This window comes from Mesorhizobium monacense, from assembly GCF_056781675.1.
Genome location: NZ_CM165567.1, coordinates 5,917,112 through 5,971,593 on the forward strand (window position 1 = coordinate 5,917,112; position 54,482 = coordinate 5,971,593).

Consider the following 54,482-nt stretch of genomic DNA (forward strand, 5'->3'; position numbering starts at 1 on the left):
ACCTGGATTCCCTGCTCGACCAGATCGGCGCCATGGACGGGGTGGAGCGGACGTCGTCATCGATTATCTTGTCGACGCGGATCGATCGGTGAGGCTGCCGATCTCCCCCGTAACGGGGGAGATCGGATGTCGCTTCGGCCAACCTCCAAAGTCAAATTCCGGGCGGAAAGGCTCGCGTCAACCCGCGCCGCGTACCCGGCGTTGCTCCACCCCGCTGTCCAGCCACTCCAAATCGCCTGGCGAAAGCGCAATGTCGAGCGCCTGCAAACTGTCTTCCAGTTCGTCGAGCGTGCGTGGGCCGATCAGCGGAACCGAAGGAAAGGGCTGCGCCAGGACATAGGCGAGCGCGACATGGATCGGGCTCTTGCCCAATCGGTTCGCCAGTTCGATCGCCCGGTCGCGGCGGCCGAAATTCCGGTCCGAATACCAGACCCGCACCAGTTCCTCATTGTCGCGCTTGTCGCGGCCGGCGCGGTCGGTGAAGAAGCCGCGCCCCTGGCTCGACCAGGCGAAGTTCGGCATCTGCCGGGCGGTCAGCCAGGCCTTCCACTGGTCTGTCGAGGAGGTGACGCAACCGGCCCAGATCGGCTCCAGCATCTCGGCCAGCGAGAAATTGTTAGAAAGCGCGCCGGGCTCCTGCTTGCCGGTCCGTTCGGCATAGGCGATCGCCTCGTCCATGCGCGCCATCGTCCAGTTCGAGCCGCCGAACGGGCCGCGAATGCGGCCGGCCTTGGCCTCCGCGTCCATGGCGTCGACGAACTCGCCGACCGGCACGTCCGGATTGTCGCGGTGCATGAAATAGATGTCGACATGATCGGTCTGCAGCCGGTCGAGCGTCTGGGCGAGTTGCTTGCCGATGACATCGGGATAGCAGAGCGGGGAATGCGCGCCCTTGCCGATGACCACCGACTGCTCGCGCACGCCGCGGTTCCTCAGCCACTGGCCAAGCAGCGCCTCGGTGTAGCCGCCGCCGTAGACATAGCCAGTATCGAACAGGTTACCGCCGGCCTCGAAGAAGGCATCGAGCAGGATCGAGCCCGAGGAAAACGACCGGAAATCCTCGAAGCCGAGCGCCAGGCACGACGCCGGCCGCGGCAGACCGGGGATCTGGCGCTTCGGGATGCTGGTGCCATCGGTGCGCAGTGGCTGGCCCGAAATCGTGTTGATGCGTCTAGCCGGCTTCTCGATGTCGTATTCGAGACCCGCTGCCGCCCGCCATTTGTCGAGCACGCGCAGCGTGCCGAGGCTGTCGGCCCAGCCCATGCCCGGCCAGGCGAATTCCTGGTTCCCGGCAAGGATAGCGTCGCCGGCGCCATCGACCTCGAAGGAGTAGACATGGCGGGTTTCGTTGACGCTGATGGTTTCGCGGGTCCCGTCGGGCCGGATCAGGTCGATCCTGCCCGGCCCGACGTCCCGGTTGCCACCGGCGAACCAGAAATCCGGCACCTCGATATGGCCTTTGGTGCCGAAGATGCGCAGCACATTGTCCTGCGTCAGCGAGATGCTGCAGGAGATCTCGGCGACGATGCCGCCGGGGAAATGCAGCAGCGCCGAGGCCCATTCGTCGACACCGGACAGGCCGAGATGGGCGGCGCCCGTCACCTTGTCGGGCTCGGCGAAGGGTTTTCCGGATGCCGCGCCGGCGATCAGCCGTGCCATGGAGGCCGGATAGCCGCCGACATCCAGTATGCCGCCGCCGGCGAGGTCGTTGGCATAAAGCCGATGCTCCGGCATGAAGCCCGGCATGGCGAAGCCGAAGCTCGACTTGATCATCCTGACGTCGCCGATGGCACCGGACTTGATCAACTCGACCAGCTGCAGTGTCTGCGGGTGCAGCCGGTACATGAAGGCTTCGCCGAGGAACGTGCCGGCCTTGCGCGCCGCATGGATCATCGCGTCGGCCTCGAAGGCGGTCAGCGCAAGCGGCTTTTCGCAAAGCACATGTTTGCCGGCTTCGGCTGCCTTGATCGCCCATTCGGCATGCCCGGGGTGCGGTATCGAAATGTAGACGGCGTCGACCTCCGCGTCGTTGAGCAACGCGTCGTAGCCGTCGAGGATGCGGGCGCCGGGGAAGGTCTCGGCAAGGCCTGCTTTGCCGGGGTTACGGGCGCCGAGCGCAACAACCGTACCGGTGCGCGACTGGGCCACGCCGCCGGCAAAGGATTTTGCGATGCTGCCGGGCCCAAGAATGCCCCAACGAATTTTTCTAGCTTCGAAACTCATTTCAAATCTCCTTGGGACCGCCTCGACGCGTCGGGTCAGGCAAAGAAAGGTTCTGGCGCTTAGCGAATGCGTGCGCCCTTGGTGTCGAAGAGCAGCGTCCGCTCGGCCTTGATCGACACCACCAAATGGTCGCCGCTCGCCCGCTGCCGTGAGGCCTCGCGCTCGATGATCAGTTCCTGGTCGCCGCCGGCATCGGCGTAGACGTAGCTCACCGATCCCAGATGCTCGGCGACATCGGCCTTGACCGATATGTCGCAGTCGCCTTGCCCGGCATCGAAGAAATGCTCGGGCCGGACGCCGAGCACGACATCGGCGCCGACGACGGGCGGCGTGGTCTGGAGCGGTTTTTTGAGCCGCGCGCCGGCATGGTTCACGAGCTCGACGGTCGCGGAACCATTGTCCGCCTCGACCACCTTCGCGGCCAGGAAATTCATCTTCGGCGAGCCGATGAAGCCGGCAACAAAGCGGTTGGCCGGATCGTCATAGAGGTCGAGCGGCGCGCCGATCTGCTCGACATTGCCGGCCTTGAGCACGACGATCCGGTCGGCCAGCGTCATCGCTTCGGTCTGGTCGTGCGTCACATAGATCATGGTGACGCCGAGCTCCTTGTGCAGGCGCGAGATCTCGACCCGCATCTGCACGCGCAGCTCGGCATCGAGATTGCTCAGCGGTTCGTCGAACAGGAACACCTGCGGCTCGCGCACGATGGCGCGGCCAATGGCGACGCGCTGGCGCTGGCCGCCAGACAATTGTTTCGGCCGCCGCTGCATCAGTTCGTCGATGCAGAGGATCTCGGCGGCCCGCTTCACCCGCCGCTCGGTGTCGGCCTTCGGATTGCCGTTCATCCTGAGGCCGAAGCTCAGATTCTGCTCGACCGTCATGTGCGGATAGAGCGCGTAGGACTGGAACACCATGGCGATGCCGCGCTCGGCCGCCTCGACGTCGTTCATCACCTTGCCGCCGATGGCGATTTCGCCGCCGCTGATGTCCTCCAGCCCGGCGACCATCCGAAGCAGCGTGGACTTGCCGCAGCCGGAAGGGCCGACGAAGACGACGAACTCGCCGTCGGCGATGTCGATGTTGGCGCCATGAATGATCTCATAGACGCCGAAGCGCTTGACGACATTGCTGAGCGTGACGGCGGCCATCTCGTCCTATCCTATTTGATGGCGCCGGCGGCGATGCCGGCGATGAAATGACGCTGCAGCAGCACGAAGACGACGAGCATCGGCACGGTCAGCATGACGGCGCCCGCCATGATGCCGCCCCATGACACTTTGGTGAGACCGATCAGCGTGCCGAGCGCGACCGGTGCCGTCATCGCGCCGGGCTGGCTGTTGATCAAAAGCGGCCAGAGATAGTTGTTCCAGGAGGCAAGGAAGAGGATGATGGCGAGCGCCGCCAGCATCGGCCGCGCCAGCGGCAAGGCGACGAACAGGAAGATGCGCCATTCCTTGACGCCCTCGACGCGGGCGGCGTCGAACAAATCGCCCGGCATCATCGAAAAACTCTGTCGCATGAACAGCACGCCGAGCGAATTGAACAGCGGCGGCACGATCAGCGCCACCCAGGTGTTGGCGAGCTGGAAATCGCGCGCCACCATGATGAACTGCGGGATCAGCACCACTGCATAGGGCAGCGTGATGGTGCCGAGGATGATGGCGACGACCACGCCCTTGCCGACGAAATTGTAGCGGGCGAGTGCCCAGCCGGCCATCGAGGTGAGCAGCACCGAGAGGAAGGTATAGGTCACCGCCACCGAGACTGAGATGCCGATGGCGCCGACGAAATTGGTGTCGCGCTGCAGGTTGTTGAAATTGTCGACGAAATTGTCATGCGGCAGAAGCTCGATGCCGGGGCTGAAGATGCCGTTGTCGGGCATGGTCGAAAACACCACCATCATCCACAGCGGAAACAGCCAGATCAGCGCCAGCGGCGTCAGGAACAGATGCAGCGCGATGCTGCGGCCGAGCCTTGCTTGCGAACGCGAGCTCATTTCGGCTCCTTCGTCAGCCAGAGCTGCACCAGCGTGATGGCGATCGCCAGCCCCGCCATGGTGTAGGCGACGGCCGACGCATAGCCGAAATTGAGCGAGCGAAAACCCTGGCGGTAGAGCAACAGGCCGAGCGTCTCGGTGCCGCCGCCCGGGCCGCCGCGCTCGGTGATCAGGAAGGGCTCGGTGAACAGCTGCATCGTGCCGATGATCGACAGCACGGCGCAGAAGACGATGATCGGCTTCAACAGCGGCAGGGTGATGTAGAAGAACTGCTTGACCTTGCTGACGCGATCGAGCGTCGCCGCCTCATAGACGTCATCCGGGATCGATTGCAGGCCAGCCAGCAGGATGATGGCGTTGTAGCCGGCCCAGCGCCAGGTCACCGCGATCATGATCAGCGCCATCGCCGGCGTGACGTTGGAGAACCAGTCGATGCTGGGCAGGCCGACGCTGTTCAGCAGCTTGTTGATGATGCCGAAATTGAGGTTGAACATCAGCCGGAACACCGCCGAATACGCGACCTCGCCGACCACGACCGGGGCGAAGAAGGCAAAGCGGTAAAGGCCGCGCGCCTTGAGCAGCGGCGAATTCAGGAGCACCGCCATCACGATCGCCAGCGAGATCATCACCGGCACCTGGATGACGAGAATCAGCAGCGTGTTCTTCAGCGCGTTGAAAAAGGCCGGGTCGCCGATCAGCCGGCCCCAGTTGAAGGTCGGGGCCCAGCGCCATGGCACGGTGCGCGTCGCCTGGAAGGAAATCAGGAACGAGCTGATGATCGGCCACACCCAGAACACCGAGAAGATCAGCAGATAGGGCGCCAGGAAACGATAGGCGGTGGCGTTCTGATGGCGCATCGTTTCCTCCCTTTCTTTCGCCTTGCACCCGCTGGGTGGCGTGTTGCTACTCAACCGGTGCGGTCCGGACGTCTAGGGCAGCGTCAATTGTCGGCGTTTGCGCCGCCCCTTATCCGCCTGCCGGCACCTTCTCCCCGTAAACGGGGAGAAGGGGAAGCTGATCGCTCACTTGATCGGCAGGCCGGTCGCCGAGGCGATCTGGTTCGCGGCATCGTCGAGCGCCGCCTTGGCGTCCGGATAGCCGCCGGCCAGATATTTGGTCTGCACGGCGCGCATGATGATCTCGGCGTCGCTCTGGAACGGCGTGCCGCGGCTCGGCACGACCTTGGGCAGAGTGGCGAGGATGTCCTTCCACACCGCCTGGTCGCCCCAGTAGGGCAAGCCCTGCGAAACATAGGGGTCGTCGAGCGCCGAGATCAGCGACGGCACCAGGCCGAAATCCTTCAGCATGGTGATCTGGCCTTCATTGGTGGCCAGTGTGTACTTCAGGTAGGCGTAGGCGGCTTCCTTGTTCTTGCTGGCCGAGGTGATGGCCAGCGAGGATCCGCCGAGATTGGCGGCGCGCGGGCCGTCGGCGGTCAGGCTCGGCATCAGATAGACGCCCCATTTGCCGTTTTCGCCGGCCGATTCGGTGCGGATGGTGCCTTCATACCAGCCGCCATAGACCTGGGTGGCGACGGTGCCGGCGGTGTTGTTGGTGATCTTGGTGCCCCAGTCGGCCGACGCCATGATGCCGGCGTCCTTCATTTCCTTGATCTTGGTCAGCGTATCGACGCATTTGGGCTGGTTGACGGTGATCGACTGCCCGTCGGCGGCGAAATAGGCGCAGCCCTGTTCGTTGGCGATCATGCGGAAGAATTCGGTGTCGCCGTTGAAATCGGCGTTGGTCATGGTCACGCCCGGATTGGCGGCCTGGATCTTCTTGCCGGCGGCGATGAAATCGTCCCAGGTCTTGATCGAGGCGGGATCGACACCGGCCTTCTCATAGAAGTCGCGGCGGTAGAAGGCGGCGACCGGGCCGGAATCCCACGGCATCGCATAGGCCTTGTCGCCGACTTCGAGCTCGGTGCGCTTGAAGTCGGGGAATTTCTTCTGGTCCTCGGCGGTGTAGCCCAGCGTATGCAGGTCGACGAAGCAGTCGGGGAACTGGCTCCAGTAGTTCTCGGCCTCGCCATTCTCGATCGAGATGATATCCGGCAGGCCGACGCCGCCGGCGGCGCAGCCGGCGATCGACTTGTCGTAGGTCGGCTGGTTGCCGAGGTCCTCGACGGTCACCTTGATATCGGGGAATTGCTTGTTGAAGCCGGCGACGGTGGCCTTCAGCGACGAAGCCGCGATGTTCCAGCTCCAGATCGTGATTTCGCCGGACTGCGCCATGGCCGGGCCGGAGCCCAGGGCAAGCGCGAGCGCGGCGCAGGTCAGTGTGGTGCGCATAGAAATCCTCCCATTTCATTTGCTCTCTCTTGGCGAGCGTGGCTAAGATTATGCAGCGCGGAAGGCTTGTCCCCGACAAAGGGAATAAGAAATTGGCGGAAAGTAAGATGCCGGAAAGGCCGTTTTATCAGCCTGGCGCCAGCAGCGTGGAGGGCCTGCCGCTGCTGCTGCAGATGTTCCACACGCGGCCCCTGGTGATGCTCAAGCCGCATTGGCATGCCCAGGTCGAGGTCAATTTCATCGTCCGCGGCAGCGTGCACTACCGCATGAACGATCATGAGATTTCGCTGTCGGCCGGCGAGATGTGCCTGTTCTGGGGCGGCCTGCCGCACCAGATGGACGATCTGTCGGACGATGCCGTCTATGCCGGCGCGCATCTGCCGCTGGTGCATTTCTTCCGGCTGCATCTGCCCACCGATGTCCGGCACCGGCTGATGACCGGCGCGACACTGGTGAGCAATGCCACCGACCGGTCGGACGACGACAATTTCGAGCGCTGGAACCGCTATGTCCGCTCGGGGGATCCGGCAAAGGCCGAGCATGCGGTGAACGAGCTGCTGCTGCGGCTGGAGCGGATGCGGTTCGAGCCTTACCAGTTGGTGCCGGAAAATCCGATCGGACAGGCAGCCGGCAGCCCCTTCGACCAGCAATCCTCGCGCAATGTCGGGCGCATGTGCGACTTCATCGCCGAAAACTTCCTCTACGAGATCGATTGCGTGAACATCGCCGGGGCAGCCGACATCCATCCGAAATACGCCATGAGCATCTTCAAGAAATCGACCGGCATGACGCTCAACGAATATGTCAACCTGCTGCGGCTGAGCTACGCCCAGGCGCTGCTGATGCATGAAGATGCCAATGTGCTGCGCGTGGCCATGGACTCGGGCTTCGGTTCGCTGAGCGCCTTCAACAAATCGTTCCGCAAGCTCGCCGGCATGTCGCCATCGGATTTTCGGCGTGAGCGTGCGAGCGCCGGCTATTCCGTCCTCTAGATGTTCGGATATCGAGCCGTCGCGCCGGCCAATCTCGTCGCCAACGGCAAGACGCTGTCGAGCGCGCCCGAGCGGCTCGGCCATCTCGTACCGACCGATCCGGGAGTCGGCGTCGCGGCAATCCGAGCGCTTTACCAGGCAAACGGCTATGTCTGGCTGAAGGGTCTCCTGCGCCGCTCCGACATCATCGATTTTCGCGGCTGGGTGTTTTCCCACCTCGGCGATACCGGGCTGATCGAGCCCGGCTCGGATCCTGCCTTGGGCATCGCGGCCGACGGCATGTTCGACAAGGGCCTCGCCGATCGTCGGCTGATGTCGCTGGTGCGTTCGGCCACCTATGAGGGTTTTTGCGCGCAGCCGCGCCTTTCCGGCTTCATGGACCAGTTCCTCGGCGGCCTATCCTACCTGCACAAGCGCAAGCTGATGCGGTTCACGCAGCCCGGAACGCCGACCGCGACCCCGGCGCATTACGATCTGGTCTATCTGCGCGGCGGCACGAGCCGCGTGGTGACCGCCTGGATACCCATCGGCGATACGCCGGTCGAGATGGCGGCCTCGCCTATCTGGAAGGCTCTCATGCGATCGGGACGGCGATGGAGGCCCGGTTCGAAAAGGACAACGCCGCTCTGGCGCCGCAGGAGCGGATCAGCGCCTTCAATCGCAACATGACCGAGGGCGGCTGGGTGTCCAAGGACCTGCCCGACATGGCGGAGCGCTTCAACACAAGATGGCTGGTCGCCGACTACGAGGCCGGCGACGTGGTGCTGCACTCGCCCTTCATGATCCACGCTTCCACGACCAATCAAAGCGCCGACAGGCGCATCCGGCTTTCGACCGACATCCGCTACCAGAATGTCGATGACGAGATCGACGCCCGCTGGAGCAATCACTGGAGTCTCGACGACATGCTTTGAGTGACTGGTCCGCGGCACCGGCATCTGTCCCGCCGCCGCTTACAAATTGGTAAGAATGGCCAAAATCCCGCGCAGGCACCTCGCCATGAGCTTACGGAACGGCTAATGGATGGCGTCGGTCTATCTCAACCGACCCCCGGAGCTGCGGACTTACGATGAGCTACGCGTCCCTCAAGCCGGCGGTGAAGGTGTTCGATCAGCACAGGCGCCTGATCGTCGTCCAGGTCGCGGCAGTCGTTGCCTTTGTCGTGCTGCTGTTTGCGAAGCCATTCCTCGGCGAGGGCTCGGACGGGCACGAATTCGTCGAAGCGCTCGGTGTCGGATTTGTTCTTGTCTGCTTCATCGGGCGTCTGTGGAGCATCCTCTATGTCGGCGGCAAGAAGAACGCCGAACTGATTTCCTCGGGACCATTTTCGGTCACCCAGAACCCGCTCTACTTTTTCTCCACCGTCGGAGCGACAGGTGTTGGATTGATGTACGGGTCCGTGCTGGCCGCCGCGGCCTTGGGTCTGGCCAGCTTCGTCGTCTTCAGAGTCACGGCGCGCAAAGAAGCCGAGTTCCTGCTGGGAAAATTCGGCCCGGCCTACACCGCCTATACGGAGCGGACGCCGCGGTTCTGGCCGAACCCGTTGCTCTACAACGACCAGGCCGAGCGCCAGTTTTCGACGCGCACCTTGAAGCGGACGTTCCGGGACGGGCTTTATTTCCTTGCCATGTTCCCGATCATCGAACTGGCCGAGCATTTGAGGAACAGCGGCGTGCTGCCGGTGTTTTTCACCCTCTATTGATCATTGGCCGGTTCGGCGCGCTGCGCGGCGAACGCTGTGCAGCAGGATGGCGAGACAGCCGACCAGCAGCAGGAGGCCGCCGATCAGCGGCGGCAGAGCCAGCAGCTTGACCGCCACTGTGATCGCGGCGATCAGGACCAGCGCCAGCAGCGCCAGACTGCCGTCGTCGACGAACATGCCGACGAGTTCCTTCAGCACAAGACGGATGAGTTTCATCGAGCGACCCCTTCGGCGGGCTGCGGATAGCTGCTGCGCAGCCAGCGCACGATGGCAAAGGACGCCAGCGCGACGATGGCGAAGATGAGGAGCAGGGCCAGGTCCTCGCCCGGCCACTCGGCGCCGATGCCTTCGCCGGTCCAGAAAATGCCGAAGCTGGTCAGCATCAGCCCGACAACGAATTTTAGTGCGTTCTCCGGCACCCGAGCCAGCGGCCGGTGCAAGGCGAGCCCGGCCAGCATCACCAGCACGAAGGCCGCCAGCGCACCGAGGCTGGCGTAGAGCGTCTGGCCATGTGCCGCGCCGACGGCAATGACGATGAACACCACTTCGACCCCCTCGAGCAGCACGGCCTTGAACGACGCCAGTCCCGCCAGGTAGTCGGCACGGCGGTCGTTGGCCTGTTGCTGCAGAAGAGCGGTTTCCTTTGAGAAGGCCAGCTCCTCGTCACGCAAGGCGATGACGCCGGCGCTGCGCAGGATGGCCTTTCGCAGCCAGCGCATGCCGAACAGGATCAGCAGGACGCCGACCACGAACTGCATGACTGTGATCGGAACCAGCGCCAGCAGCGGCCCGAAAGCCAGGACGAGCGCCGCCAGCACGGCCAGCGCCAGTGCGGCCCCGATCAGCGCCGGGCGCCAGCTGCGGGTGACGCCGACGGCAAGCACGATGGTGAAGGCTTCGACGACCTCGACGAAAGAGGCGAGAAAGGCGGCCGTGATCGTCGAAAGGATGGGTGTCAGTGTTTGCATGAAGCGTCCTGTCTTGTCTCGTCTGACCATGATCCTTTGATCGTGGTCTGGAATCACTATGCCGCCAGCACCACAAAGCGCCCCGATGGCAGCGAAAAAGCAAGCGAAGCGCCAACCGATGGATATGGGGGCCAATCGAGCCGCACGCGCCGCGCTCCGCGATCGACCGCCAGCCGCCAACCTCTGGTGACCGCGAGCGGACTTTGATAGGGATCGTGGCAATCGAGTGGTCGGGATTTCGGGTCCGGGATTTCGGCCGAAAAACCGTTCGAAATTGCGGGGGCATCTTGCATTCAGTATCCGAGCGGCGTGGCTTTCGGCCGGAAATACAGGGGCTGCGCGGCCTGGCGGTGGCGCTGGTCGTCGTCTACCATTTGTGGCCAGGCATCCTTCCGGGCGGCTATGTCGGCGTCGACGTCTTTTTCGTCATTTCAGGCTATCTGATCACCGGCATGCTGGCTGAGATGGCCGCGCGGGATGGCCGGGTGTCGCTGGTCGGGTTCTATTCCCGACGGGTGCGGCGGCTTCTGCCGGCGGCAACGCTGGTGCTGCTTGCGACGCTGTGCGGAACGCAGCTGTTCCTCTCGAAGGCGCGCTGGGAGGAAACGGCGAACCAGATCCTGGCCAGTGCGCTCTATGTCGAGAACTGGCGGCTGGCGGCGATCGCGGTCAGCTATCTCGATGCCGAAAGCCTGCCGAGCCCGGTGCAGCACTATTGGTCGCTGTCGATCGAGGAACAGTTCTACATCGTCTGGCCGATCCTCATGATTGGCGTGATCTGGTTGGCGAAGCGTCGCGGATTTCGCCTGGGACGTGCATTGGTTGGTGCGTTGTCGGCCGTTTGCGTTGCGTCGCTGGCCGCCTCGATCGTGTTGACGGCAAAAGCCCCCGCCCAGGCCTATTTCGTGTCGCAGACGCGCATCTGGGAGCTTGCGCTTGGCGGCCTGCTGGTGCTCAGCGAGCACCGGCTTGCGCTTGATATCTTCGCAAGACGATTGCTGGGGGTCGCCGGTGTGGCCGGCATCCTCGCAGCCGCGACGTTGTTTTCCGCGGCAACGCCATTCCCGGGCGTAAGTGCCTTGCTGCCAACAGTGGCCACCGTCCTTGTCGTCCTGGCGGGCGACGTCAATTTCGGGCGATTTCGCGGGCTCGATTCAGGGATCCTTCGCTTCATCGGCGACCGGTCGTATTCGATCTATCTCTGGCATTGGCCGCTGCTGACCTTCTTTCTGGCGCAAGGCTATTCGCCGACGCTCTTTGGCGGCGTGGCCCTGATCGGGCTGACCCTGACGCTGTCGGAGCTCTCCTACCGGTATGTCGAACAACGATACAGGCAGGCAGCAGGCGGCGCATGGTGGAAACCGCTGGGCTACGGCACGCTGGCGATCCTTGCTTGCGCGGCGGCTTCCGGCGGTCTGCTCTATATGCTGAAGACCGAGACCATCGACCGGGCTTTGGTTGGAACGCCGTCCTATCCCGGGCCTGCCGCTCTTGTCGCGAGCGCAGCGGTGCCGGACAACGTCGACCTGCTGCCGCCGCTGGCGCGGCTGAACCGGGACATTCCGGTTGTCTATGTAACGAAATGTCATCAGATGGAGGGCTCGGATCCGACGCGATGTCTTCTCGGCGATCCCGCGGGTGCAAAGACCATGGTCCTGGTCGGCGATTCGCACGCCGCCCAATGGGCTCCGGCGCTCGACAAGATCGCCAGGGACCACGGGCTGAGGCTGGTCAGCTTTACAAAATCCGCCTGCCCGTTCACCCGCGCATCGATTGGAAATGCCAACTCCGCTTTGTCCTGCGCAGAATGGCGGGAAAGGGTGCTCGCCGAGATCATCAAGCTCAGGCCGGAACTGGTGTTCACCAGCCAGTCCAACTACGGCTCCGTTCCGCAGGAAAAGATGATCGAGGGCCTGCGCAGCCTGTGGAGCAGGCTGACGGAGGCCGGCTCGCAAATCATCGCCATCCGCAACACGCCTTATGTCAAGTTCGACCCCGGCGACTGCCTGAGCGTCACGCCGCAAAAATGTTTCACCCCGCGAAGCGAGGGTGAGCCGAGCAATGTGTTGGCGGAGGCTGCGCAAGGCCAGAAGAATGCGCGCTTCGTCGATATGATCGACGCCATATGCGGCCCGCAGCTTTGCCCGGCCGTTGTCGGCAACATCATCGTCTGGCGGGATCATCACCATTTGACCGCGAGCTATTCGCTGGCCCTGGCTTCTTACCTGGCCCTGAAAGCGGGGTTTTAGCGGTGCCGCCCGGCACGAAGCCGCCGATTTGCAATCCGGGGGCGCCTCCCGACGACAAATCAACCGCAAGCGTTCTGTCTCAACCGGATTTGACTCGGGTTCATCCGATTTATCGCCTCGGACCATGGCCATTTTGGCAAATTAGCAAAGGTGCGCGAAAGGCCTATAGATATGCCAGCCGGCGAAACTATCCCCTCTATTGCCGGTTAGGCCCGGCGGCCGACCCCACACCCAGCCACGACCGCTGGGCCGCTCCGGTGCTAAGCGAGATGTTCGACTCCGCGATGCCAGGACCATTGCCCCGAGGCGGCACAGGTATTTCAGTTGTCTTCTTCAATGCGTGGAAGGAGGCGACCATTCTCTATGGCAGCAATCCTGAAGCACCTCCTGGCCTCCTGCGGTGTCGCTTTGCCAGCCAGGGCGGCAGTGCAAACGCGTGCCGCTCGGTTCCAGTGCGGGCCACGCTCGGTCCATGTCAGGAGTTCCTTGGACGCAGCTTGGACGTTGCTGATCAGAAGTCGGTGACCGGCACTGGTCTTCACGGGGACCTCAGGGCTGAACGAGAGGACGGACATTAGAGGAAGCTAATGGAAGTCGTGAATGTTGGGTAGAGCGGAGATGGCGTAGGCTGTAGGCTGCTCGCTGGCCGGCCCGTCACGTCTTTGGCCGCCAGCAGAGTTACCGCAACCCCGCGTGCTGCCCCTGAAAACGAAAAAGGCCGGATTGATCCGGCCTTTTTCGTATGTGCTTGATCCCCTAGAGGAAACTGGAGCGGGTGAAGCGATTCGAACGCTCGACCCCAACCTTGGCAAGGTTGTGCTCTACCCCTGAGCTACACCCGCTCGCGCGGCTTTTGGGCCGCAAGCCGCGCCTATATGGCTGAAGAGCGCGGCGATTGCAACAGGGAAATGACGAGCTTTTTGGCCTAGCTCTCAAGTGCGACCGACTCCGTTTTGAGGCGCGAGGATTCGCCGGTCCGTTCCAGGACGGCCTTGCCGGGAGGGTACCATTGGCCGTAAACGGCATGGCCCTGTTGAAGATCAAGAGAAGACCGATGCCGAAGACCGAAGCCGAGCTTTTCGCCTTTCTCTCCGACCTCGGCATCGCCGTGTCGACGCGGCGGCACCCGCCGCTCTATACGGTGGCCGATTCGCAGGCGCTGCGCGGCGAAATCCCCGGCGGGCACACCAAGAACCTGTTCCTCAAGGACAAGAAGGACAATTTCTTCCTGGTCAGCGTCGGCGAGGAGGCCGTGGTCGACCTCAAGCAGATCCACAATCTGATCGGCGCCGCCAGCCGCGTCTCCTTCGGCAAGCCCGAGATGCTGATGGAACTTCTCGGCGTCACGCCGGGCGCGGTCACGGTTTTCGGCCTGATCAACGACACCGAGCGGCGGGTCAAGGTGGTTCTCGACCAGGAGTTGATGGGGCATGACGTCATCAATGCCCACCCGCTGATCAATGAGGCGACGACCTCGATCACTGCCGCCGATCTCGTCAAATTCGTCGAGGCAACCGGACACGATGCTGTTATCTTGAAAGTCTCGGCATGATCGCCACATGGATGGCGAAAACTGATCTCTAGGAAGGACGTTGCGCCCCTCCGCTGGTGGGCGGCGCGACCGGAAGGGCGACGACATGAGCGACAACAATCCGTTCGGCGGCCAATTCGGCAGCAATGCCGGCCAGTATGCCACGACAGTGCAATATGGCGGCACTGACGCAGAGCGTGCGAAGGCCGCGCTTGGCCAGGTGCCGGTGGACGTCATCAAGGATACGACGACGGCCGGCTTTGCCGCCGATGTCGTCCAGGAATCGCGCCGGCAGCCGGTTCTGGTCGATTTCTGGGCGCCTTGGTGCGGCCCCTGCAAGCAGCTGACGCCGTTGCTGGAAAAGGCGGTCAAGGCCGCCGGCGGCGCGGTCAAGCTGGTCAAGATGAACATCGACGAGCACCCCTCGATCGCCGGCCAGCTCGGCATCCAGTCGATACCGGCGGTCATCGCCTTCAAGGACGGCCAGCCGGTGGACGGCTTCATGGGCGCCATTCCCGAGAGCCAGATCGGCGAGTTCATCAAGAAGATCGGCGGCAAAACTGGCGGCGCCCCGCAAGTGGCCGATGCGCTTGCGGCGGCCGCGGAGGCGCGCGAGGCCGGCGACATCCAGACCGCGGCTGACATCTATGACGCGGTGCTGGAGCAGGCGCCGGAGACGATCGAGGCGATCGCCGGGCTGGGCGAGCTGCTGTTCGAGGCCGGCGATGCGGAAGGCGCGGAAGCCACTTTGGCCCGGGCGCCTGAAGCCAAGAAGGATGCGCCCGCACTTGCCGCGCTGCGCACCAAAATGGCGCTTGCCGCGCAGGCGGCCTCGCTCGGCAATCCGGCCGAGTTCGAGCGGCGGCTGGCCGCCAATCCGGACGACCATCAGGCGCGGTTCGACCTCGCCATGATCCAGAACGCGCGGGGCGAGCGCACGCAGGCCGCCGACAATCTGCTGGCGATCATCAAGGCCGACCGGACCTGGAACGATGACGGCGCCAAGGCGCAGCTGCTGAAATTCTTCGAAGCTTGGGGCATGACCGACGAGGCGACGCTCGCGGCGCGGCGCAAACTGTCGTCGCTGCTGTTTTCCTGAGGCGCTTTGCCGGCTGTTTTTGCCTGGTGGGCTTGCGGCCGGCGGCTGGCGCGCCAGATTAGAGCAATTCCAGGAGAAGTGCGTAGCGGTTTTCCGTCTGGAATTGCGTGGATAGGGCGGTTCTGCGTTTCCGTGAAACGGCGAACCGCTCCAGGGCTGGCGAGGCGAAGGGAGGACTGACGTGCAGGTGGGAAATGCGCACTACCGGCGTGGCGCGGATCTGCCGTCGACGATCCCGGTGTTTCCGCTTGCCGGTGCGCTGCTTCTGCCCGGTGGCCGCATGCCGCTCAACATCTTCGAACCGCGCTATCTGCAGATGGTGGACGAGGCGATCGCCGGATCGCGGCTCGTCGGCATCATCCAGCCCAGCCTCAATGGCGCCTTGCGCGACGACGGCGAGCCGGAGCTGTGCAATGTCGGCTGCGCCGGACGCATCATCTCGCTGGCCGAGAGCGGCGACGGCCGCTACCTGATTTCGCTGCAGGGCGTGTGCCGCTTCCGCATCGCGCATGAAGCCACCGTCAAGACGCCGTTTCGCCAGTGCCGGATCGCCCCCTTTCTCACCGATCTCGACGAAGACCAGGTCGGGTCCGAGGTCGACAGGCCGTCGCTGCTCAAGGCGTTTCGCGCCTATCTGCAGGCCAATGACCTGGAAGCCGACTGGGAAAGCGTCAGCCGCGCCGAAAACGCCATGCTGGTCAACGCGCTGTCGATGATGGCGCCCTATGGACCGGCCGAAAAGCAGGCGCTGCTCGAGGCGGCGGACCTGAAGACGCGCGCCGAAACGCTGATCGCCATCACCGAAATGGCGCTGGCGCGCGAGAATGAGGATTTTGGCTCGAGCCTGCAGTAAAGACACATCCAAGGCTGGGAAGAGGACACGATGGCAGCGGACGGGCGTGATGTGCGGAAGGCCAATGTCGACCCTAAACTGCTGGAATTGCTCGCCTGCCCGTTGACCAAGGGGTCGCTGGCCTGGGACCCGGAGCGCGGTGAGCTGATCTCGAGGGTGGCAAAGCTTGCCTATCCGGTGCGCGACGGCATTCCGATCATGCTGCCCTCGGAGGCACGGACGATTTCCGCCGATGACGTGCCGCCGCCGCCGCCACCGCGGCTGAGCGGACCGTCCTGAGGACAGGGCGAGATAGCCGCGAGGCGGCGTTGCGAAGACGATAGGATCGGCAGAGGAATGGCGGCGACGCAGAAAAGCCGTTCTGCAGCGATCCTTCGCGCCCCCTCTGTCGCGCCGGCATCGAAGTTTGCACCGTAGCAACGCTCCAGGGCGTCTCGCCAAGGCCTTACTGAAAGTTCCGCCCCTTGGGCATGACGCTTTCGGCCTTGCCCGACAGTGTCGCGATGTCCTTTCCTGCCGGCATGTTGCGAGTAGTGGGCGGGCTGGAGCGATCCGGATTAATCGGTCGCGTCGGGTCGTTCTTCGGACCGGAGCCTGGCTGGCCAGCGGCTTCTTCCAGCAACGCCGACAGCCAGGGCGTCAGATCCTCGACCTTCTCGGCGACGATATGGATGACACCGGATTCCGACTGCAGTTTACCGGTGACGCGGACGAAGCGCGCGCCCATGACGATGGGCCGGAAGCGGGTGAAGGTCCTTTCCCAGAAGATGATGTTGGCGACGGAATGCTCGTCTTCCAGCGTCAGGAAAATGGCGTTGCCCTTGCCGGGGCGCTGGCGCACCAGGACGAGGCCGGCGACGGACACCCGCCTGCCATCCCGGACGGACGGGAGACGCGCATTGGGCGTGACGCCGGCGCGGTCCAGCCGCTCGCGCAGGAAGGCCACCGGATGCGCCTTCAGCGACAGGCCGAGCGAGCGGTAGTCGTGGATGACATGCTCGCCGAGCGGCATTTTCGGCAGCCTCGTCTCGGGCTCGAGATCGCGCAGGCGGATGTCCTTCTGGTCGAACAGCGGCAGTTTTTCGGCGGCGCTCTTGCCGTCCAGCGCCCGCACCGCCCACAGTGCCGCGCGGCGGTCGAGGCCGATCGAGCGGAAAGCATCGGCCTGCGCCAATTTCTCGATCTCGTCGACATCGAGGCCGGAGCGCAGCCAGACATCCCTGACCGTTTCGTAGCCGGAACCGCGCCGGTCGACGAACAGCTTCATGCGATCCTCGGACAGGCCCTTGATCTGGCGGAAGCCGAGCCGCACGGCATGGCTGGTGCGGATGACGCCGCGCATTTCGGCATGGCGCGCAAGCATGCGGTTCGGATCGAAAGAGGAGTCCTCCAGAGTGCAGTCCCAGAGGGAGAAATTGACGTCGACGTCGCGGATGTCGACGCCATGGTCACTTGCGTCGCGGACGAGCTGGGCCGGCTGGTAAAATCCCATCGGCTGCGCGTTCAGGATCGCGGCGCAGAACACGTCGGGATAGAAGGTCTTGAACCAGCAGGAGGCGTAGACCAGCAGGGCGAAGGAGGCGGCATGGCTTTCGGGGAAGCCATATTCGCCAAAACCCTCGATCTGCTTGAAGCAGCGCTCGGCGAAATCCTTCTCGTAGCCCCTGCCGACCATGCCGTCGATCATGCGCTGGCGGTAATTGCCGATCGTGCCGGTGCGCTTGAAGGTGGCCATGGCGCGGCGCAGCTCGTCGGCCTCGCCCGGCCGGAAGCCTCCCGCCTCGATGGCGATCTTCATCGCCTGCTCCTGGAACAGCGGCACGCCCAGCGTCTTGCCGAGGATCTTCTCCAGTTCAGGCTTCGGATATTCGGGCTTTTCCTTGCCCTGCCGGCGGCGCAGATAAGGATGAACCATGTCGCCTTGGATCGGGCCGGGCCGCACGATCGCCACTTCGATGACGAGGTCGTAGAATTCGCGCGGCCGAAGGCGCGGCAGCATCGACATCTGGGCGCGCGATTCGATCTGGAAGACGCCGAGCGTGTCGGCGCGGCAGATCATGTCGTAGACATCCATGTGCTCGGGCGGAAGGGTGGCCAGCACATAGGGTTGGCCATACCGGTCCCGCGCATCCGGATAATGATCCGTGAGCAAGGTGAAGGCACGCTTCAGGCAGGTCAGCATGCCGAGTGCCAGCACGTCGACCTTGAGGATCTTCACCGCGTCGAGATCGTCCTTGTCCCACTCGACCATCTTGCGCTCCTCCATCGCCGTCTTGACGATGGGAACGATCTCGTCCAGCCGGTCGCGGGTGATGACGAAGCCGCCGACATGCTGGGAGAGATGGCGGGGGAAGCCCATGATCTCGTTGGCATGCTCGATCACTTGCCTGGCCAGCGGATCGCTGCGGTCGATGCCGCCGGCGCTCGCCTCCTTTTCGCCGAGCTCCGAGGTCGACCAGCCCCAGATCGAGCTGGACAATGCGCTGCGGACATCCTCCGACAGGCCCATGGCCTTGGCCACCTCGCGCAGCGCCGAGCGGCCGCGATAGCTGATGACGGCGGCGGCTAAAGCGGTGCGCTTGGCGCTGTATTTGTCGTAGATGTACTGGATCACGATTTCGCGCTTCTCATGCTCGAAATCGACGTCGATGTCGGGCGGCTCGTTGCGCTCCTCGGAAATGAAGCGCTCGAACAGCGTGTCGATGCGGTCCGGCCCCACTTCGGTGATGCCGATGCAGAAGCAGACGATGGAATTGGCGGCCGAGCCGCGGCCCTGGCAGAGGATGTCCTGGTTGCGGGCGAATTTGACGATGTCGTAGACGGTCAAAAAGTAGCGCGCGTAGTTCAGGCGCTCGATCAGAGCGAGCTCTTCCTCGATGCGCTGCGTCACGGAAGCAGGGACGCCCGCCGGGTAGCGCGTGGCGGCCCCCTCCCTGGCCAATCGTTCGAGCTCGGCCTGCGGCCCAAGACCCAATTCCGTCGGCTCGTCGGGGTAATTGTATTGGAGATCACTCAGCGAGAAGCTCAGCTCTTCAGCAAAGCGCAGCGTCTCCGCCAGCGCCTGTGGATGCCTGCGGAAAAGCCGGGCCATCTCGAGCGGCGGCTTCAGATGGCGCTCGGCATTTGCCGTCAGTTCCAGCCCCACCTCGGCGACGGGGACGTTGAGGCGGATCGCGGTCAGCACGTCCTGCAGCGAGCGCCGCCCGGCGCTATGGTAGAGAACGTCGTTGGTCGCCATCAGCGGCACGCCGGTCATGTCAGCCATCGCCGCGTCCTGCTCGATGCGGAAACGGTCATTGCCGCGATAATCCGGCGCAACGGCCAACCGAAGCGCTTTGCCGAACCTATCTTTAAGCCGACTAATTAAATCAAGGCTGTCTTTGGCGCCCGCCTGCAAGTCGGGCAGGATCGCCAGCGACAGCAGATCGCCCCATTCGAGGAGGTCGCTCAACTCGAGCAGCGTCGCGCCCTTCTCGTTCTCGTCGCGCAGATTGGCCTGGGTCAGCAAGCGGCAGAGATGCCCCCAGCCCTTGCGGTCCTGCGGATAGGCGAGGATGTCGGGTGTGCCGTCGCCAAAGACCAGGCGGCAGCCGGGATGATAGGCAAGCTTCTCCACCTTGGCCTGCTGCCAGGTACGCACGACGCCGGCCACCGTGTTGCGGTCGGCAAGGCCGATCGCGGAGAAGCCGAGGAATTTTGCCGCGACCACCAGTTCCTCCGGCTTCGAGGCGCCGCGCAGGAAGGAGAAATTCGACTGGATGCCGAACTCGGCATAGGGAATGGCGGCCAGCGCGTTCATGCGAAAACCCCATGCATGAACCAGCGCGGCGGCACTTCGGACGCGCCGTAGAGGCCCTGGCGGTAGAGCCAGTAGCGGCGGCCGTCACTATCCTCGATGCGGAAGTAATCGCGGGTCGGCGCCTCTTCCTCACCTGGCTGCTGGCGCCACCATTCCGGCGCGATGCGCTCGGGACCTTCGGCGCGCGCCACGCGGTAGAGCGCGCGCCGCCAGCGGAAATTCATCGGCGGTCCCTCCGGCATTTCGGTGGCCGGCACCTCGATCGGCTCGGGCGAGCGGAACAGCCGGATCGGCCGTTCCGGCGGAAAGACGGTTGCTGGCGGGGCGTTACGTTGCCTCGGTGGCGCGCGCCTTTGCGGCGCCTCCGAAAAGGGGACAGTCGTGACGGCGCGCTCCGGCAGATGGCTCTCGATCGCGACCGGCCTCAGCACCGCGGCTTCGCCGAGGCGGGCGCGGATGCGGTCGGCGAACAGCGCGATGTCGGCGTCGTTGTCCTCCGCCTCGCCGGCAAGGTCCGCCTGCTGCATGTCGAAGGCGGCGGCCGACAACACCGAGAGGCGCACCAGGTCGAAGCCGTAACCGGCATCGATATCCTGCTCCAGCGCGGCAAGCCTTTCGTGGAACAGTTTTTGGATCAGAACGGGCTCGCGCAACGGGCGCGAGGTGCCGACAGCGATGCGGCTGACAGCGCCGTCGACGCGAAAGAGCAGCAGCGCCAGCATCCTGGCGCCCTCGCCACGGCGTTCGAGATCGCTCTTCAGCGCCTTTGCCAAAAGGCTCACCAGCCGCTCTATGTCGGCGGTCAGCATGATGGGTTCGGTGAGGTGGCGTTCGACCGACAGCGGCGCCACCGGCAGCCGCGGCGACACCGCCTCGTCGAGGCGGCCGAGCGCCTGGTCGAGGCGCAACAGCAAGGTGGCGCCGAAGCGGCGGGCAAGCGGCGCGCGCGGGGCCGCCATCACCGCGCCCGCCGTGCGCAGGCCGACGCTTTCCAGGCTGGCGCGGATTTCCGGCGCGATGCGCAGCGCGGCCAGCGGCAAGGGCGCGAGAAGCGCCTCCTCCTCGCCGCCAGCGACGATTCGATCGTCGCAAAAGCGCGCCGCCGCCCAGGCAGCGCCCGGCGTCGCGGCCAGCCCGGTGCGGACGTCAAAACCCTGATGGAAGAAGCGCGACAATATCTCGTCCAGCATTGCGCGTTCGCCGCCGAACAGATGGGTGCAGCCGGTGACGTCGAGGAACAGGCCGTCGGTGCCGTCGATCGCCACCAGCGGCGTGTAGCGGTCGCACCAGTCGGCGAGGCCTTCGAGCAGGCGGCGGTCGGCCTCCGGATCGGCTTCGACGATGTCGATCGACGGATGCATGGCGCGCGCATCGGCGATGCCCATGCCGCGCTTCAGGCGCAGCGCCTCAGCCCGCTCGTCGAGGGCTGATATGCGCTGGGCGTTGCGGTCGCGATGGCTGATCACCAGCGGCAAGTGATCCGACGGCCGGGAACGCCAGGACCGCCCCAGACGCTGGCGCAGGATACGTTCGGCGGCCAGATGCGGGAACCACAGCGACAGGATTCGTTGTCCGTTCTTGCCGTCTTTCCTCAAAAGCGTGTTCATCGGGGTTCCACTCCAGTGTGAATTGTCCGGGCAGAGCGGTGCGGCTCTTGCCGATGCTGACGGTGAAGGCGGGGCGGCCGATCGAGCCGGCGAGCGGCCCGGCGATGGTGTCGCGGCTGGCCGAGGGTGCGGCCGACACGATGAGGCGCACGGGTGCGGCGGTCGGTTCTGCCTCGCCGGCCTGGCGCAGCAGGAATACCGGCCGGCCGGCGTTTTGCGCCCGCGCGTGCAGCCGTCGCGTCGCGGTGAGGTCGAGCCGCTGCGGGCTGCCGCGGATTTCGAGGATGACGGCGGCCAGCGCCGTCATGCGGGCGGCCTCCTCGGCGATCCATAGCGCATCGACAAGTTTTGGCGCCTCGGAAAACAGAAGTTGTTCCGGTTCGATGCCGAACAAGGCGTGCAGCCCCCTGGCATAGGGAAAGCCGGCCTCGCGAAAAATCTCCGATGTGCCGATCCAGAGAACCGGCAAATGCGGCTCTTGCCTGAGGATCAGGCTGGTGAGCGAGAGCGCAAAGCCGGCAACGGCCCCAGCGTCGCGGGTTTCCGCGCCATGGATCTCGCTCAGTGCCGCCTTCGGCAGGCCGCCGCTCAGCGCTGCATCGAGACGCTCGACACCGGTGCGCAAAAACGCATCCGGCGCGGCCACGGCGATGCCGCGCCGGAGAATCGTGATCTCGGGCGTGATCTTAGGCGCGATCCCGGGGCGGACATCGATGTCAGCGCGCGCGTCAGGCCGCGCGCCGGCCGGCGCCGCCAGGCGCTCGGGCAGCGTTCCCTCGATTTTCGCGATCTGGCGGCGCAGGGCAAAAACGGTCTCCCGCGCCACGGCGGTCATCGCCATGACGGTCAACTTTCAGCAGCATTGTTCCTGTTATGTTCCTATAGATTCCAGAGGGTGCTAAAAGAGTCAAGCGGAGTCATGGGGAATTTATTCCTCTGTGGTTGCGTGCTTAGCGTTGGCCCCCGAAGGCCAGCCGAGCCGCAAGCCCTGCAAATACAGTTCCCAGCAATAGCTGGGGCGCCCGCTGAAACCGCGTACGCCTCGACAGCGCCGCACCGATCCGGCTCGCGGTCAGGATGACCAGGCCATTGACCATCAGCCCGATCAAATTGAGGACGGTCGCCAGCACCAGGATCTGCGCCGCCACGGAACCGGCCTGCGGCTGCACGAACTGCGGGAAAAGCGCCAGCACGAACAGCGCCATCTTCGGGTTGAGCAGGTTGGTCAGCAATCCCTGCCGGAAGATGCGGGTTTGCGAATAGCGCGGCAGGCCGGCGACCGGCGCCAGCGCCGTGCCGTCGGCACGGAACGCTTTCCAGGCGAGATAGGCGAGGTAGGCCGCCCCGGCATAACGCACGATGTCGTAAGCGATGGGAGCGGCGAGGAACAGCTGCGACAGGCCGAAGGCGGCGGCCAGCGCATGGCAATAAGTGCCGGCGGCGATGCCGGCATAGGTCGCCAGGCCCGCCGCGCGCCCCTGGCTGGCGCTGCGGGATGCGATCAAAAGCATGTCCGGCCCCGGCGTCGCCGTCAAAGCGAGGCAAGCAATCGCGAAAAGTCCAAGGGTGGAAAGGTCCGGCATGAGAGCTCCTGATCCATGGCCGGAACTGACCCGTATGTGATTCCCCGACAGCATGAAACAGGAATTGCTGCGTCATTTGCCTGGACCGGCGCGAGAGCCTATATGCCGGGATCAAAGGACAAAGCATGGCCCGCATCTACAAGACCCGCACCTGGCACGACCAGCTTTCGCCGTCGATGGAGGAAATGGAGTTCCTGGCGCTGGAGGCCTACGCCCATCTGCCGGAGGAATTCCGCAAGCTGACCGGCGAGATCGTCATCCAGATCGCCGACTTCCCGACCGACGAGATCATGGACGATTTGTCGCTGGAAACGCCGTTCGACCTGCTCGGCCTGTTCGAGGGTCGCGGCATCGCCGAGCGCTGGAACCCGCAGACCGGCGAGGGGCCGAACCGCATCACGCTCTACCGCCGCGCCATCCTCGACTACTGGGCCGAGAACGAGGAGACGCTGGGCGACATCGTCACCCACGTGCTGATCCACGAGATCGGCCACCATTTCGGCCTGTCGGACGATGATATGGAACGGATCGAAGAGGCGGTCGAGTAGGCTGTGTCGATATTCAGGTGATGCCGGCCTGCGAACGGCGGTTCCCTGCGCTTCCGGTGCTCACGTACTTCAAGTACGCTCCGCTCCGGTTCTCGGAAACCGCCATTCTCGGCGCGGCCTGACCTGAATCTCAACACATCCTGCGTCGGAGCTTGGCAAAGCCTACCAGTCGCTGAGCTTGGTGTCGGGTCCGTATTCCTGGCCCTCGACGTCCTTCACCACCGCCTGGCCGCAACGCATGGTCTTGGTCTTCTTGTCGTAGGCGTAGGTCGGCGAGCCGAACAGGTGCCAGCCCTTGTTCAGCGCCGCGGTCACCTTGTGACAAAAGCTGGAATCGTCCGGAGCGGACAGAAAGCGGTAGAGTTTCATTTTCAAGTCCTGTCGTAAGTACCCATAACCCACAAGGGCTTTATCATGCGCCGATGGCCGCCGCCTTCGCCAGCAGTTTTTCGGCCTGCGCCAGATGCAGCCGCTCGACCATTTTGCCATCCAGCGCGATCACGCCCTTGCCGGCATTTTCGGCAAGGGTGAAGGCGTCCTTCACCGCGCGTGCCGCGGCCACTGCCTCTGCGGACGACGCAAAGGCGCGGTTCGCCCCTTCGATCTGGGCCGGGTGGATGAGCGACTTGCCGTCGAACCCCATGGCGGCGGCTTCCGCGCATTCGCGCGCCAGGGCATCCAAATCGCGAAAATCGTTGGTCACGCCGTCGAGAATATCGAGCCCGCCGGCGCGCGCGGCCAGCACCATCTGCATCAGCCAGGGCATGAGATAGCGCCGGTCCGGCGTGGCCAGGATGCCGGTCTCCTTGATCAGATCATTCGTTCCGGCAACGAAACAAGCGAGCCGCGAGGCCGGGTCGCGGCCCAGTTCGGCAATGGCGCCGATGTTGAGCAGGGCCTTGGGCGTCTCGATCATCGCCCAGATCTTGACCGTATCCGGGGCGAAATTGTCGTCGAGCACATCGCCGGCCTCCAGGATGTCGCGCGGCGTGACGACCTTGGGCAGGAGGATACCGTCGGCCTCGACCTTCGCCGCCGCCAGCACATCGTCGGCGCCCCATTCGCTGGACAGCGCATTGACCCGCACGATCATTTCGCAGCGCCGGTTCGGGCGGCTGGCAAAAATGCCCGCCAGTTTTTCGCGCGCCGCAAGCTTGTCGGCCGGCGCCACGGCATCTTCGAGGTCGATGATGATGGCGTCGCAGGCAAGCGAAGCGACCTTGGCCAGCGCTCTGTCGTTCGAGCCGGGGATGTAGAGCACCGAGCGGCGCGGTCGGTAGGTTTCAGTCATGCCCGATCTATGCCGCCAGAGACAGGGAGAGGCAAGCCTCTTCGCCCTGCACGAAAACTGCACGCAATTGCAGGAAACCTCCTCCAAACCGCCGCGCCTCTTCCCTGCCAGCCTGCGAGACAGGCGGCATGCAAGAGCGAACAAACCTCCGTTGTTCCCTGCCGTATAGGCTGCGCTGCGAAGGCTGGTGGCTGGTCGATCCGCCGAAGGTCCGCCCGACGGCGAGCCTGCTGCCCTTCATCCCGAGATCGCCGTCGCGCTATGCCGGCCGCGCGGCAGAAGCGAGGACCATTCGCTCATGACGGCGTTGCTTACTCCGAGCTATTGCAGCCGCTTCGGCATCGCCGTGCTGCTGGTCGCGCTGGCGGATTTTCTCTTCTATGGCGAGCCGGCCGGCATCAATTTCTTGCTGTTCGCCATCCTGACCGCCGGTGCGGTCGTGGCCGTGCATCCTTCGGCCTTCAGCGAGGCCAGGCTCTGGCTCAAGCCCGCCGCCCTGCTCGTCGCGCTGCTGCCGCTGGTCGAAAACGTCAGCCCTTTGTCGGTCGTGATCGCGCTGGTGGCGCTGGCGATGTTTGCGCTTTCGCTCGCCGGACGGCTGCGTTCCAGCCTTGCCCGCATCGCCGGCCAGCTCTCACTCTTCCTGCTCGCCGCGCCCTTCCGGCTCATTCGCGACTTCTTCCGCTGGCGCAAGGCGGCGCGGCGGTTTGGGCGGCGGCACATCCGGCTTGCGGCAATCGCCGTCTGGGCGATGCCGCTGGCGCTCGGCGCGGTGTTCCTGGCCCTGTTCGGCGCCGCCAACCCGGTCATCGAATACTGGTTCACGCTGATCGACCTGTTCGCGCTGCTCGATCTTATCCAGCTGGCGCGGCTGATCTTCTGGCTGCTGGTGCTTGCCGGCGTCTGGGCCTTCCTGCGTCCCCGCCTGCCGCGCCTTCTTCGTCGCTTGCCGCGTTTGGCGCCGACCGTGCCCGCCGATGCACAGCCGGTGACAAAAGCCGTCACCACGATCGAGGACATCGTCTTCGGCAAGGCCGCGATCCTGCGCGCGCTGGTCGTGTTCAACCTACTGTTTGCGCTGCAGACCGGGCTCGACGCCACCTATCTCTGGGGCGGCGTCGCCCTCCCCGACGGGCTGACCTACGCCGCCTACGCACATCGCGGCGCCTATCCATTGATCGTCACCGCGCTGCTCGCCGCTGGCTTCGTGCTGGCAGCGCTGCGGCCGGGCAGTGAAACCTCCAATGATCCGCTGATCCGCCGGCTGGTCTATGCCTGGGTTGCGCAGAACATCGTGCTGGTCATTTCTTCGATCCTGCGGCTCGACCTCTATGTCGGCATCTATGCGCTGACCTATCTGCGCATCGCCGCCTTTGTCTGGATGGGGCTGGTGGCGGCGGGCCTGGCGCTGATCATCGCCCGCATCGCGCTGAGAAAATCCAGCGAATGGCTGCTGTCCGCCAATCTTCTGACGTTATCGGCGACGCTCTATGTCTGCTGCTTCATCAACTTCGCCGCGCTGATCGCCAACTACAATGTCGACCGCTCCTACGAAATGAACGGCCCGGGCACCCACCTCGATCTCCAGTATGTCCGCTCGCTCGGCCCCAGTGCCTTGCCGGCCCTCGATCGCTTTTTCGACCACCAAAAGAAAGTATTCCTTGCTGATAAACGCGACGGGGTCGACGCGATGACCGAAGCCCGCTATCGCACCAAGCAGAGAAACTGGCGCGCGTGGAGCTTTCGCGACTGGCGGCTTCTGCGCTATCTCGACAGCAACGGCGCGCTCGTGAATCCTGCCGTTTCCGAACCTTACGTGCCGGGCCGCTGATCGATGCCGCATAACATCCTGGTTGCCGACGACGATCCGCACATCCGCGAGATCATCTGCTTCGCGCTGGAAAAGGCGGGGATGAGGACGGTTTCGGTATCCGACGGCGCCGCCGCATTGCAGGCCATCGAACGCCGTGCGCCGGACCTCGTCGTGCTCGACATCGGCATGCCGGAGATGGACGGGCTGGAGGTCTGCCGGCGGCTCAGGCAGCGATCCGACGTGCCGGTGCTGTTCCTGTCGGCGCGGGATGAAGAGATCGACCGCATCCTCGGGCTGGAAATGGGCGGCGACGACTATGTCACCAAGCCGTTCAGCCCGCGTGAACTGGTGGCGCGCGTCAACGTCATCCTGCGCCGCGCCCGCCAGGCGCCGGCCGAGAGCGACGAGCGGCAGTTTTCGCATGGCAGGCTGGTGCTGGTGCCGGCCAGCCATGGCGCCAGCTTCGACGGCAAGGAGTTGGCGCTGACGGGAATCGAGTTCGCGATCCTCAAAGGCTTCCTCGCGCGCCCCTCGCATGTGCTCGCCCGCGAGGCGGTGATGGCCAACGCCTATGCCGCTAACATCCATGTCGCCGATCGCACCGTCGACAGCCATATCCGCAACATCCGCGCCAAGCTGGCGGCGGTTGGCTGCGCCGACGCGATCGAGACCGTGCATGGCGTCGGCTTCCGGCTCGGCCGGTGCGGCGCGTGACCCCCGACAAATGGCGGCCGCGCCTTGCCACGGTCGTCATCGCCATCCTGATCGTGGTGATGGCGCTGCCACTGGTCGGCCTGTTCTTCTTCCGGCTCTATGAGAACCAGCTGATCCGCCAGACCGAGGCTGAGCTGATCGCGCAAGGCGCCGTGCTTGCCGCCATCTATGCGCAGGACGTGCGCGAAGCGGGCATTCCGGCGGAAAAACTCCGCGTGCCGATGCCGGCATCGGGAAGCGACGCCGAGAGCCGGACCGACAATTCAAGCTCGCCCTACCGGCCGATCGAACCGCGTCTCGATCTCGCCTCAGACACAGTCCTGCCGACCCGGCCGGCGGCTACAACCGCCGTCGCCGATCCAGACTTCGCGGCAATCGGCGCGCGCCTGTCAGGCCTCCTCACGGAAACGCAGAAAACCACGCTGGCCGGCTTCCGGCTGCTCGACCCCAGGGGCGTCGTCATTGCCGGGCGCGAAGAGGTCGGCCAGTCGCTCGGCGGCGTCGGGGAGGTTCGTGCCGCGCTCGCCGGCCGCTATGCGAGTGCGCTCAGGCTGCGGATCCCCGAGGAACCGGCGCCGCCGCTCTATTCGGTCAGCCGCGGCACCAAGGTGCGCGTCTTCGTCGCCATGCCGGTCGCTGTCGACGGCAAGGTCGCCGGCGTGGTCTATCTGTCGCGGACGCCGAACAACATCGTCAAGCATCTCTATGGCGAGCGTGGCAAAGTGACGTTGGCGGCGATCGCTATTCTCGGCGGCACGCTGCTCATCGGGCTGGTCTTCCTGCGCACCGTCAGCCGGCCGATCTACGGGCTGATCGAACGGACCAGGCGCATCGCCGCCGGCGACCGCGCGGCGATGCGACCGCTCGATCACCACGGCACGCGCGAGATGGCCGCGCTTTCCACGGCCTTTCTCGACATGGCTGAAAAGCTGCAGGCGCGCTCCGACAGCATCCAGACTTTTGCCACCCATGTCTCGCATGAGCTGAAATCGCCGCTGACGGCGATCCAGGGCGCGGCGGAGCTTTTGCGCGATTCCGGTTCGGCGATGGACGAGGCCGAGCGGCGGCGGTTCTCCAACAACATCGTCACCGATGCCGGACGGCTCAATCTTCTGGTGCGCCGCCTGCTCGACCTGGCGCGGGCCGAAAACCTTGCCCCGAGCGGCGATACCACCTCGATCGGTGCGGCGCTGGCGCTGCTGCCGGTCGAAAACAGGCTGGCTGTGCAGGTTGAGGCGGGCGGCGACATCGCCTTGCGCATCTCCGGCGAAAACGCGGCCATCGTGCTTGCCAACCTGATCGACAATTCGGCGCGCCACGACGCCACGGCAGTTTCGCTCTCGGCGACCAGCGCGGACGGCAAGGTGACCATCCGTGTCAGCGACGACGGCGCCGGCATTTCGCCGAGCAACCGTGCCAAGGTCTTCGAGCCGTTCTTCACCACGCGCCGCGAGTCCGGCGGCACCGGCATGGGGCTTGGCATCGTGCTGGCCCTCCTGAAAGCGCATGATGGCACGATCAGGCTGGTTGACTCCGAACGCGGCACGCGCTTCGAGATCACTTTGCCTGCCGCATGAAGGATGCGCGCGGCGGATCGGAGAAAAGAGTGCGCTACGACATCGTCATCATCGGCGGAGCCATCGTCGGCTCCTCGGTCGCCTACTATCTGCGCGAGGAAGGGTTTTCGGGCTCGATCGCGCTTATCGAGCGCGACCCGCAATTCGCCCATGCGGCAACGACATTGTCCTGCGCTTCCATCCGCCAGCAATTCTCGATCCCGGAAAACATCCGCCTGTCGCAGTTCACGCTAAAGCTGTTCCGGCGGCTGACGGAGACCTTTGGGCCGGATGCCGATATCGGCTTTCGCGAAGGCGGCTATCTCATCCTGGCCGGCGAGAACGGGCTGCCTATCCTGAAGGCCAACCATGAGGCGCAGATGGCCGAGGGCGCCGACATCGTGCTCGAAGATGCGGATGCGCTGGTGCGACGCTTCCCGTGGCTGTCTGCCGAGGGCATCACCGCCGGCGCCTATGGCCGAACCGGCGAGGGCTGGTTCGACGCGCATGCGATGCTGATGTTGTTCCGCAAGGCGCTGCGCGAGAAAAAGATCGATTTCATCACCGCCGACGTCACCGGCATCGAGCGGCTGGGCGACCGCGTGACAAGCGTGACCCTCGACAATGGCGACAGGCTGGAGGCCGGCATCGTCGTCAACGCCGCCGGGCCGAATGCCGGCAAGGTGGCTGCCATGGCCGGGCTGGCGTTGCCGGTCGAGCCGCGCAAGCGCAACGTCTTTGTGTTCGAGGCGCGTGAAAAGTATGCCGACATGCCGCTGCTGGTCGATCCCTCCGGCATCTATGTTCGGCCGGAAGGCTCGGTCTACATCACCGGCGGCGCCGAGCCGGAGGAGGGCGACGGCCCGGCCGATCCCAAGGATTTCGATCCGGACTGGCCGCTGTTCGAAGAGGTGATCTGGCCGGTGCTGGCGACCCGCATCCCGGCCTTCGAGGCGATCAAGCCGACACGCGCCTGGGCCGGACACTACGACTACAACACGCTCGACCAGAACGCGGTGATCGGCCCGCATCCGGAGGTAGGCAATTTCCTGTTCGCCAATGGTTTTTCAGGTCACGGCCTGCAGCAGGCGCCGGCGGTCGGCAAGGCGCTGGCCGAGCTGATCGTGCATGGTGGGTACCGCACGGTGGATTGCTCGGCATTTGGGTATGGCCGGGTGGCCGAAGGGCGGGCGTTTCGGGAATTGAATGTGATTTGAGGGTTAGGGACTCTCGCTTTCGGACGTTGACGCTGCCCCTCACCTGCCTGCCGGCATCCTCTCCCCGTAAACGGGGCGGGGGGCCATGTTCCCGGCGATTTCGCCAATCACCGAGCGTTGCAGGAAGGCCGCCAGGTTGCGACCAGCCTCTTTCTCCCCGTTTACGGGGAGAAATGCCCGGCAGGCAATGAGGGGCAGCGCCGACGTCACCCAATTCGCTACTGGACTCAGCCGCCGCCTAAGCCGCAACCCGTCTGCCCGCATCAAGATACCCCTGCAGCCAGCCCAGCACGCGCGCCCAGCCATCTGCATGCTCGGCCGCCGCGTCCGCAAACCCGGCAAACCCACCATGGCAGATTGTGAGCCGCGTGCCGCCGCCGACCGGCTCCAGCAGATAGGCGACCGTCGTTTCATGCCGGCCAAGCGTCGGGTGATCCCAGTTGTATATTCGTGTCTGCACGACGCGGCGCGGCGTTTCGACCTCCAGAAACCGGCCGCTGGCGGGCAGGCGCATGCCGCCGGCCGTGCGCACTGTGACGCTCCAATACCCGCCGTCGCGGAGGTCGGCCGTCCAGCCGGTCATACGGTAGGTGTCCGCGGAGCCGCACCAGCGCTCGACCTCGTCGGTGACAAGCGCCGCAAGCACCAGTTCGGGAGGAGCGGGAATTTCGGCCGATGCCATGACCGTCTCGCCATTCGCCATGGCCTGCGGCGAGGAATGTTGGAGCATTTTCCACCTCCACAAAGGACTGTTTCGGAATCGAAACGAGCTTCAGGCCGCCTTTGACGGTGGGCGCTCAAAGCCCTTGCCAGTTTCGAGCAAACTCTTCAGGCTCGACAGCACGAGCGGCCAGCCCTTTGCGACGTTCGCGATCAGTTTGTGCGGACCGTCGGCCTCGTGGGTGACGGCGAGTTTCATCATCTCGCCGTCCTGCTCGATGGTGAAGGTGCAGCGCGTGTAGCCGTCGGCCTTCACCTCGGGCATCCATTGGTTGCGCCATTTGATCACCAGGCGCCTGGGCGGGTCGATTTCGAGGATCTCGCCGCTGTCGGCGACGCGGCCGTCCGGGAAGATCAGCTTCCAGTCGGACCCCACTTTCCAGTCGCTCTCCTGATAGGAGCAGAGAAAGAATTGCCGGTTGAATTCCGGCTCGGTCAGCGCTTCCCAGAGCTTTTCAGGCGTGGTGCGGATGTAGGTGACATAAACGAAGGTGTTGTCGCTCACGGCTCTTCCCTTTCAAGTCGTTTCTTCAAATTACTGAGGGCGTTCAGTCGCCCCCGTTCGAACTTGCCGATCCAGCGTTCGGCGATCTCGTTGATAGGAACGGGGTTGAGGTAGTGCTCCTTCTCGCGCCCGTTGCGGATGGCGGTGACGAGGTTCGCCTCCTCCAGGATCGCCAGATGCTTCGTCACCGCCTGGCGCGTCATGTCGATTTCGCCGCACAGCGCGTTCAGCGTCTGCCCGTTCCTGGCATGGAGGCTGTCCAGCAATTGCCGGCGGGTCGGGTCGGCCAGTGCGCGAAAGACTGCATCCATGCTCATGCGCTTTAATATGCAACCATTTGGTTGCATGTCAAGGCGCCGCATTCAGGTGGAGGATCACTGCTTCGTGAGATGGTGGCTGGGATTCAGCCCTTGCGGCCGAACCAGAACGCGTCTGGCATGCGCTTCATGCCGATGCGTTCGTAGAAACCGACGGCGTCGGGCATGGAGATCAGGCTGACAGCGACGGAAGGCCCGAGCTGCCGGCGCGCCTCGTCCATCAGGCCCTTGCCGATGCCGAGCCCTTGCGCCGATTGGGAGACGGCGAGTTCGGAAATGTAGCAGACCCAGGCAAAGTCGGTCATGGCGCGAGCAACGCCGAGCAATGGCTTGCCCTCGGCGTCGAGACGCGCCGTCAGCACCAGGTTGGCGCCGGAAAGCATTTTCTCCAGCCGGGCCCCGTCATCGACGGGGCGCGTTTCGCCGAGGCCGGATTCCACCAGCACGCGGCGGAACTCGGCGACGTCGAGCGTCGGCTCGCTGGCGTAGAGAACTTTGGATTGTGTTGTCATGCCGGCCAAGGTGCACCACGGGCGGCCGGTTTTGAAGCCTTTGCGTGCCGATCTCGTGATCGACGGCCAAGAGCGGGCGCAAACAGCTGCCTTTTATTTGCCCGCGGCTTTGTGTAAACCGGGCGCCAGCAAATCCCCCGCAGCGAAAAGAAGACGGGCAGACCCATGGAAAAATTCACCAAGCTCACCGGCGTTGCCGCTCCGATGCCGATCGTCAATGTCGACACCGACATGATCATCCCCAAGGATTATCTCAAGACGATCAAGCGCACCGGGCTCGGCAGCGGCCTGTTCGCCGAAATGCGCTACAAGGACGACGGCTCGGAAAACCCGGACTTCGTGCTCAACAAGCCGGCCTATCGCAAGGCGCAGATCCTGGTCGCCGGCGACAATTTCGGCTGCGGCTCGAGCCGCGAGCACGCGCCGTGGGCGCTGCTCGATTTCGGCATTCGCTGCGTCATCTCGACCTCGTTCGCCGACATCTTCTACAACAATTGCTTCAAGAACGGTATTTTGCCGATCACCGTCAGCCCGGAAGATCTGGAGAAGCTGATGGACGACGCCTCGCGCGGTTCCAACGCAACGGTGTCGGTCGATCTCGAGGCCAAGGAGATCCGCGGCCCGGATGGCGGCGTGGTCACCTTCGACCTCGACGACTTCAAGCGCCACTGCCTGCTCAATGGCCTCGACGATATTGGCCTGACCATGGAGAAGGCCGGCGCCATCGACTCGTTCGAGAAGAAGAACGCCGAGCAGCGCCCCTGGGCCTGAACGGCCGGATCTGAGCGGCTAGCGAAGCGGCGCCGATGGCCGGCATGGCGTTGAACGGAGGACGGTCATGACACGCTCGCTTCTGGCCGGCGCCTCAGTACTGGCGTTGATGGTCCTGCCCGCGAGAAGCACCTATGCCCAGACGCAGACGCCCGCCGCGCAACAGACCCCGGCAGCGGGCGACCAGCCGGCAACCGACCAGGGCGCGGCCGATCAGGGATCGTCGAGCACCACCGATGCGGCGCCCACCGACGACGACAAGCAGGCGCCGATCCCGTTCGAGGGCGGCCAACTGACCATCACGCAGCCGGAGCAGGACGGTGAAAAGGTGCTGGCCTATGACGGCAAGCTGCTGGCGAGCAATTACGACGTCTACTTCGACAAGGTCGTCAAGGTCGGCGGCGTCAATGTGGCGCTGGTCGATGTCGGCGACGGCGGCAATCAGTGCGGCCCGGCCAAGGTGATCGTGTGGAAGCCGGAAGGCGGCTCCATCCAGACCACAACGGTCGAGCAGGACGAATGCGGCGCGCCGCCGGCGGCGGTGTCGGACCACGCCATCTATTTCGTGCCCTATCTCCTGCCGGGGGAATCGAGGCCGGCGCTGCAATGGTCGCCCACCGAAGGGCTGACGACCTCTGGCAATCTCAGCTATGTGCCGGAACCCGGCACCGACTGGAAAGATGTCGATCCGGCCAAATACCAGAACATCATCGATGCCTTCCACAACGAGGCTGTCTACAAGGCGGCCGAGACGCTGCTCGGCAAGGAAATGCCCGATATGGCGACCAGCCTTTTGGTTGGCGGCGGCACGGAAAAAACGGCGTCGGGCGCCTTCTACGCCAGCGGCTGCGTGCCGCATGATTGCGGCGGCAATGACGGCTTCATGGCGGTCGACCCGGCCAAGCACACGCTCTACTTCGCCCGCCGCGGCGACGATGGCGAGCCGAATTCCTGGCCTGACGTGAAGACCTGGCCGGCGGATATTAAGGAGGCGCTGGACAAGGCGCAGGGGAACTAGGTTTTTCTGCGAGGGGGGTGCTGTCCCGCCGACATCAACCGCTTGGCCCATGGTCAGTCCTGCTCTTTCCCTACAAGATGCCCGCAACGATTTCGCGAGGCCCCATGCGCAAACTTATCTCCACCGGTTCGCCCTTCGAAAAAACCGCCGGCTATTCTCGCGCGGTGGTGCAGGGCGACTGGTGTTTCGTGTCCGGGACCACCGGCTACGACTACGCGACCATGACCATGCCGGAGACGGTCGAGGCGCAGACGCGCAATTGTCTCGCCACCATAGCCAAGGCGTTGCAGGACGGCGGTTTCGACATGGCGGATGTGGTGCGGGCGCATTACTACATCACCGACCAGGCTTTCGTGGATGTCGTCTTCCCGATCCTTGGCGAAGCCTTCGGCGAGATCAGGCCGGCGGCGACGATGATCGTGTGCCAGCTCAACAAGCCGGAAATGAAGATCGAGATTGAGGTCACGGCGCTGCGGCGGACGGCATGAGGAGGCCAAAGCCATGACGGTCCGGCGCATCGTTGCAAACATCGGCACGCCGGACTTGGCTGCGGCAAAGCACTTCTACCATGATGTGCTCGGCCTCGATGTGCTCATGGATCTAGGCTGGATCGCCACCTACGGCTCGCAAGCGACGATGACCGTTCAGGTCAGCTTCATGGCCCAAGGCGGCTCCGGCACGCCGGTGCCGGATCTGTCGATCGAGGTCGACGATGTCGATGCCGCGCTCGACGCCATGAAGACCGCCGGCTTCGCCATCGAATACGGGCCGGCCGACGAACCCTGGGGCGTGCGGCGCTTTTATGTGCGCGACCCGTTCGGCAAGCTGGTCAATATCCTCTCGCACCGGTGACCACGCTTCCCACGCGCAGGCTTGCGCACCGGCCGCTTGGCGTTTAGCAAGGCCGCGATTTCAACTTTCTTTCCGGGACGGTTCTCCATGGCTTCGAAAAATCTTCTCCTGCTCGCCGGCGACGGCATCGGCCCCGAGGCGATGGCCGAGGTGAAGAAGCTGATCGCGGCCATGAACGCAAAGCTGGGCAGTGGTTTTGCCACCGACGAAGGCCTGGTCGGCGGCTGCGCCTATGATGCGCATGGCGCGGCGATCTCCGATGCCGATATGGAAAAGGCGATGGCGGCGGATGCGGTGCTGTTCGGCGCCGTCGGCGGGCCGAAATGGGACAAGGTGCCTTACGAGGTGCGTCCTGAAGCCGGCCTGCTGCGCCTGCGCAAGGACATGGAGCTGTTTGCCAATCTGCGCCCGGCCATATGCTATCCGGCGCTGGCCGCATCCTCCTCGCTCAAGCAGGAGGTCGTCGAGGGTCTCGATATCCTGATCGTGCGCGAACTCACTGGCGGCGTCTATTTCGGTGAGCCGAAACAGATCATCGATCTCGGCAACGGCCAGAAGCGCGGCATCGACACGCAGGTCTACGACACGTTCGAGATCGAACGCATCTCCGGCGTCGCTTTCGAGCTGGCGCGGACGCGCAAGAACCATGTCACCTCGATGGAAAAGCGCAACGTGATGAAGTCGGGCGTGCTGTGGAACGAGGTCGTCACCCAGACGCACAAGGCCAAATATGCCGACGTCAAGCTCGACCACATGCTGGCCGATGCCGGCGGCATGCAGCTGGTTCGCTGGCCAAAACAGTTCGACGTCATCGTCACCGACAATCTGTTCGGCGACATGCTGTCCGACATCGCCGCCATGTTGACCGGCTCGATCGGCATGCTGCCGTCGGCCTCGCTCGGCGCACCGGATGTGAAGACCAAAAAGCGCAAGGCGCTTTACGAGCCAGTGCATGGCTCGGCGCCCGACATCGCCGGCCAGGGCATCGCCAACCCGATTGCCATGATCGCCTCCTTCGCCATGTGCCTGCGCTATTCCTTCGGCATGGTGGCCGAGGCCGACAAGCTCGAAGGCGCCATCGCCGCGGTGCTCGACCAGGGCTTGCGCACCAAGGACATCCTGTCCGAGGGCATGACCGAGGTCGGCACCGTCGAGATGGGCGACGCGATCATCGCCAAGTTCCTGGGGTGACAGTTGCATGGGCGAAGTGCAGCGCGCCATCGAAAGAGAGCTTCTTGCCGAGCACGAACGCCAGGCTGACTTTCGCGGCGATCAACACCTCGCGCCATTGCTGCAGTTCATCCACGAACGATATCAGGTCGAAAAGAGCGATTTCTATCTGCTAAAGGTCATTCCCGATCAACACGAGTTGTGTCTCTCGCTCTGGCTTTGGCCGGATAAGGTGGTTGACTGCGAAATTTCCTATGACGGATCGACGTTTGAAATTGTCGAGACGCGCGCGATTCAGGCCCACAGGAAGCCCTTCGGGGTCGTGCTTTGAAAGACTTCCATATCGTCGAGCGCTTCGCCTTGGGCGAGCAGTCTTAGCAGCCTGACTCAGGTTCGGACCAATCGGTCTCGCTCCAGCCGGCACCGGCTAAACCCTGACGCCTGCCGGCATCGGACCCCAGCGATTTTCGCCAAATTGAGATGGCAATATGCACGTTTCGGTTAGATCCTGACACCGGCCGGCACCGGACCCCACTGGTTCTCGCGCGCTTGCGTCGGGATCAGCGCGAAGACCAGCGTGGCGAGGCCGCCGACAGACGGGATGAAGCAGAGGATGGCAAGCCAGCCCGTCAGGCCGATATCGTGCAGGCGGCGTACGATGAGCCCGATCCATGGCAGCATCGTCGCCAGGATGAACAGGCCGGAAAGACCGACGGTCATCGCGGGCACTTCCTCGCCGGCGCCCAAATTGCCCATTGCCGAGTCGGCGAACAGGCCGATGGCGACGACCACGATGATGCTGATCGTCCAGAACAGGCAAAAGCCCCAGAACTCCTTGCGGCGGGCGCGGTCAGCGAAGTTGACATAGTTTTCGGTCACGGCTCGCCAGAAATAGTCCCATAGGCCGGTGGATAGGGTTGGCCCAGTGTCGGCAGCGCGGCCGAAATGCTGCGGCTGAGCAGCCGCCGCCGGGGCAGTGCGGGGCTGTGACTGGGCGCCTGCTGGAGCCGCCGACATCTGGGCGCGGATCGAATAGACATTGCGCGCCTGGCCGCCGCCCGGCTGGAATTCGACAAGCGCGCCCTTGGCTACCGAGGCGTCGCGGCGCATGTCCTCGCGCGCGAAGCTGTAGCGGTTGCCGTCCGCTCCGGCGATGAAACCGAAACCCTGGTCTTCGTCATAGTGAAGAACTTCGCCGCGCATTGCCGTGTCCCCCATTGCCGCGCATGCCCAGACTGTTCAAAGTTGCGGCGAACCGCAAGGGGCATGCGAGAAACGGGCGGCCGCTATGACAAACCGGGCGATCAACCCGGCCGGGTTTTCGATTTCTTGTGCTTTGGCGGTCCGGCCTTGTCGAATTTCGGCTTGCCTGCTTTCGCAGCCCAGGGCTTTGCCTCGAACGGAGGGCGCTGCCCATCCGATGGCGCGGCGCGCTTGTCGAATTTCGGCTTGTGGGCACTTTGCGGCGCATTCTGATCGAATGCCCGCTTGCCGCGATGCGGCTTCTTGTCAGGCTGCGGCGGCTGATAGCCAGCTCGGGACAGATCGGGCGTGCCGTCCAGCCGCTTCACCACGATGTTGTTCTGCAATTTGCGGTCCGGGCCGATCGCCGCCAGGAACTGGTCGGCCCAGTCGGCGGCGATTTGAACGAAGGTCTCTTCCGGCTGCATCTTGATGGCGCCGATCTCGCGCTTGGAGATGTTGCCGGCGCGGCACAGCATCGGGATCAGCCAGCGCGGCTCGGCATTCTGCCGGCGGCCGACCGACAGCGAGAACCAGACGCTGGCGCCGAAATCGTCGCGGCGGCTGGGCGTCTCGTCGCGGCGGGCAAACTTTTCGCCCGACGGCGTGAAGGGTGCGACGTCCATGAGATCTTCGGGCGCCGAGCGGCTGGCGCGACATTGGCGTACGAAGGCGGCCGCCACCTGTTCGGCGCCATGCCGAGCGAGAAGCGCGTCGATGAAAGCGCGCTCGTCATCCTTCACCGGCTCGTCGAAAGCCGGGTCGGCAAGAATGCGCTCGTCGTCGCGCTGGATCACATCGTCGGCCGACGGCGGGCTGGCCCATGTCGCCTTGAGCCCGGCGTTCTGCAGCAGCCGTTCGGTGCGCTTGCGGGCACTGTTCGGAACGATCAGCGCGCTGACGCCCTTGCGCCCGGCACGTCCGGTTCGTCCGCTCCGGTGCAGCAGCGTTTCCGGGTTGGTCGGCAGGTCGGCATGAACAACCAGTTCGAGGTTGGGCAGGTCGATGCCGCGAGCCGCCACGTCGGTGGCGATGCACACCTTGGCGCGGCCGTCGCGCATCGCCTGCAAGGCATGGCTGCGCTCGTTCTGGCTGAGCTCGCCGGACAGTGCGACGACCGAGAAATTGCGGTTGTTGAAGCGCGCGGTCAGATGGTTGACGGCGGCGCGGGTGTTGCAGAACACCAGCGCGTTCTTGGCCTCGTAGTAGCGAAGCACGTTGATGATGGCGTTTTCCCGGTCGGCCTGCGCGACGTTCAGCGCCCGGTATTCGATGTCGAGATGCTGCTTTTCCTCGCCGGCGGCCGAGATGCGCACCGCATCGCGCTGGTAGCCCTGGGCCAGAGTGGCGATGGAGCGCGGCACGGTGGCCGAGAACATCAAGGTGCGGCGCTCGGCCGGCGCGGCATCGAGGATGAATTCCAGGTCCTCACGAAAACCGAGATCGAGCATCTCGTCGGCTTCGTCGAGCACCACGGCCTTCAGCGCCGACATGTCGAGAGCGTGCCGAGTGATGTGGTCGCGCAGCCGGCCGGGCGTGCCGACGACGATGTGGGCGCCGCGCTCCAGCGCGCGCCGCTCCGTGCGCATGTCCATGCCGCCGACGCAGGACGCCACCGTGGCGCCGGTCAGCTCGTAGAGCCATTGCAATTCGCGCGTCACCTGCAAGGCGAGTTCGCGCGTCGGTGCCACGGCCAGCGCCAGCGGTGCCGCGGCCTGGTCAAAGCGCTCCGCACCTTCGAGAAGGGTCGGCGCCAGCGCCAGGCCGAAGGCGACGGTCTTGCCGGAGCCGGTCTGCGCCGAAACCAGTGCATCGGCCTCACCGAGCTCGGGGGCGAGAACCGCCTTCTGCACCGGCGTCAGCTCGGCATAGCCGCGTTTTTCCAGCGCCTGTGCAAGCGCAGGAACAATACCTTGGAAACTGGACATCTATCTCTTTCGGAATTCAGGGTCTGCGCTCGTCATGGAGCACATGCCGGGGCCGGCGCCGCGCCAGCCAAACAATCTTGGCCGTTCGTACTTCGTGCCGCCGCTCTTGTACAGGGTGGCGTGACGACCATGCGTCGCGCCACCAATTGACTCTTTATGCAAACCGCGTAAAAGCCCGCATCGAACGGGATCGTTTTCGATGCGCGGCCTTTTGATGGCTCTTCTTGCATTCGACTTCCCTGGCCACAATGCGAACCATTGGGCCGGGCGCGTCGGCGCGTCCCCTCGTACCAGCAAAACCACGGCCAAAACCACCACCAAAACGGTGTGATTCCCTTGGCCTAACCACCCTCTCCCGGGTCCGGCCCGGGGGACGGAACCCGCATTGGCCGGCGGGTTTTCTCCAAAAACCGAGCGGAGAGGGACAGGAGATCTTTATGAGTTTCAAGGTTGCGATCGTCGGCGCCACGGGCAATGTGGGCCGGGAAATGCTGAACATACTGGAAGAGCGCGGCTTTCCGGTGAGCGAAGTTGTGGCACTGGCCTCGCGGCGCAGCCAGGGCACGGAAGTGTCGTTCGGCGACCGCACGCTGAAGGTCAAGGCGCTCGACCAGTATGATTTTTCCGATACCGATATCTGCATCATGTCGGCCGGCGGCAACGTCTCCAAGGAATGGTCGCCGAAGATCGGCAAGCAGGGCTGCGTCGTCATCGATAATTCGTCGGCCTTCCGCTACGACCAGGACGTGCCGCTGATCGTGCCGGAAGTGAACCCGGATGCGATTTCGCTGTTTACGCGCAAGAACATCATCGCCAACCCGAACTGCTCGACGGCGCAGCTGGTGGTGGCGCTGAAGCCGCTGCACGATTTCGCGACCATCAAGCGCGTCGTCGTCGCCACCTATCAGTCGGTGTCGGGCGCCGGCAAGGAAGGCATGGACGAGCTGTTCACGCAGACGCGCGCCGTGTTCGTCGCCGATCAGGTCGACGTCAAGAAGTTCACCAAGCGCATCGCCTTCAACGTCATCCCGCATATCGACGTCTTCCTCGACGACGGCTTCACCAAGGAAGAGTGGAAGATGGTGGCCGAGACCAAGAAGATGCTCGACCCCAAGATCAAGCTGACGGCGACCTGCGTGCGCGTGCCGGTGTTCATCGGCCATTCGGAAGCGGTCAACATCGAGTTCGAAAAGCCGATCACCGCCGACGAGGCGCGCGATATCCTGCGCGAGGCGCCGGGCTGCCAGGTCTTGGACAAGCGCGAGGACGGCGGCTACATCACGCCGCTCGAATCGGCCGGCGAGGACGCCACCTTCATCTCGCGCATCCGCGAGGATTCGACCATCGACAACGGCCTGTCGATGTGGATCGTCTCCGACAATCTGCGCAAGGGTGCGGCGCTGAACGCGGTGCAGATCGCCGAGCTGCTGGTCGAGCGCGGACTGATCCAGCCGAAGAAGAAGGCGGCTTAATCTCGCTCACGGGGCTCGGCCTTCGGCCGATTCAGGTTTCGCTCACGGGCCGTATCGCCGCTGACGCGGCTGGCCCTCCGCGGGGGCGCCGGACGACCGGCAGCCCGCGGTCGCGGGCTCGGCCTTTGGCCGTACAGCTCCCTTCTCCCCGTTCACGGGGAGAAGATCCCGGCAGGGGGATGAGCGGCAGCACATGCGTCTCAAGTAGCAGTGGGGTTCCGGCGTCACAGCCGGCTGTCCTCAGCCAGCTGGCGCAACAGCGCCAGCGCTTCTTCCGCCCGGTCGGCTGGTACGAACAGGTGATCGTGATAAAAGGCCGAGACCGGATTGACACCCATGCCGGCTCCGGCCAGTCGCGCGGTGATGGCGGCGAGGAAGCCGACCGCCTCCAGCGACGAATGGATGTTCAGCGTGATCATGCGGCACGGGAATACGGCGTCGAGGCCAGCTGCCCTGGCTTCGTCTTCCAGCACGATCAGCGTCGTGCCCTCGCGCTCGCGAAACAGCATTACCGGTTCGAGCGCGCCGGAAACCGGCATACCGGGCGGCAAGGTGACGAAGACATGGACGCCGGCAAGCAGTTCCGGCGTCATCGTCGCCAGAAGTTTTTTCAGGTCGGTCTCGCCAGTCATCGGTGCTTCCGGATCTTGTGCAGCAGGCGGCCGTTGAGCGCCTGCGCCAGTTTCGTCAGTTTCGCTCACTTCGATAACGCGCACGGCCCTGCCCTCGCAAGGCGACATGGCGATGTCGTTGACGGCTGAGCTTGCGCATGGGCGCTGTCACACAATAGACGGCTCAGGGCCGGCGCCGGTCCGGTGAAAGGGGTTTTTATGATCGTTCGCCCGCGTCCGGGGTTCCTGCACCTGTTCTTCATCATGCGCGGATCGGTGGTGCCGCGCATCCTGCCGCAGATCCTTGGTTTCGCCGCCTATGGTGCGCTGGTGGTGGTGATCGTGCGGGCGCTGAAGCTCGACTTCGGCAATGCCGGCACAGCACCCTTCGCCCTGCTTGGCGTCGCGCTGTCGATCTATCTCGGTTTTCGCAACAATGCCGCCTATGACCGTTGGTGGGAGGCACGCAAGCTGTGGGGCCAGCTTGTCTTCGACATTCGCAACCTGGCGCGTGCCTCGACCGGGCTGATCGAGGACCGGACCGAACTGCGCGGCCTGTTGATGGAAGCGACCGCCTTCTGCCACTTTCTGCGCGGTCTGCTCAGACGGGTCGATGCCACGGCGGAAGCTCGCACCTTCATCGGCGACGAGGTTGAAAGCGCCGCCAAGGCCGCCAATGCACCGGACGCCATGGTGCGGCGGATGGGCGGACGTATCGCAGCGCTCCGCAAGGCCGGCGCCATCGACACGATCGGTTATCGCATCCTCGATGAACGGCTGTCGGAGATCGCCGCCGCGCAAGCCGGCTGCGAGCGCATCGCCGGAACGCCGCTGCCCTTTGCCTATACGCTGCTCCTGCAGCGCACCGCCTACATCTTCTGCCTGCTTTTGCCGTTCGGGCTGGCCTCCGCCGCCGGCTGGGCGACGCCGCTGTTCACGGCGCTGATCGCCTACACGTTCTTCGGCCTCGATGCGCTTTCGGAGGAGCTCGAGGATCCGTTCGGCACCCAGCCCAACGACCTTGCGCTGGACGGCCTCTGTCGCGTCTGCGAGATCTCGGTGTTCGAGGCGCTGGGCGAGACGCCGCCGAAAATGATTGCGGCCGAAAGGTTCTATTTTTCCTAGCCGTCGTAATGGCTTACCGGGCGCCACCGCTGCCGGACGCCAAAAAGAATCCGGCCCGTGTCGGATTGCCGCCCTCTGCCGCGTCCTTGGCTCGACCCTCGTGAAAAGGGCTCGAAACATCAGGAGGGAACATCAATGTCCGTATCGCAAACCGCGCCCATCTCATCCGGTACTCTGTGGACCGGCCGCGTTCTCAGCACGATCATCGTGCTGTTCATGATCTTCGACGGCGTCATCAAGCTGCCGCCGCTGGATATCGTCACCCAGACCATGACGCAGCTTGGCTGGCCGGCCGATGCCAATGCCGCGCGCCTGCTCGGCATCATCGGGCTGGTTTCGACCGCGCTCTATGCGTTGCCGCGCACCTCGGTGCTCGGCGCCATCCTGCTCACCGCCTATATGGGCGGCGCCGTCGCCACCCATGTGCGCATCGGCAGCCCGCTGTTTTCGCATGTTCTGTTCGGCGTCTATCTGGGCGTCATCCTGTGGGGCGGCCTGTTCCTGCGCGACCCCAGGGTGCGCGCGCTGTTCGCCAGCTAAGCCATTGAAGGGATAGGACAATGCTTGCCACCATCCTCATCATTCTGCTCGCCATCATCGCCGCGGTGCTCGTCTATGCCGCGACGCGGGCGAACGATTTCGTCGTCAGCCGCTCGGCCGGCATCGAGGCGCCCGCCGAGGCGATCTTTCCACTGATCAACGATTTCAGGCGCTGGCCCACCTGGTCGCCTTACGAAAAACTCGACCCGGAGATGAAGCGCACGCTTTCCGGCGCCGAAAGCGGCAAGGGCGCGGCCTATGCCTGGCAAGGCAACAGCAAGGCCGGGGTCGGCCGCATGGAAATCACCAATTCGGTTCCGTCGTCGCTGGTGGCGCTGAAGCTCGATTTCGAAAAGCCGTTCAGGGCCAACAACACCGTCGACTTCACCCTGACGCCGTCGGGCGAGAACACGACCGTCACCTGGGCGATGCGCGGCGGGCGGCCGTTCATCGCCAAGCTGATGGGCCTGTTCATGAATTTCGACACGCTGATCGGCAGGGATTTCGAGGCCGGACTCGCCAACCTGAAGCGAGCCGTTGAAAAGTAAGGCGATTGGTGCGTCGCTCCCCAGAGCGGCTCATCGTTTCACGGAAACGCAGAACCGCTCTATCTCTTTGTTTTGACGCAATTCCGGACGGAAAACCGCTGCGCACTTTTCCTGGAATTGCTCCAGGCGGATCAAATCACGCTTCCGTACGTTATCGACCCAAGGGTGGGTGAAGTTGGTCTCCCCTTGGAGAGGAACGACGATGAAAAAAACCTTGCTTTTGCTGGCGCTGCTGGTCCCGCTAGGGGCCTGCTCGCAAACGGAAAAGGGTGCCGCGGTCGGCGGCCTGGGTGGCGCTGCTATCGGTGCTGCCGTGGCAAATGATCCGGTGGAAGGCGCAGTCGTCGGTGGCGCCGTCGGTGCCGTTGCCGGTGCGCTGATCGGCCGGGCCAACGAACCGGACCGCTGCCGCTACCGGGACCGCTATGGGCGCACCTACATCGCCCGTTGCCCGGAGGGCTATTGAACCCGTGAGACCTTCTGCGACTGAGCATGCCCTGAAAATGAGAAACGGCGGGCCAAAGCCCGCCGTTCCTATAAGCGATAGGGAACTGGATTACTCGGCGGTGGCGGCTTCCGCCTCGGCGGGCGCTGCGGCCGCGGCGGCAACAGCGGCGGCGGCATCGTCCTGCGCCTTCTTCAGCAAAGCGGCGCGTTCCTGCGCCTTCTTGCCGGGCTCGGCCTTCTTCGGGTTGGAGCGGGCGTCGCGCTTGGCGAGGCCGGCCTCGTCGAGGAAGCGCAGCACGCGGTCGGTCGGCTGGGCGCCGTGCGACAGCCAATGCTTGACGCGGTCGGCGTCAACCTTGACGCGCTCGCCGTCCTTGGGCAGCAACGGGTTCCACGAGCCGAGCGACTCGATGAAACGGCCGTCGCGCGGCGAACGGGCGTCGGCGACGACGACGTGGTAGTAGGGACGCTTCTTCGAGCCCGCACGGGCCAGTCTGATCTTCAGTGCCATTTCTTTTCTCCTAAAAGCTCTGATTCATTGATTGGGTTAAGGCTGGTTCTCAGCCGGTTTTCGTCACGCCGTTGGCAGCGGCGATCTGTTCGTGGTGACGGATCACTTCGCGGACGACGAAGTTGAGGAATTTTTCCGCGAAATCGGGGTCGAGATGCGCGTCCTTGGCCAGTTGGCGAAGGCGGGCGATCTGCTGTTGCTCGCGCGCCGGATCGGCCGGCGGCAGGCCATGCTCGGCCTTCAGCACGCCGACAGCCTTGGTGCAGCGGAAGCGTTCGGCCAGCATATGGATGAGGGCAGCGTCGATGTTGTCGATCGAAGCGCGGTAGCCGGCAAGAATCGTGCGTGCGTCGGCCATGTCCTTATCCTCGTTCATGACGCCCTCACTTCTTCTTCCCAAGTCCGGGCAGGCCGCCGCCGCCCAGGCCGGGCAGCTTCATGCCGCCGGGCAGTCCAGGCAGGCCACCGCCACCGGGGAGGCCGCCGGGAAGACCCTTCATGCCGCCGAGACCGGCCGCCTGCGCCTGCTTCTGCAAGGCTTCGAGCTGCTTGGGGTCCATCTTCGACAGATCCGGCATGCCGCCGCCCATCATGCCCCCGGGGCCGCCCGGCATCATGCCGCCGAGGCCCATCTTCGAGGCAAGGCCGCCCATCATGCCGCGCATGAGGCCGCCGCCTTTGCCCTTGCCGCCCATCGCCTTCATCATGTCGGCCATGCCGCGATGCATCTTGAGCAGCTTGTTGATCTCGGCCGCGTCGGTGCCGGAACCGGCGGCGATGCGCTTCTTGCGCGAGTGCTTGAGGATATCGGGGTTGGCGCGCTCGGCCTTGGTCATCGAGGAGATGATGGCGAGCTGACGGCCGAACATTTTGTCGTCGAGGCCGGCCGCGGCCATCTGGTCCTTCATCTTACCCATGCCCGGCATCATGCCCATGATGCCGCCCATGCCACCCATCTTCGACATCTGCTGAAGCTGGCCGGCGAGGTCGTTCAGGTCGAACTTGCCCGACTGCATCTTTTTGGCCATCGCCGCCGCTTGCTCGGCGTCGATGTTTTCGGCGGCCTTCTCGACAAGGCTGACGATGTCGCCCATGCCGAGGATGCGGTCGGCGATGCGCTTGGGGTGGAATTCCTCCAGCCCGTCCATCTTTTCGCCGGTGCCGATCAGCTTGATCGGCTTGCCGGTGACGGCGCGCATGGAAAGGGCCGCGCCGCCGCGGCCGTCGCCGTCCATGCGGGTCAGAACGAGGCCGGTGATGCCGACGCGCTCGTCGAAACTCTTGGCCAGATTGACGGCGTCCTGGCCGGTCAGCGAGTCGGCGACCAGCAGGATCTCGTGCGGGCTCGACACCTTCTTGATGTCGGCCATCTCGACCATCAGCGGCTCGTCGATATGGGTGCGGCCGGCGGTGTCGAGGATGACGACGTCATGGCCGCCGAGCTTGGCCGCCTGCACGGCGCGGCGCGCAATGTCGACCGGGTTCTGACCTGTGATGATCGGCAGCGTCGCCACCTTCACCTGCTCGCCGAGCTGGCGCAGCTGCTCCTGCGCGGCGGGGCGCCGCGTGTCGAGCGAGGCCATCAGGACCTTCTTGTTCTGGCGCTCGGTCAGCCGCTTGGCGATCTTGGCCGAGGTCGTCGTCTTGCCGGAGCCCTGCAGGCCGACCATCATGACCACGACGGGCGCGGGCGCGTTGAGGTCGACGGCAACGCCCTCGGCGCCCAGCATCGCGACCAGCTCGTCATGGACGATCTTGACGACCATCTGGCCGGGCTTGATCGACTTCACAACGGCGGCGCCGACCGCCTTCTCGCGCACCTTGTCGGTGAAGGAGCGCACCACTTCCAGCGCCACGTCGGCCTCGAGCAGCGCGCGGCGCACCTCGCGCAGCGCTGCCGAGACATCCGCCTCCGACAGGGCACCGCGGCCAGTCAGGCCGTTCAGGATGGAGCCAAGGCGCTCTTGTAGGGACTCAAACATCGGTCAACCCGCCGCGCGACAGCGTCTTGGATTCATAGCGATCCCTGTCGGGCCGATGGCCCTCCACGCCTCTTGTGCGCTCCTGAAGCGAATCAAACATTCTTTTTCCTTTTTCTCAGGCAGCCGGATGGTGCCCGAGAGGTAGTGCGTTCGCGCCAAGTGTCCAAACAAAAGCTCGTGCGAGCGCAAAGCCAAAAAGCACCCGGGGGCGCACAGCGCTGCCGGGTGTTGGCCTCCAGGATCGATTTATGGCACTCGCCTCAAAGAGGCTTCGGCGTCCTGGTCGGCTTGCTCGGAGGGATACTCGTCGCGGAATTCGCGGCGTGTAGACAGGAAATCGGGCGTGGAGTCAAGGTCTGGGCCGAGATGAGCGTCCAAACGCCGGCCTCACGACTGGTTCAAGGCAGCACCTCTCCGTCGAGGATGCGCGCGTAGAGGTCGAGATAACCCTTTGCGGTCCGGGCGATCGGAAACCGGGCGGCGGCCGAGTCTCGGCAGCGCTGCGGGGACAGGTCGGCAACGGCGGCCAGTGCTTCGCCAAACGCCGAGTCCGTGTCGAAGAAGCGCCCGGTGTCGGCGTCGACGATCTCGGGCAGCGCGCCGCGCGGGGTCGTCAGCACCGGCGTTCCGCACAGCATCGCCTCGACCGAAGCCATGCCGAACGGCTCTTCCCAGGCGATCGGATTGAGAAAGGCCCTCGCTTCGCCCAGCAGTCGCAGCTTTTCGTCGCCATCGACGATGCCATGGAAGCGATAGCGGCTGCCGAGGCTCTTGAAGAAGACGCCCTCACGCCGCACCTGGCTGCGCGTGAGCAGTTTCCAGCGCGAGCCGCCGGCGATGTCGAGCGGAAGATCGAATTTTTTCGCCAGATCGACGGCGCGGCTCAGGTTCTTGCCGGCGCGCGCGATGCCGGCAAGGAACATCAGACGATCGGTCCTGGTTTCGGCCAGCCGATAGGCCTCGGTCGGAAAGCCGTTGTGGACGAAGGTTTCGCGACCGTGGTTGCGGGCATGGCTGGCGCTGACGAAACTCCAGTTCTTCTGCCGTCTGGGCTCGTTTGGAGTATAGCCGTGCTCGGTGTTGAGGGTCGGAAAGGGAACCTCGATAAACCAGCTGTTGAAATGGACAATATCGGTGTCGGCGGGGATGGCGGCCCGGCATTGCTCGGCCGACGACGCCTGCCGCACTTCGCACAGCGGATGGCTGGAGCCGGGGTCGGCGATTAGCACGACCCGATGGCCGAGGCGGGCGAGTTCGCTCGCCAGCCATTCGACCTGGCGCTGGGTGCCGCCATAGCCCTTGCAGGGGATGGCGCCTCTGACCACCAGTGTGATGCGCATCAGTCCGGCCCGAGCTTCAGCGGCGAGCGCGGATGCAACAGAAGCAATACCGTCAACAGGCTGCTGACGATGCCGATCGCGGCGATCAGAACCGCGTCCCACGTCGTCCAGCCGGGGCCTTCCAGCGGTTTGGCGTTGAACAGGGCAAAGGAATTATAGCCTGCCTGGTGCGAGATCAGCAGGAAGCCGGTCAGATTGTTGCCGAGATGGGCGCCGAAGGCAGCCCCGAGATTGCCGGTCGCATAGACCAGAAGCGTCAGGACCAGCGCGAAGGTGGCGATCGAGACCAGCACGCAGGCATTGATGGCGAGCGACGAGGCCGCGCTCCAATGCAGCGCGGTGAACAGCAATACCGGCAGCAACACCCAGACGAGAGGGTTGCGAAACCGGTTTGCCAGGCCGCGCAGCAGATAGGCGCGAAACAGCGCCTCCTCGGAGGATGTCTGCAGAAAGGCCAGCACGACGATCGGGACGAGGAACAGCAGCCAGGACGACAGGCTGATCGCGCCGCGCGCGATCTCGGGCTGCAGCCAATAGAGCATGACCTCGGAGAGCAGCGAGGTGATCAGCACCGCCGCCAGGCCCTTGAGGAATCCCTGGCGCGAAATACGGCGGCTGGCTCCGACGAGCGCCGACAGCGGCTCGCCGTGCACCCAGCGCATGGCAACCCACAGACCGATCCAGATGCCGGCGAAGGAGAGCAACGCGGTAAGGATCCCTTCGGGTGATACCAGGAAAGCCTGCACTGGCCCGGCGGCTGGCGGGCTGACGCCCATCCGGGCCTGGGAGACGACGAAGACATAGGTGCCGCCGAGCAGCACCGCCAAGGTCGCCGCGACCCAGAACAGCACGACGATGGCGCTTCCGAGCAACAGGCGCGGCAAGGTCGTCTTGTCGTTCGGCGAGCGCCGGAAACGCTCGAAGGCGGCATTGTCGATGATCACGCGGTTCCCCTGCCCGAACGCATTCGCGACGCATGATCTATGGGATCGGGGCTCCGCGCGCAATCATCCTCGTCGGGCCGCGCATGTGCTGAGCTCGAAAGGAGCAGCGGCCGCCAGCGCTGGCGGCCGCGCGTTTCACTGACCCTTGGAGCGGTTCGGCGATTCTATCGATCGTCGAACCGCTCCAACTCTTTGTTTTTACGCAATTCCTGACGGAAATCCTGGAATTGTTCTAGTCACGCATGACGTAGACGACGCGCCGCGTGCCGGGGTCGACCAGCGCCGGCTGGTTGTTCACATAGACGTAGCGGTAGTCGTAATCGGGGATTTCGCGCAGCTCGACCGTGTCGGGCAAGGTCGCGCCCGTCACCACCTCGCCGTCGAGATACACAGGATCAAGCCGGTGCGTCGTGACGTAGGTGCCAACTTCGGCCGGCGGCCTTGCGATCGGGTCGATCGGTTCGGCCGCGACAATGGCGCTGGTATAGGTATCGGTATAGATATCGTCACTCGGCGGCGTCACAACCGCGATATCAGCGTCAACCGGCCGGCGCGTCAGCACCATTTGATTGCCGCCGAAGTCGGCCGTCACATAATCCGAATAGACCCAGCCCTGGCCATTGGCCTCGGCGATGGTGCACCATTTGCTGTTTGCGATGCAGCCTTGGAGCGTCGCCGACTGGCCGGCGGCCAGCACGCCGATCACAGGATATTGCGGGCCGGGGCCAGCGCGCACGTTGAGATCGGTGACAGCCGAAACGGCGGTTTCGGCCAAGGCCGCGCCCGACATGGCGACGAGCGCTCCGGCGATGGCCGGAAACAGTATGGCTTTCATGATTTCTCTCCGTTCTTCGAACTCCCTCGCGAACGGAAACGAAACAAGGCTCTATGCGTTCCGGCTAAAATGCCTGCACTCGTGTCTCGATTCTGAAATTCGCTTGTGTTCGATATCAAGGGCAGGTGCGGATTTCAGAATCGGGGACGCCAGCAACCTATTGATTCTAGTGTCGTTTTGGTTTCGCAGTTCGCTCCGCGCCCGATATCGAAATCAAGCGAACTTCGAAATCACGACACTAGCTCACGAATTTTTCCGGTTTCTTTCGGCAAACCGGTCAAAAGTGCGTGGACGAAGTCCAGTTTGCGCGCCGTCACGTCGGAAATGACGAAGGGATAGAGATCGGGCAGGCCCATGCAGCGGTTGATCGAGTTGGACGCCTCCGACAGCACCAGCCAGCGGGCGAGGATCCTGTCGAAGGGCTCGGGCACGGTGGCGGGCTCGGAAGGCGCGGCCTGCAGTTCGCCGCCGGTATCGCCGCGCGGCAAGGCCTCGGCGTCAACCGTCTCCAGCCGGCCAAGCGGGAAATTCAGCGCATGCACCATTTCCAGCGTGTCGGTGATGTGCAGATAGTGCGCGAAGGTCTCGGCCCAGTCTTCCCAGGGGTGCGACGTCGCATAGGCAGAGATGTGGCCCTGCTGCCAGTCTGGCGCAGCACCATTGGTATAGTAGGTCTGCAGCGCCTGCTCATAGTCGGGGCGGTCGTCGCCGAACAAGGCGCGGAAGGCTGCCAGCCTTTGCGGGTCGTCACGGATCAGGCGGTCCCAGTAATAGTGGCCGAGCTCGTGGCGGAAATGGCCGAGCAGCGTGCGGTAGTTCTCGCCCATTTCGACGCGCCGCCTCTCGCGTTCGGCCGAATCCGCCTCGGCGACGTTGAGCGTGATCAGGCCATTGTCGTGACCGGTCAGGATACGCTCGCCGCCGGGGCCGCCGCCGATCGGATCGGCAAGGAAGTCGAAGGCAAGGCCGGCTTCGTCGCCGGGGTTGTGCTTTGGCGCGGTCGGCAGGCCGAAGGCGAGCAGCGAATAGATGGCGCGCTTCTTGGCCGCCTCGACGCGGATCCAGCGCCGGCGGTTGCCGTCGACCGAGAGGTCCGGGATCAGCTGGTTCAGCGCGCAGGCGCGGCAGAAAGCCTGGCCCGGCTCCGCCCGCCAGTTGCAGGCGCATTCATCGGCATTGGTGCATTGGAAGACGCCGTCGATACCAGACAAGGTAAAGCGTGCCTGCTCGGGATCATAGAGCACGAGATTGGCGCAGCTCAGGCACTGGGCGTTCTCGAAATAGAGGCGGTGGCCGCAATGCGGGCAGTCGAACAGCTTCATCTTGCTCTCAAAACCATCAGAGCCAGCATATAGGGTGGGACCGCCGGCCGCCCAAATGCCGGCCGTCGTCCAACATCGAAGCTGGCGCTATCCCGCTGCAAGCAAGGCGGCCACCTGCCGTGCCACGCTCTCTCCGGACAGGCGCGCGCCGCCGCAGGTCTGGATGAGCGGACCGGCCAGATGCTCGCCGGCGAAGAAGATCTTTTCCGCCACCGGCTGCATCAGCGTCGCGCGCGCCTCGGAACGTCCCGGGCGGGCCGCCGCATAGGCGCCGCGCACGAAGCGCTCGCCGCCCCAATTGGTCATCATGGCGCGTGCGACGTGCTTGCGGGTGTCGGCCCCGAAGATGTTGCACAGCCGGTCGACGACGAAGTCGATGCCCGCCGCCTCACCGGCAGCCGACATCTCCCAGGCGAAATCGCCACCGACGAAGCCGACCATCAGGTCGAGATCGAAGGGAAAGCAGAGGAAGTAGATGTCGTGCCTGGCCAGCCGCTCGATCAAGAGATCGTCGAAGGGCTGCAGGCCAAGCCTGGTACCCCGGATCTCGACCGGCAGCTTGGTCAGCATGCCCATCGGCAGATCGAAGAAGGCGGAAAAATGCGTATCGGGCAGCGCCGGCGAGAATTCGATCTCCTCGAAGGCGAGCACCGCCGGCGAGGCGGTGACGATGACCGCCTTGGCGCGGATGGTGCCGCGATCGGTGACGCAGGCGACGCCCGGCACGTCCCAGAGGATTTTTCGCACCGGCGTCGACAGTTCCACCGGCACGTCGGCCCCGAAATGCGCCACCAGGGCGCCAAACCCTTCCTTGCTGAAATAATTGGGATCGAGATCGGCGGCGGCCTGGAAGTCGCGGATCGATATTTCGTCCTCGTCGGCGCCGAAATCCATCGGCCCGGCGAAGGTGGCGGCGGCGCGCGGCGCATGTCCCTTGGCGAGCAGTGCCGAAAGGCGGTCATCGTCGCCCTCCTCCACCTGGTGCGCGGCCAGCAGTTCGAACAGCCGCGCATCGGCGGCCTTCATCTCGGCCTCCTCAGCCTCGCTTGCCTTGCGCTGGCGGTAATAGAGATGATCGACATTCATGTCGTGATGGTGAAGCGTCCAGCCGGCGGCCTCGGCCTCGGGGAAATAGGGATTGCGGTCCGCGGCATGCAGCCAGGCGCAGCCGATGTCGAACGGGACGCCGAAATGCTGGTCGCTGGTCCAGGCGCGACCCCCGACGCGGCCCATCGCTTCCAGCACTTTGAAGGAAAGGCCGGCGGCGCGAATGGTCTTGGCGGCGGCGAGCCCCGCGGAGCCGGCGCCGATGATCACGACGTCAACGTCATCCATGAATGCAAGACCCCCGCCACAATAAATACTTGATCGTAGGCAAATTGCGCGGCATTGGCCAGTGCGGTGGATTGTGAAGTTCCGGTGGCATCAGTGTTCGAAGGCGTTGAAACCGAATTTCGCGTGTAGCCTTGCTGCAAAGGACTGCGATTTTCGGCTTCGCCGCATCGGCGCTCTACCGGAGCCAGTGACAATGAACCGGTTCACTGGCAAATTCGCAACTGGGACGTGATTCAGGCAACCAGGAGAAGAACATGGCATTTCTTGCCAAGGGAAAGATTTTTGCGGCCGCAATGGTGGCGATGCTTGCGCTGGCGACGGGCGCGCAGGCGGCCAGCTGCGGCAAGAACGGCGCCGGCTTCGAGGCCTGGAAGCAGGAGTTTGCCGGGGAGGCCCAGGCCAACGGCGTCGGTTCGAAGGGTCTGGCCGCTCTGGCCGGCGCGACCTACGCAACAAAGACGATCTCCGTCGACCGCGCCATCCACAAGGCTTTCAGCGGCTCGGTGGAAGATTTCATGAAGCGTCGTGGCGGGGCCGCGATTATTTCCAAGGGCCGTTCGCTGAAGAAGTCGAACGCGGCGCTGTTCAACAAGATCGAAGCGACCTACGGCGTGTCGCCGGGTGTGTTGCTCGCCATCTGGGGCATGGAGACCGGCTTCGGCTCCTCCCTGGGCAAGCAGAATACGGTCTCTGCCATTCTGACGCTTGCCTATGATTGCCGCCGCCCGGGGTTCTTTTATCCGCATGCCATTGCAGCCCTGAAGCTGGTCGATCGCGGCGCGTTGAGCGCCTCGTCGGTCGGCGCTGCGCATGGCGAGATTGGCCATACGCAGTTCCTGCCCGGAAATGTCTTGCAGTATGGTGTCGGCAACGGAAATCTGCGCGACAAGGCCACTGCGCTGGCCTCCACCGCCAACTTCCTCAAGGCTCATGGCTGGCAGGCGGGTGCCAGCGCGCAGGCGAATATGGGCGCAATTGCCGGCTGGAATTCCGCAAGCGTCTATCAACAGGCCATCGCCCGTATCGCCACGGCGATCGATGGCGACTGATAGAAATCTCTAATCGATGGAAAGCCCGGCCATGTGCCGGGCTTTCTGTTTGTGGAGCAGGGTCAAAACCCAATCACTCGGAGCGACCAAATTCGATCTCATCGCATCGCTCTCAATAATGCGCGTAGCCGCTCAACGGGCATTTCTGGGAAGCGGGAACCTGGAAGGTGCCGTCAACACCGTTGCAGGTACGGAACTTGGAGTTCCGCGGCGCCGGGGTAGCCTTTGGCCAGCCCTCGATGACCATCGGGACTCCGTGAGCTTGCGCGTAGCCGCTCAACGGGCATTTCTGGGAAGCGGGAACCTGGAAGGGGCCGTCAAAACTTTTGCAGCTACGGAATTTGGAGTTCCGCGGCGCCGGCGTGGCCGTAGCGGCCGCCTTTGACTTGCCCTTGATGACCATCCAGATTTCGGTCGGTTGGTCGAGCTGTAGGTTGTTTATATCAGAGTAGCTGATCCGCCCGCTGCGTATCCCTTCGCCAAGGCGCTGGCAGAACAAGGCCGGCATGCGCTCCTGCGAGACGCCCATGAAAGAGGCGATTTCCGTGATGCTCCATAGGTGGACAGCGGAGATGCACCCATCCGAATTCAGCTTCTGCTCGCGTTTCGCGGCTGCCTGCGAGGACTGGCATCCCGTAAAGACGACGATGGCCGCCGCTAGCAGCAGAAAAATGGAGTTTTTCACTGTCAAAGCCCCCTGTATCCCCACGAGAACTTAAATGAAGCCGCCGAAAGGTCAAACAGGAAACTATCCGAGGCGGTGTGACTTCTCGCATATTAGCGGCGCCAAATAAAAACCCGGCGTCTCCGCCGGGTTTTGTTCGGGCAATAGCTTTGGCTCAGCCCTTTCGGCTGCGCGCCGCCAGTGTGCGCAGCCTCAGCGCGTTGAGGCGGATGAAGCCGGCGGCGTCTTTCTGGTCGTAGGCGCCGCGGTCGTCCTCGAAGGTAACCAGCGCGTCGGAATAGAGCGTCTTCTTCGACTTGCGGCCGGTGACCATGACATTGCCCTTGTAGAGCTTCAGCCGCACCGTGCCTTCGACGTCTTCCTGGCTCTTGTCGATCATCGCCTGCAGCATCAGCCGCTCGGGCGCGAACCAGAAGCCGTTGTAGATCAGCTCGGCATAGCGCGGCATGAACTCGTCCTTGAGATGGGCGGCACCGCGGTCGAGCGTGATCGACTCGATGGCGCGATGCGCTGCGATCAGGATGGTGCCGCCGGGTGTCTCGTAGACGCCGCGCGATTTCATGCCGACGAAACGGTTCTCGACCAGGTCGAGCCGGCCGATACCATTGTCGCGGCCGAGATCGTTGAGGGCGGCCAGCATGGTTGCCGGCGACAGTTTCTTGCCGTTGA

At 64.3% G+C, this 54,482-nt stretch carries 56 protein-coding genes, 1 tRNA gene and 1 pseudogene (2 of these 58 running past the window's edge); 26 read left to right on the forward strand and 32 right to left on the reverse strand.

The window, feature by feature from the left end:
- Nucleotides 1-92: the 3' portion of an Lrp/AsnC family transcriptional regulator gene (locus AC1RUK_RS28320; RefSeq protein ID WP_481837995.1), read on the forward strand. 337 nt of this gene lie to the left of the window's left edge; only the last 92 of its 429 coding nucleotides appear in the window; its start codon lies off the left edge, out of view; the stop codon is at nucleotides 90-92.
- A gap of 85 nt (nucleotides 93-177) precedes the next feature.
- Here AC1RUK_RS28320 and AC1RUK_RS28325 read toward each other — a convergent pair whose 3' ends face one another.
- The 5 genes from AC1RUK_RS28325 to AC1RUK_RS28345 form a co-directional block, all read right to left on the reverse strand.
- A complete protein-coding gene (locus tag AC1RUK_RS28325) occupies nucleotides 178-2,223 on the reverse strand; it encodes an aldo/keto reductase (protein WP_481837994.1) in 2,046 nt (681 codons plus the stop codon).
- Nucleotides 2,224-2,282: 59 nt separating this feature from the next.
- Nucleotides 2,283-3,371: an ABC transporter ATP-binding protein gene (locus AC1RUK_RS28330; RefSeq protein WP_481837993.1), complete on the reverse strand. Its 1,089-nt coding sequence runs from the start codon at nucleotides 3,369-3,371 to the stop codon at nucleotides 2,283-2,285.
- Between the two features lie 11 nt (nucleotides 3,372-3,382).
- Nucleotides 3,383-4,219 (reverse strand): carbohydrate ABC transporter permease, encoded by an 837-nt coding sequence (locus tag AC1RUK_RS28335; protein WP_436169962.1) that lies wholly within the window; start codon nucleotides 4,217-4,219, stop codon nucleotides 3,383-3,385.
- The gene (locus tag AC1RUK_RS28340) at nucleotides 4,216-5,076 is read right to left on the reverse strand and encodes a carbohydrate ABC transporter permease (RefSeq protein WP_006203515.1); all 861 of its coding nucleotides are present in this window, start codon (nucleotides 5,074-5,076) and stop codon (nucleotides 4,216-4,218) included. Before AC1RUK_RS28340 ends, AC1RUK_RS28335 begins: the two co-directional genes overlap by 4 nt.
- Nucleotides 5,077-5,241: 165 nt before the next feature.
- Nucleotides 5,242-6,510 carry an ABC transporter substrate-binding protein gene (locus AC1RUK_RS28345; protein ID WP_481837992.1) on the reverse strand — a complete coding sequence of 423 codons (1,269 nt, stop codon included), beginning with the start codon at nucleotides 6,508-6,510 and terminating at the stop codon, nucleotides 5,242-5,244.
- Between the two features lie 107 nt (nucleotides 6,511-6,617).
- Here AC1RUK_RS28345 and AC1RUK_RS28350 point away from each other — a divergent pair, with 107 nt between their 5' ends.
- The 3 genes and pseudogenes from AC1RUK_RS28350 to AC1RUK_RS28360 all read left to right on the forward strand — a co-directional run bounded on the left by AC1RUK_RS28350 (nucleotide 6,618) and on the right by AC1RUK_RS28360 (nucleotide 9,204).
- Nucleotides 6,618-7,502 carry a helix-turn-helix domain-containing protein gene (locus tag AC1RUK_RS28350; protein WP_481837991.1) on the forward strand — a complete coding sequence of 295 codons (885 nt, stop codon included), beginning with the start codon at nucleotides 6,618-6,620 and terminating at the stop codon, nucleotides 7,500-7,502.
- Nucleotides 7,503-8,416 (forward strand): annotated as a pseudogene (locus AC1RUK_RS28355) (phytanoyl-CoA dioxygenase family protein). It abuts the gene before it with no gap.
- 155 nt (nucleotides 8,417-8,571) lie between these two features.
- Nucleotides 8,572-9,204: a methyltransferase family protein gene (locus tag AC1RUK_RS28360; RefSeq protein WP_481837990.1), complete on the forward strand. Its 633-nt coding sequence runs from the start codon at nucleotides 8,572-8,574 to the stop codon at nucleotides 9,202-9,204.
- Here the strand turns inward: AC1RUK_RS28360 and AC1RUK_RS28365 are convergent, their stop codons facing one another.
- Both AC1RUK_RS28365 and AC1RUK_RS28370 read right to left on the reverse strand, forming a co-directional pair.
- Nucleotides 9,205-9,420, reverse strand: a complete 216-nt coding sequence (locus AC1RUK_RS28365) for a hypothetical protein (RefSeq protein WP_481837989.1) — start codon at nucleotides 9,418-9,420, stop codon at nucleotides 9,205-9,207. It abuts the gene before it with no gap.
- On the reverse strand, nucleotides 9,417-10,172 hold the full coding sequence (locus tag AC1RUK_RS28370) for a COG4280 domain-containing protein (RefSeq protein ID WP_481837988.1): 756 nt from the start codon (nucleotides 10,170-10,172) through the stop codon (nucleotides 9,417-9,419). The genes AC1RUK_RS28365 and AC1RUK_RS28370 overlap by 4 nt, the downstream gene beginning before the upstream one ends.
- A 287-nt stretch (nucleotides 10,173-10,459) precedes the next feature.
- Here AC1RUK_RS28370 and AC1RUK_RS28375 point away from each other — a divergent pair, with 287 nt between their 5' ends.
- On the forward strand, nucleotides 10,460-12,421 hold the full coding sequence (locus AC1RUK_RS28375; RefSeq protein ID WP_481837987.1) for an acyltransferase family protein: 1,962 nt from the start codon (nucleotides 10,460-10,462) through the stop codon (nucleotides 12,419-12,421).
- Nucleotides 12,422-12,741: 320 nt separating this feature from the next.
- Here the strand turns inward: AC1RUK_RS28375 and AC1RUK_RS28380 are convergent, their stop codons facing one another.
- Complete coding sequence (locus AC1RUK_RS28380; RefSeq protein WP_481837986.1) at nucleotides 12,742-12,996, reverse strand: DUF982 domain-containing protein; 255 nt, start codon at nucleotides 12,994-12,996, stop codon at nucleotides 12,742-12,744.
- 192 nt (nucleotides 12,997-13,188) lie between these two features.
- A tRNA-Gly gene (locus AC1RUK_RS28385) sits at nucleotides 13,189-13,263 on the reverse strand.
- Between the two features lie 212 nt (nucleotides 13,264-13,475).
- Between AC1RUK_RS28385 and AC1RUK_RS28390 the strand changes: the two genes are divergently transcribed.
- From AC1RUK_RS28390 to AC1RUK_RS28405, 4 genes are all read left to right on the forward strand, one after another.
- Nucleotides 13,476-13,973 (forward strand): prolyl-tRNA synthetase associated domain-containing protein, encoded by a 498-nt coding sequence (locus tag AC1RUK_RS28390; protein WP_481837985.1) that lies wholly within the window; start codon nucleotides 13,476-13,478, stop codon nucleotides 13,971-13,973.
- Nucleotides 13,974-14,058: 85 nt separating this feature from the next.
- Nucleotides 14,059-15,051: a thioredoxin gene (gene trxA / locus AC1RUK_RS28395; protein WP_481837984.1), complete on the forward strand. Its 993-nt coding sequence runs from the start codon at nucleotides 14,059-14,061 to the stop codon at nucleotides 15,049-15,051.
- Nucleotides 15,052-15,232: 181 nt separating this feature from the next.
- Nucleotides 15,233-15,904, forward strand: a complete 672-nt coding sequence (locus tag AC1RUK_RS28400; RefSeq protein ID WP_481837983.1) for an LON peptidase substrate-binding domain-containing protein — start codon at nucleotides 15,233-15,235, stop codon at nucleotides 15,902-15,904.
- 30 nt (nucleotides 15,905-15,934) lie between these two features.
- On the forward strand, nucleotides 15,935-16,183 hold the full coding sequence (locus AC1RUK_RS28405; protein ID WP_481837982.1) for a Trm112 family protein: 249 nt from the start codon (nucleotides 15,935-15,937) through the stop codon (nucleotides 16,181-16,183).
- Nucleotides 16,184-16,349: 166 nt separating this feature from the next.
- Here AC1RUK_RS28405 and AC1RUK_RS28410 read toward each other — a convergent pair whose 3' ends face one another.
- From AC1RUK_RS28410 to AC1RUK_RS28425, 4 genes are all read right to left on the reverse strand, one after another.
- Complete coding sequence (locus AC1RUK_RS28410; protein ID WP_481840148.1) at nucleotides 16,350-19,703, reverse strand: error-prone DNA polymerase; 3,354 nt, start codon at nucleotides 19,701-19,703, stop codon at nucleotides 16,350-16,352.
- Nucleotides 19,700-21,169: a DUF6504 family protein gene (locus tag AC1RUK_RS28415; RefSeq protein WP_481839370.1), complete on the reverse strand. Its 1,470-nt coding sequence runs from the start codon at nucleotides 21,167-21,169 to the stop codon at nucleotides 19,700-19,702. The genes AC1RUK_RS28410 and AC1RUK_RS28415 overlap by 4 nt, the downstream gene beginning before the upstream one ends.
- Entirely contained in the window at nucleotides 21,111-22,151 is a 1,041-nt protein-coding gene (locus tag AC1RUK_RS28420) for an ImuA family protein (protein ID WP_481837980.1), read from the reverse strand. The genes AC1RUK_RS28415 and AC1RUK_RS28420 overlap by 59 nt, the downstream gene beginning before the upstream one ends.
- Nucleotides 22,152-22,260: 109 nt before the next feature.
- Nucleotides 22,261-22,893 (reverse strand): LysE family translocator, encoded by a 633-nt coding sequence (locus AC1RUK_RS28425; protein WP_481837979.1) that lies wholly within the window; start codon nucleotides 22,891-22,893, stop codon nucleotides 22,261-22,263.
- Between the two features lie 125 nt (nucleotides 22,894-23,018).
- Here AC1RUK_RS28425 and AC1RUK_RS28430 point away from each other — a divergent pair, with 125 nt between their 5' ends.
- Nucleotides 23,019-23,441 (forward strand): metallopeptidase family protein, encoded by a 423-nt coding sequence (locus tag AC1RUK_RS28430; RefSeq protein WP_481837978.1) that lies wholly within the window; start codon nucleotides 23,019-23,021, stop codon nucleotides 23,439-23,441.
- Between the two features lie 162 nt (nucleotides 23,442-23,603).
- Here the strand turns inward: AC1RUK_RS28430 and AC1RUK_RS28435 are convergent, their stop codons facing one another.
- Nucleotides 23,604-23,810: a DUF1737 domain-containing protein gene (locus AC1RUK_RS28435; RefSeq protein WP_192181790.1), complete on the reverse strand. Its 207-nt coding sequence runs from the start codon at nucleotides 23,808-23,810 to the stop codon at nucleotides 23,604-23,606.
- A 43-nt stretch (nucleotides 23,811-23,853) separates the two neighbouring features.
- Nucleotides 23,854-24,732 carry an HpcH/HpaI aldolase/citrate lyase family protein gene (locus tag AC1RUK_RS28440; protein WP_481837977.1) on the reverse strand — a complete coding sequence of 293 codons (879 nt, stop codon included), beginning with the start codon at nucleotides 24,730-24,732 and terminating at the stop codon, nucleotides 23,854-23,856.
- A 298-nt stretch (nucleotides 24,733-25,030) separates the two neighbouring features.
- Here AC1RUK_RS28440 and AC1RUK_RS28445 point away from each other — a divergent pair, with 298 nt between their 5' ends.
- From AC1RUK_RS28445 to AC1RUK_RS28460, 4 genes are read left to right on the forward strand one after another with little or no spacing between them, the layout of a single operon-like run.
- Nucleotides 25,031-26,563: a DUF4153 domain-containing protein gene (locus AC1RUK_RS28445; RefSeq protein WP_481839369.1), complete on the forward strand. Its 1,533-nt coding sequence runs from the start codon at nucleotides 25,031-25,033 to the stop codon at nucleotides 26,561-26,563.
- Nucleotides 26,564-26,566: 3 nt separating this feature from the next.
- Nucleotides 26,567-27,259, forward strand: a complete 693-nt coding sequence (locus AC1RUK_RS28450) for a response regulator (protein WP_481837976.1) — start codon at nucleotides 26,567-26,569, stop codon at nucleotides 27,257-27,259.
- Nucleotides 27,260-27,318: 59 nt separating this feature from the next.
- On the forward strand, nucleotides 27,319-28,836 hold the full coding sequence (locus AC1RUK_RS28455) for an ATP-binding protein (protein WP_481839368.1): 1,518 nt from the start codon (nucleotides 27,319-27,321) through the stop codon (nucleotides 28,834-28,836).
- Between the two features lie 29 nt (nucleotides 28,837-28,865).
- Complete coding sequence (locus tag AC1RUK_RS28460; protein ID WP_481837975.1) at nucleotides 28,866-30,032, forward strand: NAD(P)/FAD-dependent oxidoreductase; 1,167 nt, start codon at nucleotides 28,866-28,868, stop codon at nucleotides 30,030-30,032.
- Nucleotides 30,033-30,270: 238 nt separating this feature from the next.
- Here the strand turns inward: AC1RUK_RS28460 and AC1RUK_RS28465 are convergent, their stop codons facing one another.
- The 4 genes from AC1RUK_RS28465 to AC1RUK_RS28480 all read right to left on the reverse strand — a co-directional run bounded on the left by AC1RUK_RS28465 (nucleotide 30,271) and on the right by AC1RUK_RS28480 (nucleotide 32,086).
- Nucleotides 30,271-30,762: an SRPBCC family protein gene (locus tag AC1RUK_RS28465; protein ID WP_481837974.1), complete on the reverse strand. Its 492-nt coding sequence runs from the start codon at nucleotides 30,760-30,762 to the stop codon at nucleotides 30,271-30,273.
- A 42-nt stretch (nucleotides 30,763-30,804) separates the two neighbouring features.
- Nucleotides 30,805-31,257, reverse strand: coding sequence for an SRPBCC family protein (locus tag AC1RUK_RS28470; RefSeq protein WP_481837973.1), 453 nt, complete (start codon nucleotides 31,255-31,257; stop codon nucleotides 30,805-30,807).
- Entirely contained in the window at nucleotides 31,254-31,568 is a 315-nt protein-coding gene (locus tag AC1RUK_RS28475; protein WP_481839367.1) for an ArsR/SmtB family transcription factor, read from the reverse strand. The genes AC1RUK_RS28470 and AC1RUK_RS28475 overlap by 4 nt, the downstream gene beginning before the upstream one ends.
- 92 nt (nucleotides 31,569-31,660) lie before the next feature.
- Nucleotides 31,661-32,086, reverse strand: a complete 426-nt coding sequence (locus AC1RUK_RS28480; RefSeq protein ID WP_481837972.1) for a GNAT family N-acetyltransferase — start codon at nucleotides 32,084-32,086, stop codon at nucleotides 31,661-31,663.
- 165 nt (nucleotides 32,087-32,251) lie between these two features.
- Here AC1RUK_RS28480 and leuD point away from each other — a divergent pair, with 165 nt between their 5' ends.
- The 6 genes from leuD to AC1RUK_RS28510 all read left to right on the forward strand — a co-directional run bounded on the left by leuD (nucleotide 32,252) and on the right by AC1RUK_RS28510 (nucleotide 36,228).
- Nucleotides 32,252-32,857, forward strand: coding sequence for a 3-isopropylmalate dehydratase small subunit (gene leuD, locus AC1RUK_RS28485; RefSeq protein WP_120014521.1), 606 nt, complete (start codon nucleotides 32,252-32,254; stop codon nucleotides 32,855-32,857).
- A gap of 67 nt (nucleotides 32,858-32,924) precedes the next feature.
- The gene (locus AC1RUK_RS28490; protein ID WP_481837971.1) at nucleotides 32,925-33,875 is read left to right on the forward strand and encodes an Ivy family c-type lysozyme inhibitor; all 951 of its coding nucleotides are present in this window, start codon (nucleotides 32,925-32,927) and stop codon (nucleotides 33,873-33,875) included.
- Nucleotides 33,876-33,979: 104 nt separating this feature from the next.
- Entirely contained in the window at nucleotides 33,980-34,363 is a 384-nt protein-coding gene (locus AC1RUK_RS28495; RefSeq protein ID WP_481837970.1) for a RidA family protein, read from the forward strand.
- Nucleotides 34,364-34,376: 13 nt separating this feature from the next.
- Complete coding sequence (locus AC1RUK_RS28500; protein ID WP_481837969.1) at nucleotides 34,377-34,727, forward strand: VOC family protein; 351 nt, start codon at nucleotides 34,377-34,379, stop codon at nucleotides 34,725-34,727.
- Nucleotides 34,728-34,814: 87 nt separating this feature from the next.
- Entirely contained in the window at nucleotides 34,815-35,918 is a 1,104-nt protein-coding gene (gene leuB / locus AC1RUK_RS28505; RefSeq protein WP_481837968.1) for a 3-isopropylmalate dehydrogenase, read from the forward strand.
- Nucleotides 35,919-35,925: 7 nt separating this feature from the next.
- A complete protein-coding gene (locus AC1RUK_RS28510; protein ID WP_481837967.1) occupies nucleotides 35,926-36,228 on the forward strand; it encodes a hypothetical protein in 303 nt (100 codons plus the stop codon).
- 170 nt (nucleotides 36,229-36,398) lie between these two features.
- Here AC1RUK_RS28510 and AC1RUK_RS28515 read toward each other — a convergent pair whose 3' ends face one another.
- Together AC1RUK_RS28515 and AC1RUK_RS28520 are read right to left on the reverse strand one after the other, a co-directional pair.
- Nucleotides 36,399-37,100, reverse strand: a complete 702-nt coding sequence (locus tag AC1RUK_RS28515; RefSeq protein WP_481837966.1) for a DUF805 domain-containing protein — start codon at nucleotides 37,098-37,100, stop codon at nucleotides 36,399-36,401.
- Nucleotides 37,101-37,201: 101 nt separating this feature from the next.
- A complete protein-coding gene (locus AC1RUK_RS28520) occupies nucleotides 37,202-39,067 on the reverse strand; it encodes a DEAD/DEAH box helicase (protein WP_481837965.1) in 1,866 nt (621 codons plus the stop codon).
- 437 nt (nucleotides 39,068-39,504) lie between these two features.
- Between AC1RUK_RS28520 and AC1RUK_RS28525 the strand changes: the two genes are divergently transcribed.
- Nucleotides 39,505-40,539, forward strand: a complete 1,035-nt coding sequence (locus AC1RUK_RS28525) for an aspartate-semialdehyde dehydrogenase (protein WP_436169903.1) — start codon at nucleotides 39,505-39,507, stop codon at nucleotides 40,537-40,539.
- A 224-nt stretch (nucleotides 40,540-40,763) separates the two neighbouring features.
- Here AC1RUK_RS28525 and AC1RUK_RS28530 read toward each other — a convergent pair whose 3' ends face one another.
- On the reverse strand, nucleotides 40,764-41,171 hold the full coding sequence (locus tag AC1RUK_RS28530; protein WP_481837964.1) for an ACT domain-containing protein: 408 nt from the start codon (nucleotides 41,169-41,171) through the stop codon (nucleotides 40,764-40,766).
- 198 nt (nucleotides 41,172-41,369) lie between these two features.
- Between AC1RUK_RS28530 and AC1RUK_RS28535 the strand changes: the two genes are divergently transcribed.
- The 4 genes from AC1RUK_RS28535 (at nucleotide 41,370) to AC1RUK_RS28550 (ending at nucleotide 43,829) form a co-directional block, all read left to right on the forward strand.
- A complete protein-coding gene (locus AC1RUK_RS28535; protein ID WP_481837963.1) occupies nucleotides 41,370-42,275 on the forward strand; it encodes a bestrophin family protein in 906 nt (301 codons plus the stop codon).
- A 135-nt stretch (nucleotides 42,276-42,410) separates the two neighbouring features.
- Complete coding sequence (locus tag AC1RUK_RS28540; protein ID WP_481837962.1) at nucleotides 42,411-42,815, forward strand: DoxX family protein; 405 nt, start codon at nucleotides 42,411-42,413, stop codon at nucleotides 42,813-42,815.
- Between the two features lie 20 nt (nucleotides 42,816-42,835).
- On the forward strand, nucleotides 42,836-43,363 hold the full coding sequence (locus AC1RUK_RS28545; RefSeq protein WP_481837961.1) for an SRPBCC family protein: 528 nt from the start codon (nucleotides 42,836-42,838) through the stop codon (nucleotides 43,361-43,363).
- Between the two features lie 202 nt (nucleotides 43,364-43,565).
- Nucleotides 43,566-43,829: a YMGG-like glycine zipper-containing protein gene (locus AC1RUK_RS28550; RefSeq protein WP_040582915.1), complete on the forward strand. Its 264-nt coding sequence runs from the start codon at nucleotides 43,566-43,568 to the stop codon at nucleotides 43,827-43,829.
- Between the two features lie 90 nt (nucleotides 43,830-43,919).
- Here the strand turns inward: AC1RUK_RS28550 and rpsP are convergent, their stop codons facing one another.
- From rpsP to AC1RUK_RS28590, 8 genes are all read right to left on the reverse strand, one after another.
- On the reverse strand, nucleotides 43,920-44,321 hold the full coding sequence (rpsP, locus tag AC1RUK_RS28555; protein WP_006202710.1) for a 30S ribosomal protein S16: 402 nt from the start codon (nucleotides 44,319-44,321) through the stop codon (nucleotides 43,920-43,922).
- Between the two features lie 49 nt (nucleotides 44,322-44,370).
- Complete coding sequence (locus tag AC1RUK_RS28560; RefSeq protein ID WP_120014507.1) at nucleotides 44,371-44,697, reverse strand: chorismate mutase; 327 nt, start codon at nucleotides 44,695-44,697, stop codon at nucleotides 44,371-44,373.
- Between the two features lie 7 nt (nucleotides 44,698-44,704).
- Entirely contained in the window at nucleotides 44,705-46,303 is a 1,599-nt protein-coding gene (ffh, locus tag AC1RUK_RS28565; RefSeq protein WP_481837960.1) for a signal recognition particle protein, read from the reverse strand.
- A 398-nt stretch (nucleotides 46,304-46,701) separates the two neighbouring features.
- A complete protein-coding gene (locus AC1RUK_RS28570) occupies nucleotides 46,702-47,643 on the reverse strand; it encodes a glycosyltransferase (RefSeq protein WP_481837959.1) in 942 nt (313 codons plus the stop codon).
- On the reverse strand, nucleotides 47,643-48,587 hold the full coding sequence (locus AC1RUK_RS28575) for a CPBP family intramembrane glutamic endopeptidase (RefSeq protein ID WP_481837958.1): 945 nt from the start codon (nucleotides 48,585-48,587) through the stop codon (nucleotides 47,643-47,645). Before AC1RUK_RS28575 ends, AC1RUK_RS28570 begins: the two co-directional genes overlap by 1 nt.
- 232 nt (nucleotides 48,588-48,819) lie before the next feature.
- The gene (locus AC1RUK_RS28580) at nucleotides 48,820-49,422 is read right to left on the reverse strand and encodes a DUF1236 domain-containing protein (RefSeq protein WP_481837957.1); all 603 of its coding nucleotides are present in this window, start codon (nucleotides 49,420-49,422) and stop codon (nucleotides 48,820-48,822) included.
- Nucleotides 49,423-49,652: 230 nt separating this feature from the next.
- The gene (locus AC1RUK_RS28585) at nucleotides 49,653-50,744 is read right to left on the reverse strand and encodes a zinc-binding metallopeptidase family protein (RefSeq protein WP_481837956.1); all 1,092 of its coding nucleotides are present in this window, start codon (nucleotides 50,742-50,744) and stop codon (nucleotides 49,653-49,655) included.
- Nucleotides 50,745-50,831: 87 nt separating this feature from the next.
- A complete protein-coding gene (locus tag AC1RUK_RS28590) occupies nucleotides 50,832-52,079 on the reverse strand; it encodes a flavin monoamine oxidase family protein (RefSeq protein ID WP_481837955.1) in 1,248 nt (415 codons plus the stop codon).
- Nucleotides 52,080-52,333: 254 nt separating this feature from the next.
- Here AC1RUK_RS28590 and AC1RUK_RS28595 point away from each other — a divergent pair, with 254 nt between their 5' ends.
- The gene (locus AC1RUK_RS28595) at nucleotides 52,334-53,128 is read left to right on the forward strand and encodes a lytic murein transglycosylase (RefSeq protein ID WP_481837954.1); all 795 of its coding nucleotides are present in this window, start codon (nucleotides 52,334-52,336) and stop codon (nucleotides 53,126-53,128) included.
- A gap of 112 nt (nucleotides 53,129-53,240) precedes the next feature.
- Here AC1RUK_RS28595 and AC1RUK_RS28600 read toward each other — a convergent pair whose 3' ends face one another.
- Together AC1RUK_RS28600 and AC1RUK_RS28605 are read right to left on the reverse strand one after the other, a co-directional pair.
- On the reverse strand, nucleotides 53,241-53,813 hold the full coding sequence (locus AC1RUK_RS28600) for a hypothetical protein (RefSeq protein WP_481837953.1): 573 nt from the start codon (nucleotides 53,811-53,813) through the stop codon (nucleotides 53,241-53,243).
- Between the two features lie 154 nt (nucleotides 53,814-53,967).
- Nucleotides 53,968-54,482, reverse strand: the 3' portion of a protein-coding gene (locus AC1RUK_RS28605; protein ID WP_481837952.1) for an argininosuccinate synthase. 709 nt of this gene lie beyond the right edge of the window; only the last 515 of its 1,224 coding nucleotides appear in the window; its start codon lies beyond the right edge, outside the window; the stop codon is at nucleotides 53,968-53,970.

Bases quoted from the DNA above. Each gene is read 5' to 3' on its own strand.
- AC1RUK_RS28325 (WP_481837994.1), bottom strand. From the start codon at position 2,223: ATGAGTTTCGAAGCTAGAAAAATTCGTTGGGGCATTCTTGGGCCCGGC.
- AC1RUK_RS28330 (WP_481837993.1), bottom strand. From the start codon at position 3,371: ATGGCCGCCGTCACGCTCAGCAATGTCGTCAAGCGCTTCGGCGTCTAT.
- AC1RUK_RS28335 (WP_436169962.1), bottom strand. From the start codon at position 4,219: ATGAGCTCGCGTTCGCAAGCAAGGCTCGGCCGCAGCATCGCGCTGCAT.
- AC1RUK_RS28340 (WP_006203515.1), bottom strand. From the start codon at position 5,076: ATGCGCCATCAGAACGCCACCGCCTATCGTTTCCTGGCGCCCTATCTG.
- AC1RUK_RS28345 (WP_481837992.1), bottom strand. From the start codon at position 6,510: ATGCGCACCACACTGACCTGCGCCGCGCTCGCGCTTGCCCTGGGCTCC.
- AC1RUK_RS28350 (WP_481837991.1), top strand. From the start codon at position 6,618: ATGCCGGAAAGGCCGTTTTATCAGCCTGGCGCCAGCAGCGTGGAGGGC.
- AC1RUK_RS28360 (WP_481837990.1), top strand. From the start codon at position 8,572: ATGAGCTACGCGTCCCTCAAGCCGGCGGTGAAGGTGTTCGATCAGCAC.
- AC1RUK_RS28365 (WP_481837989.1), bottom strand. From the start codon at position 9,420: ATGAAACTCATCCGTCTTGTGCTGAAGGAACTCGTCGGCATGTTCGTC.
- AC1RUK_RS28370 (WP_481837988.1), bottom strand. From the start codon at position 10,172: ATGCAAACACTGACACCCATCCTTTCGACGATCACGGCCGCCTTTCTC.
- AC1RUK_RS28380 (WP_481837986.1), bottom strand. From the start codon at position 12,996: ATGTCCGTCCTCTCGTTCAGCCCTGAGGTCCCCGTGAAGACCAGTGCC.
- AC1RUK_RS28390 (WP_481837985.1), top strand. From the start codon at position 13,476: ATGCCGAAGACCGAAGCCGAGCTTTTCGCCTTTCTCTCCGACCTCGGC.
- trxA (WP_481837984.1), top strand. From the start codon at position 14,059: ATGAGCGACAACAATCCGTTCGGCGGCCAATTCGGCAGCAATGCCGGC.
- AC1RUK_RS28405 (WP_481837982.1), top strand. From the start codon at position 15,935: ATGGCAGCGGACGGGCGTGATGTGCGGAAGGCCAATGTCGACCCTAAA.
- AC1RUK_RS28410 (WP_481840148.1), bottom strand. From the start codon at position 19,703: ATGAACGCGCTGGCCGCCATTCCCTATGCCGAGTTCGGCATCCAGTCG.
- AC1RUK_RS28420 (WP_481837980.1), bottom strand. From the start codon at position 22,151: ATGGCGATGACCGCCGTGGCGCGGGAGACCGTTTTTGCCCTGCGCCGC.
- AC1RUK_RS28425 (WP_481837979.1), bottom strand. From the start codon at position 22,893: ATGCCGGACCTTTCCACCCTTGGACTTTTCGCGATTGCTTGCCTCGCT.
- AC1RUK_RS28430 (WP_481837978.1), top strand. From the start codon at position 23,019: ATGGCCCGCATCTACAAGACCCGCACCTGGCACGACCAGCTTTCGCCG.
- AC1RUK_RS28435 (WP_192181790.1), bottom strand. From the start codon at position 23,810: ATGAAACTCTACCGCTTTCTGTCCGCTCCGGACGATTCCAGCTTTTGT.
- AC1RUK_RS28440 (WP_481837977.1), bottom strand. From the start codon at position 24,732: ATGACTGAAACCTACCGACCGCGCCGCTCGGTGCTCTACATCCCCGGC.
- AC1RUK_RS28445 (WP_481839369.1), top strand. From the start codon at position 25,031: ATGACGGCGTTGCTTACTCCGAGCTATTGCAGCCGCTTCGGCATCGCC.
- AC1RUK_RS28450 (WP_481837976.1), top strand. From the start codon at position 26,567: ATGCCGCATAACATCCTGGTTGCCGACGACGATCCGCACATCCGCGAG.
- AC1RUK_RS28455 (WP_481839368.1), top strand. From the start codon at position 27,319: ATGGCGCTGCCACTGGTCGGCCTGTTCTTCTTCCGGCTCTATGAGAAC.
- AC1RUK_RS28465 (WP_481837974.1), bottom strand. From the start codon at position 30,762: ATGCTCCAACATTCCTCGCCGCAGGCCATGGCGAATGGCGAGACGGTC.
- AC1RUK_RS28475 (WP_481839367.1), bottom strand. From the start codon at position 31,568: ATGGATGCAGTCTTTCGCGCACTGGCCGACCCGACCCGCCGGCAATTG.
- AC1RUK_RS28480 (WP_481837972.1), bottom strand. From the start codon at position 32,086: ATGACAACACAATCCAAAGTTCTCTACGCCAGCGAGCCGACGCTCGAC.
- leuD (WP_120014521.1), top strand. From the start codon at position 32,252: ATGGAAAAATTCACCAAGCTCACCGGCGTTGCCGCTCCGATGCCGATC.
- AC1RUK_RS28490 (WP_481837971.1), top strand. From the start codon at position 32,925: ATGACACGCTCGCTTCTGGCCGGCGCCTCAGTACTGGCGTTGATGGTC.
- AC1RUK_RS28495 (WP_481837970.1), top strand. From the start codon at position 33,980: ATGCGCAAACTTATCTCCACCGGTTCGCCCTTCGAAAAAACCGCCGGC.
- AC1RUK_RS28500 (WP_481837969.1), top strand. From the start codon at position 34,377: ATGACGGTCCGGCGCATCGTTGCAAACATCGGCACGCCGGACTTGGCT.
- leuB (WP_481837968.1), top strand. From the start codon at position 34,815: ATGGCTTCGAAAAATCTTCTCCTGCTCGCCGGCGACGGCATCGGCCCC.
- AC1RUK_RS28510 (WP_481837967.1), top strand. From the start codon at position 35,926: ATGGGCGAAGTGCAGCGCGCCATCGAAAGAGAGCTTCTTGCCGAGCAC.
- AC1RUK_RS28515 (WP_481837966.1), bottom strand. From the start codon at position 37,100: ATGCGCGGCGAAGTTCTTCACTATGACGAAGACCAGGGTTTCGGTTTC.
- AC1RUK_RS28520 (WP_481837965.1), bottom strand. From the start codon at position 39,067: ATGTCCAGTTTCCAAGGTATTGTTCCTGCGCTTGCACAGGCGCTGGAA.
- AC1RUK_RS28525 (WP_436169903.1), top strand. From the start codon at position 39,505: ATGAGTTTCAAGGTTGCGATCGTCGGCGCCACGGGCAATGTGGGCCGG.
- AC1RUK_RS28530 (WP_481837964.1), bottom strand. From the start codon at position 41,171: ATGACTGGCGAGACCGACCTGAAAAAACTTCTGGCGACGATGACGCCG.
- AC1RUK_RS28535 (WP_481837963.1), top strand. From the start codon at position 41,370: ATGATCGTTCGCCCGCGTCCGGGGTTCCTGCACCTGTTCTTCATCATG.
- AC1RUK_RS28540 (WP_481837962.1), top strand. From the start codon at position 42,411: ATGTCCGTATCGCAAACCGCGCCCATCTCATCCGGTACTCTGTGGACC.
- AC1RUK_RS28545 (WP_481837961.1), top strand. From the start codon at position 42,836: ATGCTTGCCACCATCCTCATCATTCTGCTCGCCATCATCGCCGCGGTG.
- AC1RUK_RS28550 (WP_040582915.1), top strand. From the start codon at position 43,566: ATGAAAAAAACCTTGCTTTTGCTGGCGCTGCTGGTCCCGCTAGGGGCC.
- rpsP (WP_006202710.1), bottom strand. From the start codon at position 44,321: ATGGCACTGAAGATCAGACTGGCCCGTGCGGGCTCGAAGAAGCGTCCC.
- AC1RUK_RS28560 (WP_120014507.1), bottom strand. From the start codon at position 44,697: ATGAACGAGGATAAGGACATGGCCGACGCACGCACGATTCTTGCCGGC.
- ffh (WP_481837960.1), bottom strand. From the start codon at position 46,303: ATGTTTGAGTCCCTACAAGAGCGCCTTGGCTCCATCCTGAACGGCCTG.
- AC1RUK_RS28570 (WP_481837959.1), bottom strand. From the start codon at position 47,643: ATGCGCATCACACTGGTGGTCAGAGGCGCCATCCCCTGCAAGGGCTAT.
- AC1RUK_RS28580 (WP_481837957.1), bottom strand. From the start codon at position 49,422: ATGAAAGCCATACTGTTTCCGGCCATCGCCGGAGCGCTCGTCGCCATG.
- AC1RUK_RS28585 (WP_481837956.1), bottom strand. From the start codon at position 50,744: ATGAAGCTGTTCGACTGCCCGCATTGCGGCCACCGCCTCTATTTCGAG.
- AC1RUK_RS28590 (WP_481837955.1), bottom strand. From the start codon at position 52,079: ATGGATGACGTTGACGTCGTGATCATCGGCGCCGGCTCCGCGGGGCTC.
- AC1RUK_RS28595 (WP_481837954.1), top strand. From the start codon at position 52,334: ATGGCATTTCTTGCCAAGGGAAAGATTTTTGCGGCCGCAATGGTGGCG.